The organism is Cryptosporangium phraense, assembly GCF_006912135.1.
GTDB classification, from domain to species: domain Bacteria; phylum Actinomycetota; class Actinomycetes; order Mycobacteriales; family Cryptosporangiaceae; genus Cryptosporangium; species Cryptosporangium phraense.
On record NZ_VIRS01000015.1, the window covers coordinates 166,426 to 210,682 of the forward strand.

51 protein-coding genes (1 of these 51 cut by a window edge) are annotated in these 44,257 nt (G+C 73.0%); 27 read left to right on the forward strand and 24 right to left on the reverse strand.

What is annotated here, in order from left to right; genetic code table 11:
- Positions 1–255, reverse strand: the 5' portion of a protein-coding gene (locus FL583_RS21735; RefSeq protein WP_142706543.1) for a LysR family transcriptional regulator. 579 nt of this gene lie to the left of the window's left edge; the window shows 255 of its 834 coding nt (coding positions 1–255); its start codon is at positions 253–255; its stop codon lies beyond the left edge, outside the window.
- A gap of 84 nt (positions 256–339) precedes the next feature.
- On the opposite strand from FL583_RS21735, the gene FL583_RS21740 reads away from it, so the two are divergent.
- Both FL583_RS21740 and FL583_RS21745 read left to right on the forward strand, forming a co-directional pair.
- Positions 340–1,176 carry an LLM class flavin-dependent oxidoreductase gene (locus FL583_RS21740; protein ID WP_142706544.1) on the forward strand — a complete coding sequence of 279 codons (837 nt, stop codon included), beginning with the start codon at positions 340–342 and terminating at the stop codon, positions 1,174–1,176.
- A gap of 50 nt (positions 1,177–1,226) precedes the next feature.
- The gene (locus tag FL583_RS21745) at positions 1,227–1,646 is read left to right on the forward strand and encodes a hypothetical protein (protein WP_142706545.1); all 420 of its coding nucleotides are present in this window, start codon (positions 1,227–1,229) and stop codon (positions 1,644–1,646) included.
- Between the two features lie 83 nt (positions 1,647–1,729).
- On the opposite strand, the gene FL583_RS21750 is transcribed toward FL583_RS21745, so the two are convergent.
- Both FL583_RS21750 and FL583_RS21755 read right to left on the reverse strand, forming a co-directional pair.
- Positions 1,730–2,623 (reverse strand): hypothetical protein, encoded by an 894-nt coding sequence (locus FL583_RS21750; protein WP_142706546.1) that lies wholly within the window; start codon positions 2,621–2,623, stop codon positions 1,730–1,732.
- Positions 2,620–3,186, reverse strand: coding sequence for an RNA polymerase sigma factor (locus FL583_RS21755; protein ID WP_142706547.1), 567 nt, complete (start codon positions 3,184–3,186; stop codon positions 2,620–2,622). The genes FL583_RS21750 and FL583_RS21755 overlap by 4 nt, the downstream gene beginning before the upstream one ends.
- A gap of 151 nt (positions 3,187–3,337) precedes the next feature.
- Here FL583_RS21755 and FL583_RS21760 point away from each other — a divergent pair, with 151 nt between their 5' ends.
- On the forward strand, positions 3,338–3,553 hold the full coding sequence (locus FL583_RS21760) for a hypothetical protein (protein WP_142706548.1): 216 nt from the start codon (positions 3,338–3,340) through the stop codon (positions 3,551–3,553).
- Here FL583_RS21760 and FL583_RS21765 read toward each other — a convergent pair.
- A complete protein-coding gene (locus tag FL583_RS21765; RefSeq protein ID WP_142706549.1) occupies positions 3,493–4,527 on the reverse strand; it encodes a MerR family transcriptional regulator in 1,035 nt (344 codons plus the stop codon). The genes FL583_RS21760 and FL583_RS21765 overlap by 61 nt on opposite strands.
- A gap of 71 nt (positions 4,528–4,598) precedes the next feature.
- Positions 4,599–5,432, reverse strand: coding sequence for an aldo/keto reductase (locus FL583_RS21770; protein ID WP_142706550.1), 834 nt, complete (start codon positions 5,430–5,432; stop codon positions 4,599–4,601).
- A gap of 101 nt (positions 5,433–5,533) precedes the next feature.
- Here FL583_RS21770 and FL583_RS21775 point away from each other — a divergent pair, with 101 nt between their 5' ends.
- The 4 genes from FL583_RS21775 to FL583_RS21790 all read left to right on the forward strand — a co-directional run bounded on the left by FL583_RS21775 (position 5,534) and on the right by FL583_RS21790 (position 8,782).
- Positions 5,534–6,406 (forward strand): helix-turn-helix domain-containing protein, encoded by an 873-nt coding sequence (locus FL583_RS21775; RefSeq protein ID WP_142706551.1) that lies wholly within the window; start codon positions 5,534–5,536, stop codon positions 6,404–6,406.
- A 31-nt stretch (positions 6,407–6,437) separates the two neighbouring features.
- Entirely contained in the window at positions 6,438–7,097 is a 660-nt protein-coding gene (locus tag FL583_RS21780) for a TetR/AcrR family transcriptional regulator (RefSeq protein ID WP_142706552.1), read from the forward strand.
- Positions 7,094–8,179 carry an FAD-dependent oxidoreductase gene (locus tag FL583_RS21785; protein ID WP_142706553.1) on the forward strand — a complete coding sequence of 362 codons (1,086 nt, stop codon included), beginning with the start codon at positions 7,094–7,096 and terminating at the stop codon, positions 8,177–8,179. The genes FL583_RS21780 and FL583_RS21785 overlap by 4 nt, the downstream gene beginning before the upstream one ends.
- 282 nt (positions 8,180–8,461) lie before the next feature.
- Positions 8,462–8,782 carry a hypothetical protein gene (locus tag FL583_RS21790; RefSeq protein WP_142706554.1) on the forward strand — a complete coding sequence of 107 codons (321 nt, stop codon included), beginning with the start codon at positions 8,462–8,464 and terminating at the stop codon, positions 8,780–8,782.
- A gap of 4 nt (positions 8,783–8,786) precedes the next feature.
- On the opposite strand, the gene FL583_RS21795 is transcribed toward FL583_RS21790, so the two are convergent.
- Together FL583_RS21795 and FL583_RS21800 are read right to left on the reverse strand one after the other, a co-directional pair.
- Complete coding sequence (locus FL583_RS21795) at positions 8,787–9,008, reverse strand: hypothetical protein (protein ID WP_142706555.1); 222 nt, start codon at positions 9,006–9,008, stop codon at positions 8,787–8,789.
- Positions 9,009–9,126: 118 nt separating this feature from the next.
- Positions 9,127–9,792, reverse strand: a complete 666-nt coding sequence (locus FL583_RS21800; RefSeq protein WP_142706556.1) for a response regulator transcription factor — start codon at positions 9,790–9,792, stop codon at positions 9,127–9,129.
- A gap of 92 nt (positions 9,793–9,884) precedes the next feature.
- Between FL583_RS21800 and FL583_RS21805 the strand changes: the two genes are divergently transcribed.
- Positions 9,885–10,991: a sensor histidine kinase gene (locus FL583_RS21805; RefSeq protein WP_142706557.1), complete on the forward strand. Its 1,107-nt coding sequence runs from the start codon at positions 9,885–9,887 to the stop codon at positions 10,989–10,991.
- Positions 10,992–10,993: 2 nt separating this feature from the next.
- On the opposite strand, the gene FL583_RS21810 is transcribed toward FL583_RS21805, so the two are convergent.
- From FL583_RS21810 to FL583_RS21820, 3 genes are all read right to left on the reverse strand, one after another.
- Entirely contained in the window at positions 10,994–11,773 is a 780-nt protein-coding gene (locus FL583_RS21810) for an ABC transporter permease subunit (RefSeq protein ID WP_142706558.1), read from the reverse strand.
- Entirely contained in the window at positions 11,773–12,687 is a 915-nt protein-coding gene (locus FL583_RS21815) for an ABC transporter ATP-binding protein (RefSeq protein WP_142706559.1), read from the reverse strand. Before FL583_RS21815 ends, FL583_RS21810 begins: the two co-directional genes overlap by 1 nt.
- Before the next feature lie 82 nt (positions 12,688–12,769).
- Positions 12,770–14,101, reverse strand: a complete 1,332-nt coding sequence (locus tag FL583_RS21820; protein WP_142706560.1) for an aminotransferase-like domain-containing protein — start codon at positions 14,099–14,101, stop codon at positions 12,770–12,772.
- Between the two features lie 63 nt (positions 14,102–14,164).
- Here FL583_RS21820 and FL583_RS21825 point away from each other — a divergent pair, with 63 nt between their 5' ends.
- From FL583_RS21825 to FL583_RS21835, 3 genes are read left to right on the forward strand one after another with little or no spacing between them, the layout of a single operon-like run.
- On the forward strand, positions 14,165–14,794 hold the full coding sequence (locus FL583_RS21825; RefSeq protein ID WP_142706561.1) for a DJ-1/PfpI family protein: 630 nt from the start codon (positions 14,165–14,167) through the stop codon (positions 14,792–14,794).
- A 19-nt stretch (positions 14,795–14,813) separates the two neighbouring features.
- The gene (locus FL583_RS21830) at positions 14,814–15,941 is read left to right on the forward strand and encodes a hypothetical protein (protein ID WP_142706562.1); all 1,128 of its coding nucleotides are present in this window, start codon (positions 14,814–14,816) and stop codon (positions 15,939–15,941) included.
- 6 nt (positions 15,942–15,947) lie between these two features.
- The gene (locus tag FL583_RS21835) at positions 15,948–16,616 is read left to right on the forward strand and encodes a DUF1345 domain-containing protein (protein WP_142706563.1); all 669 of its coding nucleotides are present in this window, start codon (positions 15,948–15,950) and stop codon (positions 16,614–16,616) included.
- A gap of 65 nt (positions 16,617–16,681) precedes the next feature.
- Here the strand turns inward: FL583_RS21835 and FL583_RS21840 are convergent, their stop codons facing one another.
- Complete coding sequence (locus tag FL583_RS21840; protein WP_170323786.1) at positions 16,682–17,056, reverse strand: peptidoglycan-binding domain-containing protein; 375 nt, start codon at positions 17,054–17,056, stop codon at positions 16,682–16,684.
- A gap of 93 nt (positions 17,057–17,149) precedes the next feature.
- A complete protein-coding gene (locus FL583_RS21845) occupies positions 17,150–17,542 on the reverse strand; it encodes an MmcQ/YjbR family DNA-binding protein (protein WP_142706565.1) in 393 nt (130 codons plus the stop codon).
- Between the two features lie 89 nt (positions 17,543–17,631).
- Here FL583_RS21845 and FL583_RS21850 point away from each other — a divergent pair, with 89 nt between their 5' ends.
- Positions 17,632–18,684: an NAD-dependent epimerase/dehydratase family protein gene (locus FL583_RS21850; protein WP_142706566.1), complete on the forward strand. Its 1,053-nt coding sequence runs from the start codon at positions 17,632–17,634 to the stop codon at positions 18,682–18,684.
- Between the two features lie 3 nt (positions 18,685–18,687).
- Here FL583_RS21850 and FL583_RS21855 read toward each other — a convergent pair whose 3' ends face one another.
- From FL583_RS21855 to FL583_RS21865, 3 genes are read right to left on the reverse strand one after another with little or no spacing between them, the layout of a single operon-like run.
- Positions 18,688–19,707: a sensor histidine kinase gene (locus FL583_RS21855; protein WP_142706567.1), complete on the reverse strand. Its 1,020-nt coding sequence runs from the start codon at positions 19,705–19,707 to the stop codon at positions 18,688–18,690.
- Positions 19,707–20,402: a response regulator transcription factor gene (locus tag FL583_RS21860; protein WP_240746757.1), complete on the reverse strand. Its 696-nt coding sequence runs from the start codon at positions 20,400–20,402 to the stop codon at positions 19,707–19,709. The genes FL583_RS21855 and FL583_RS21860 overlap by 1 nt, the downstream gene beginning before the upstream one ends.
- Positions 20,399–21,802 (reverse strand): hypothetical protein, encoded by a 1,404-nt coding sequence (locus tag FL583_RS21865; protein ID WP_142706568.1) that lies wholly within the window; start codon positions 21,800–21,802, stop codon positions 20,399–20,401. The genes FL583_RS21860 and FL583_RS21865 overlap by 4 nt, the downstream gene beginning before the upstream one ends.
- A 101-nt stretch (positions 21,803–21,903) precedes the next feature.
- On the opposite strand from FL583_RS21865, the gene FL583_RS21870 reads away from it, so the two are divergent.
- From FL583_RS21870 to FL583_RS21895, 6 genes are read left to right on the forward strand one after another with little or no spacing between them, the layout of a single operon-like run.
- Entirely contained in the window at positions 21,904–22,575 is a 672-nt protein-coding gene (locus tag FL583_RS21870) for a glycosyltransferase family 2 protein (protein ID WP_170323787.1), read from the forward strand.
- Positions 22,572–23,207, forward strand: a complete 636-nt coding sequence (locus FL583_RS21875) for a TIGR04282 family arsenosugar biosynthesis glycosyltransferase (RefSeq protein ID WP_142706569.1) — start codon at positions 22,572–22,574, stop codon at positions 23,205–23,207. The genes FL583_RS21870 and FL583_RS21875 overlap by 4 nt, the downstream gene beginning before the upstream one ends.
- Positions 23,204–23,872: a class I SAM-dependent methyltransferase gene (locus FL583_RS21880; RefSeq protein ID WP_205752335.1), complete on the forward strand. Its 669-nt coding sequence runs from the start codon at positions 23,204–23,206 to the stop codon at positions 23,870–23,872. The genes FL583_RS21875 and FL583_RS21880 overlap by 4 nt, the downstream gene beginning before the upstream one ends.
- The gene (locus FL583_RS21885; protein ID WP_205752336.1) at positions 23,845–25,065 is read left to right on the forward strand and encodes a molybdopterin-dependent oxidoreductase; all 1,221 of its coding nucleotides are present in this window, start codon (positions 23,845–23,847) and stop codon (positions 25,063–25,065) included. Before FL583_RS21880 ends, FL583_RS21885 begins: the two co-directional genes overlap by 28 nt.
- Complete coding sequence (locus tag FL583_RS21890) at positions 25,062–25,448, forward strand: hypothetical protein (RefSeq protein ID WP_142706570.1); 387 nt, start codon at positions 25,062–25,064, stop codon at positions 25,446–25,448. Before FL583_RS21885 ends, FL583_RS21890 begins: the two co-directional genes overlap by 4 nt.
- 36 nt (positions 25,449–25,484) lie before the next feature.
- Complete coding sequence (locus FL583_RS21895; protein ID WP_142706571.1) at positions 25,485–27,659, forward strand: glutamine synthetase III family protein; 2,175 nt, start codon at positions 25,485–25,487, stop codon at positions 27,657–27,659.
- Between the two features lies 1 nt (position 27,660).
- Here FL583_RS21895 and FL583_RS21900 read toward each other — a convergent pair whose 3' ends face one another.
- The gene (locus FL583_RS21900) at positions 27,661–27,807 is read right to left on the reverse strand and encodes a DUF1059 domain-containing protein (protein ID WP_142706572.1); all 147 of its coding nucleotides are present in this window, start codon (positions 27,805–27,807) and stop codon (positions 27,661–27,663) included.
- 59 nt (positions 27,808–27,866) lie between these two features.
- Between FL583_RS21900 and FL583_RS21905 the strand changes: the two genes are divergently transcribed.
- Entirely contained in the window at positions 27,867–28,124 is a 258-nt protein-coding gene (locus tag FL583_RS21905) for an alpha/beta hydrolase (protein WP_142706573.1), read from the forward strand.
- Between the two features lie 3 nt (positions 28,125–28,127).
- On the opposite strand, the gene rnhA is transcribed toward FL583_RS21905, so the two are convergent.
- Positions 28,128–28,631, reverse strand: a complete 504-nt coding sequence (gene rnhA / locus FL583_RS21910) for a ribonuclease HI (RefSeq protein WP_205752337.1) — start codon at positions 28,629–28,631, stop codon at positions 28,128–28,130.
- 10 nt (positions 28,632–28,641) lie between these two features.
- Positions 28,642–29,430, reverse strand: a complete 789-nt coding sequence (locus FL583_RS21915; RefSeq protein ID WP_142706606.1) for a lysozyme — start codon at positions 29,428–29,430, stop codon at positions 28,642–28,644.
- A gap of 162 nt (positions 29,431–29,592) precedes the next feature.
- Here FL583_RS21915 and FL583_RS42480 point away from each other — a divergent pair, with 162 nt between their 5' ends.
- From FL583_RS42480 to FL583_RS21930, 3 genes are read left to right on the forward strand one after another with little or no spacing between them, the layout of a single operon-like run.
- Positions 29,593–30,186, forward strand: coding sequence for a sugar O-acetyltransferase (locus FL583_RS42480; protein ID WP_142706575.1), 594 nt, complete (start codon positions 29,593–29,595; stop codon positions 30,184–30,186).
- Positions 30,183–30,734, forward strand: coding sequence for a TetR/AcrR family transcriptional regulator (locus FL583_RS21925; RefSeq protein WP_142706576.1), 552 nt, complete (start codon positions 30,183–30,185; stop codon positions 30,732–30,734). Before FL583_RS42480 ends, FL583_RS21925 begins: the two co-directional genes overlap by 4 nt.
- Positions 30,731–31,912, forward strand: a complete 1,182-nt coding sequence (locus FL583_RS21930) for an MFS transporter (protein WP_142706577.1) — start codon at positions 30,731–30,733, stop codon at positions 31,910–31,912. The genes FL583_RS21925 and FL583_RS21930 overlap by 4 nt, the downstream gene beginning before the upstream one ends.
- On the opposite strand, the gene FL583_RS21935 is transcribed toward FL583_RS21930, so the two are convergent.
- On the reverse strand, positions 31,878–32,540 hold the full coding sequence (locus FL583_RS21935; protein WP_142706578.1) for a TetR/AcrR family transcriptional regulator: 663 nt from the start codon (positions 32,538–32,540) through the stop codon (positions 31,878–31,880). The genes FL583_RS21930 and FL583_RS21935 overlap by 35 nt on opposite strands.
- Before the next feature lie 104 nt (positions 32,541–32,644).
- On the opposite strand from FL583_RS21935, the gene FL583_RS21940 reads away from it, so the two are divergent.
- Together FL583_RS21940 and FL583_RS21945 are read left to right on the forward strand one after the other, a co-directional pair.
- Complete coding sequence (locus tag FL583_RS21940; protein ID WP_142706579.1) at positions 32,645–33,535, forward strand: SDR family NAD(P)-dependent oxidoreductase; 891 nt, start codon at positions 32,645–32,647, stop codon at positions 33,533–33,535.
- A 172-nt stretch (positions 33,536–33,707) separates the two neighbouring features.
- The gene (locus tag FL583_RS21945; RefSeq protein ID WP_142706580.1) at positions 33,708–34,529 is read left to right on the forward strand and encodes a mycofactocin-coupled SDR family oxidoreductase; all 822 of its coding nucleotides are present in this window, start codon (positions 33,708–33,710) and stop codon (positions 34,527–34,529) included.
- Positions 34,530–34,583: 54 nt separating this feature from the next.
- Here the strand turns inward: FL583_RS21945 and FL583_RS21950 are convergent, their stop codons facing one another.
- From FL583_RS21950 to FL583_RS21960, 3 genes are all read right to left on the reverse strand, one after another.
- On the reverse strand, positions 34,584–35,441 hold the full coding sequence (locus FL583_RS21950) for a Gfo/Idh/MocA family protein (RefSeq protein ID WP_142706581.1): 858 nt from the start codon (positions 35,439–35,441) through the stop codon (positions 34,584–34,586).
- A gap of 63 nt (positions 35,442–35,504) precedes the next feature.
- Complete coding sequence (locus tag FL583_RS21955) at positions 35,505–36,683, reverse strand: MFS transporter (protein ID WP_142706582.1); 1,179 nt, start codon at positions 36,681–36,683, stop codon at positions 35,505–35,507.
- 62 nt (positions 36,684–36,745) lie between these two features.
- A complete protein-coding gene (locus tag FL583_RS21960) occupies positions 36,746–37,558 on the reverse strand; it encodes a helix-turn-helix transcriptional regulator (protein ID WP_170323793.1) in 813 nt (270 codons plus the stop codon).
- A gap of 50 nt (positions 37,559–37,608) precedes the next feature.
- On the opposite strand from FL583_RS21960, the gene FL583_RS21965 reads away from it, so the two are divergent.
- Positions 37,609–37,998, forward strand: coding sequence for a VOC family protein (locus tag FL583_RS21965; RefSeq protein WP_142706583.1), 390 nt, complete (start codon positions 37,609–37,611; stop codon positions 37,996–37,998).
- 131 nt (positions 37,999–38,129) lie between these two features.
- The gene (locus FL583_RS21970) at positions 38,130–39,539 is read left to right on the forward strand and encodes an FAD-dependent monooxygenase (protein ID WP_142706584.1); all 1,410 of its coding nucleotides are present in this window, start codon (positions 38,130–38,132) and stop codon (positions 39,537–39,539) included.
- Between the two features lie 173 nt (positions 39,540–39,712).
- On the opposite strand, the gene FL583_RS21975 is transcribed toward FL583_RS21970, so the two are convergent.
- Together FL583_RS21975 and FL583_RS21980 are read right to left on the reverse strand one after the other, a co-directional pair.
- Complete coding sequence (locus tag FL583_RS21975) at positions 39,713–40,351, reverse strand: DedA family protein (RefSeq protein WP_142706585.1); 639 nt, start codon at positions 40,349–40,351, stop codon at positions 39,713–39,715.
- 92 nt (positions 40,352–40,443) lie between these two features.
- Positions 40,444–41,307 (reverse strand): enoyl-CoA hydratase-related protein, encoded by an 864-nt coding sequence (locus FL583_RS21980; RefSeq protein ID WP_142706586.1) that lies wholly within the window; start codon positions 41,305–41,307, stop codon positions 40,444–40,446.
- Between the two features lie 1,732 nt (positions 41,308–43,039).
- On the opposite strand from FL583_RS21980, the gene FL583_RS21985 reads away from it, so the two are divergent.
- Positions 43,040–44,257, forward strand: a 1,218-nt coding sequence (locus tag FL583_RS21985; RefSeq protein ID WP_420843169.1) for a 2-oxoacid:acceptor oxidoreductase family protein, incomplete at its 3' end; no start/stop codon positions are given.

The window sequence follows — 44,257 nt, forward strand, 5'->3', positions numbered from 1 at the left end:
CGCCTGCCCGGCCACGACCCGGACCCGGGCCGCCGCGGCCAGCGTCTCCCGGGCCGCGTCCAGCACCCGCGCCCCGGCCGGCGTCAGCCGGACCCGGCGCGACGACCGCTCGAACAGGCGGACGCCGAGCTCGCGCTCGAGCCGCGAGACCTGCTGGCTCACCGCGGGCTGGACGATGTGCAGCCGCTCGGCCGCCCGGCCGAAGTGCAGCTCCTCGGCGACCGTCACGAAGTACTGCAGTGATCTCAGCTCCACGACTCTGGATCTATCACGGAAATTGATCGTTGCCGAGGGTGATCGCTGCTGGTTCGCGCGCACCGGGTCGGCTGGGATCGAGCCATGCGCATCGGAACCGCACTGATCTCGGCCTCCTCCCCCGCCGACGTCGTGGCCGCCGCCGCGGACGCCGCCCGCCGCGGGCTCGACAGCTTCTGGACGAACCAGATGCCCGGCGGCTGGGACCCGCTGACGCTGCTGGCGCTGCTCGACGAGCGCCCGCCCGAGATCGGCACCGCGATCGTCGCGACCTACCCCCGGCACCCGGTGACGATGGCGTCCGAAGCCGTGACGCTGCAGGCGGCCAGGGGTGGGCTGGCGCTCGGGGTCGGCCCCAGCCATGCCTGGTACGTCGAGCAGGCGCTCGGGCTGTCGTACGCGTCGCCGCTCCGGCACACCCGGGAGTACCTCGAGGTGCTGCGTCCGCTGCTGCACGGTCGGCCGGCCCGGTCGCACGGGGTGGACACCGCGCTCGACGTGCGGGCCGAGCCGCCCGCGCTGCTGCTGGCCGCGCTCGGGCCGAAGATGCTGGGCCTGGCCCGCGAACTGGCCGACGGGGTGGTGCTCACCTGGGTCACGCCCGAGGTCGTGGCCGAGCGGATCGTGCCGGCCGTCGCGCCCGGGGCCCGGGTGGTGGTCGGGCTCGGCGTCGTGCTGACCAACGACCCGGACGCCGCCCGCGAGCAGGTCGCCCGGGACTTCGGGATGGCCGGTGACCTGCCCGCCTACCGGGCGTCGCTGAGTCGCTCGGGCATCGCGTCGGTCGCCGACACGGTCGTGATCGGGGACGAGCCGGAGCTCACCCGGGCTCTCGACCGGTACCGCGACGCCGGGGCCACCGACGTCGTCCTGATGCCGTTCGGGGTCCGGGAGCGCGCGCTCGACGTGGTGAGTGCCTGAGCGCGCTCTAATGGAGGGACTCACTGGTACCGGGGTCTCCGAGGAGTGCAATGAGCACACAGATGTCGCATGCCCCCGGTACCAAGGACGACGACCTGCTGGGCCGGGCCGGGCGGTGGCTGCTCGCGAAGATCTGGTTCGGGTGCGTGTTCTCGGGTTTCTACGCGCTGTCGCGGCACTTCGCCTGGCCGGACGCGCTCGTCTCGATCGCCGCCGCGCTCGGGGCGCTGGGGCTGGCGGTCGCCGCGTACTGGCTGCCGATCTGGACCCGGGAGTACACCACCGGCATCCGGTTCGTCGACGTCACGATCCGGGTCGTGGTGTGGCTCGGGCTGGTCGCGGCGGTGGTCTCGCTGCTGGTCGGTGAGCCGGCCGTGGGGCTGGTGGCCGGCGCGTTGCTGCTGACCACGGCCTGGCGCACGTTCGGCCCGGCCCCGGCCGACGGCTCCGCCCGCGGCCGGATCGCCTGATTCTCGGGGACCGCGCCCCGGCCGCGAGGGCCGAGGCGCGCGGGTCACCGGGAGGGCCGGTCAGCGCTGCTCGCGTCGCCGCCTCACCGCCACGGCACCGCCGGCCGGCACGTCGACGGGTCGGTCGTGGAACCCACGACCACGGTGCCGTCCGGGTCGACCGCGCAGGTGTCGCCGTCGGCGACGAACGGAGCCGTCAGCTTCCCGTGCAGCGGATATCCCCGGACGCTGGCCGGCCGGGTGGGCGGCTTCTGGTGCGTCACGCTGGCGATGAACGTGCCCTGCCGGACCCCGTAGAGATACGACTTCTCCCCGGCCGTGACGGCGACGTTCCGCACGTCCGGGGTCGCCCGGCCGATGACGAGGGTGGTGAACGGCGGGCCACCGCTCGTCAGCACCAGATCGATCATCACCGGACCGGGCAGCCACTGCACGTGCTCGCCGTAACCGAGCACGTCGACCTGGGCGGCCGGGGGAAGCGACGAGCGGCCGGCCACCGACCGCCAGATGCAGTAGGTCAGCTTCTCGCCGTCGGTGAGCACGGCGATCGTCTGCGTCCGGGCGTCGGTGACCGCGTTGAGCAGCTGGAGATCGTCGAGGTCGACGAACTGCTTGGCCATCCTCGTCGGCGACATGCCCTGGCCGGGTTTCTCGTTCTTCAGGGCGGTGACGCAGGCGTTGCGCAGGGCCAGACGGCCGGCCGCGGTGAAGCCGGGTAGGTCGTACGGCGCCGGCGCCGGGTGCGGGCGGTGCGACGCGGGTTCCGGCCCGCGGTGGTCGCGGATCAGCGTCAGCACGGTGACGGTCGTGCCGAGGACGACGAGTACCGCGGCCGCGGCCACCAGCGGGAGGAGGTGCCGGCGGGCGCGGGGGCCCGGGCGGCGGCGGTGGGTGGCGATGCGGCGGCGCAGGTCGGCGTGGATGGCGGCCCGGCGTTCCGGCGACACCTCGCGCTCCGGGGGAATCGTGCTGGTCATCGGTCCTCCCCTCCGGCGTTCGCGAGTACGAGCCGGCTCAGGCGTGACTTGGCCCGGCTCACCCGGGAGCGGACACTGGCCTCGGCGATTCCGAGCACTTGGGCAGCGTCCGCATAGGAGACGCCCGACCACACGCAGAGGGCCAGGGCCTCGCGCTCGGCCCGGGGCAGCTCCTCGGTGGCCGCGAGCACCTCGGCCATCCGGCGCTCGTCGTCGAGGCGTTGGGCGACGTCGTCGGCATGGTCGGGCGCCGGACGCGGCACCGGGAGGCGCTCGAGGAGCGCCGCCCGGCGGCGCCGGGACCGGTACTCGTTGCGGACGGTGTTGGTGGCGACGGTGAGCAACCACGGCAGCGCGGAGTCGTGCACCAGCGTCACCGCGCTCCGCTGACGCCAGGCCGCGAAGAACGTCGCCGCGGTGGCGTCGTCGGCCAGCGCCCAGTTGCCGGTGAGCCGGAAACAGTGGTTGTCGACCGCCTTGAGGTGCCGGTCGAACAGCACCCCGAAGGCGTCGTCGTCGCCGGCCGCGGTGGCTTCCCACAGCTGCCGATCGGAGGTCGTCACACTAGTCAGTCACCGCCCGGCGGCCCCGCGTTGCACGGAACGCGAAATCGACGCAGAACCTGGCCGACGGCGGCGCATGCGCGGACAGTAACGGAATCGAACACACGGGGGGACGATGACCGTCACAGTGAGGGTCCAGAGGACCACGTCGATGACCGCGACGGTCGTGAACGCGCTGCTCACGTCGGCCGAGCGGTACGCCCACCTGGCGAGGATCGTGAGCGACCGGTCGGCCGCGGCCCGGCTCGCCGAGATGGCCGGCGACGCCGAGCGGCTGGCCGAGAAGCTGCTCGCCCGCCCGGCCCGTCAGACCGCGACGAAGTCGGCGACGACGCAGGAGAGGTTGTCCGGCGCCCCGGCGTCGTGAACCAGCCGGACGAGCGCGCCCACCACGTCGTCCGGGGTGTCCCCGGTGGTCAGCGCGGAGTGCAGCGCCGGGCGGGCGACGACCGCCGACACCCCGTCCGAGCAGAGCAGGTACCGGTCGCCGGGCAGCGCGGTGCGCAGGCCGAGGTCGGCCTCGACCGCGGACGCGCCGACGCCGAGCGCTCGCGTCAGCAGCGCCCGCTGCGGATGCCCGGCCGCGCCCTCGAGGCTGAGCCGGCCCTGGTCGATCTGGGTCTGGACCCAGGTGTGGTCGGTGGTGAGCTGCACCAGCTCGCCGGCGCGAACGAGGTACGCGCGGGTGTCCCCGACGTGCACGAGACCGAGCTGCGACCCGTTGCGCACCAGCGCGGTGAGCGTGGTGTCGCCACCCACCGCGCGAACCCGGCGGTCGGCGTCCTCGACCGCGTCGACCAGGGTGCTCAAGAGCCTGGCGTCGGCCGGGCCGCTTTCGACGAGGGCCGCGATCGCGGCCGCGCTGGCGGCCGCTCCGGACGGGCCCCGGACGCCGTCGGCGACGGCCAGCAGGTGATCGCTCGCGTGCACGGAGTCGTCGTTGACGTCCCGGACGTCGCCGGGCTCGCTCGCGGTCGCGTACCGGACGGTCAGCGTGGTGGACATGGTGTTCCTTCCCGACAGATGCTCGAGGAGAAGTCCGGCCACCCGGGCGCGGACCGCGTTCTCGGCGGTCACCCGTCGCCAGTACGCGGCGACCGCCTCGGCCGCGGCCGGACCGTCCAGCGTGCAGACGGTCCGGATCTCGGCCAGCGGCATCCCGATCCGGCGCAGCTCGGCGATGAGCCGGGCGGTGTCGAGCTGGGCCGGGTCGTAGAACCGGTAGCCCGACTCCGGGTCCACCGCCACCGGCGGCAGCAGCCCCGACGAGTCGTAGAGCCGCAGCGCCTTCGGCGTCAGCCCGGAACGCCGGGCGAACGCACCGATGGTCAGCAAGCGCACGGGAGCCATCCTCCTCGCGCCGGCCACGGTGACCGGCGCGTTCCACGCTGGGCCCGGCCCCCGGGTGAAGGTCAAGCGCGGTCGAGCACCGCGAACTCCTCGTCGGTCAGCGCGATCCGCCCGGCGGCCAGGTTCTCCTCCAGGTGGGCCACCGACGACGTGCCCGGGATCGGCAGCATCACCGGCGAGCGACGCAGGAGCCAGGCCAGCGCGAGCTGGTTGATCGAGGCGCCGTGCCGGGCGGCGACAGCGGCGATCGCCCCCTGCGAATCGGGCAGGCCGGTGCCGGCCAGCGGGAACCACGGGAGGAACGCGATGTCGTGCTTCTCCGCGTACTCCAGTACGTCGGCCGCGTCCCGGTTCACCAGGTTGAACAGGTTCTGCACCGAGGCGATCGGCGTCACCGCCCGGGCGGCTTCGACCTGCTCGACCGTGACCTCGGAAAGCCCGATGTGCCGGACCTTGCCCTCGTCGCGCAGGTCGGCCAGCGTCCCGACCTGGTCCTCGAGCGGCACCTGCGGGTCGACGCGGTGCAGCTGGAGCAGGTCGATGCGCTCGAGCCCGAGCGTGCGCAGGCTCAGCTCGGTCTGCTGGCGCAGGTACTCGGGCCGCCCGACCGGCACCCACTCGCCCGGCCGGGGCCGGGAGACCCCGACCTTCGTCGCGATCACCAGGTCGGCCGGGTACGGGTGCAGCGCCCGCCGGACGAGCTCGTCGGTGACGAACGGCCCGTAGGAGTCGGCCGTGTCGATCAGCGTGACGCCGAGCTCGACCGCGCGCCGGAGAACCACGACCGCGGTGTCCTGGTCGGCCGGGAACCCGAACGTGCCGGGCCCGGTGAGTTGCATGGTGCCGTAGCCGAGGCGGCCGACGTTCAGGTCGCCGCCGAGGGAGAACGTTGTCATGTCGTTCACCGTGCGTCGGCCCGCGCCGGACGCCCAGACCCGCTCGTGGGTACCCCTGGCAGGGTCAGGAAATCCGGGCCCGGCCGACGCATACTTGGCTCGTGACGACGTTGCTCGGCGAGTTCCTCGCCGCCCACCGCGCTCGGATCACGCCCGAGCAGGCGGGTCTGCGCCTCTACGGCGACCGGCGGCGGGTCGACGGCCTGCGCCGCGAGGAGCTGGCGATGCTGGCCGGCGTCAGCTCGTCGTACTACACCCGGCTCGAGCAGGGTCAGTCGCGCAACGCGTCCCCGCAGGTCCTGGACGCGATCGCGACCGCGCTGCGGCTCGACGAGACCGAACGCCTGCACCTGCACCGCCTCGGCGACGCCGACTCACACCCGCGCCGTCCCGGCCGGCGCCCGGTGTCCGAGAAGCCCAGCCCGGGGCTGCTGCAGCTCCTCGGCGCGATGCCGTCGGTCCCGGCGATGGTGATCGGCGTGCGCAAGGACATCCTGGCCTGGAACCCGCTCGGGCACGCGCTGCTCGCCGGTCACCTGCCGTTCGCGGCGCCGGCTACGCCGGCCTCCCGCCCGAACATGGCCAAGCTCGTCTTCCTCGATCCCGAGATGCGGGCCCTGTTCGGCGATTGGGACGCCCGAGCGCGCGCCGACGTCGGCTGTCTGCGTCTGTTCGCGGGCGAGTATCCGGACGACCCCGGGCTGGCCGAGCTGGTCGGCGCGCTGGCCGTGGGGAGCTCGGAGTTCGCGGCGCTGTGGGGCGACAACCGGGTCACGGCCTGCGGTGCACAGAGCTACGAGCTGCAGCATCCGCTGGTCGGCCGGGTCACGGTGACCGAGCAGGGCCTGAGCGCGGGCGAGTTGATCGCCCAGCGTCTGGTGACGTACACCGCGCCGGCGGGATCACCGTCGGCCGAGGCCCTCACGTTGCTCGCGCAGCTGGTCGGCGACGGTCCGGCCGCGGCACGCCCTTGACGTAACGAACGCGTTCGTTACGATCGCGTTCGTGCCACCTCGACGCAGTCCGGTCAGCCGCCGTGATCGGCCCGCCAAGCCGCCGCTCAGCCGCGACGGCGTCGTCGCGGTCGCGCTGCGGATCCTGCGCGCGGAGGGCCTGGACAAGGTCACGATGCGACGGCTGGCCGCCGAGCTCGACACCGGACCGTCGTCGCTCTACGTCTACCTGCGCAACATGGCCGAGGTGCACGGCGCGGTGCTGGACGCGCTCCTGGCCGACCTGCCGATGCCGTCCGGGTCCGACGACCCGAAGGCCGACCTGGTCGACCTGCTCTCGGCCTACACCGCGCTGCTCTACGAGCACCCCAGCCTGGCCCGGTCGGTGCTCGCACTCTGGCCCTCGGGCCCGAACTACCTCCGGCTGATCGACACGACGCTCGGTCTGCTGGTCGCGCTCGGGGTGCCGCCCCGGCCGGCCGCCTGGGGCGTCGACGCACTCCTGCAGTACGCCACGTCCACCGCCGCCGAGCAGGGCACCCGCGACGAGAACGACAGCGACTGGGACGGGCTCACCGAGGCGATCGCCCGCGCGTCGAACCCGTTCATCGCCCGGCACCGCGACGAGCTGTTCTCCGGCACCCCCGACGAGAAGCTGCGCTGGACGTTCACCGCCCTCATCAACGGCATCGCCGGAACGGAGACGCCATGACCACGATCGCGATCGTCGGCGCGGGCCTCGGTGGCGTCACGCTCGCCCGCGTCCTGCACGTCCACGGCATCCCGGCCACGATCTACGAGGCCGACGCCTCACCGGCCGCGCGCACCCAGGGCGGGATGCTCGACATCCACGCCGACGAGGGCCAGGCCGCCCTGCGCGCCGCCGACCTGTACGACGAGTTCCGGGCCCACGTCCACCCCGGCGGCGAGGCGACCCGGGTCCTCGACCGGCACGGCACCGTCCTCCTCGACGAGGCCGACGACGGCGAGGGTGACCGTCCGGAGATCGACCGCGGTCAGCTGCGCCGGATCCTGCTCGACTCGGTGCCGCCGGGCACGATCCGGTGGGGACGCAAGGTGGTCTCGGCGTCTCCGGGGCGACTGGAGTTCGCCGACGGGTCGGTGGGGACCGCCGACCTGATCGTGGGCGCCGACGGTGCCTGGTCGCGGATCCGCCCGCTGGTCACCGACGTCGTCCCGGCGTACTCCGGGGTCTCGTTCGCCGAGGTCGACCTGCTCGACGCCGACCGGCGTCACCCCGAGCCGGCCGCGGTCGTCGGGGACGGCATGCTGTTCGCGCTCGGCGCCGGCCAGGGGTTCCTCGCGCACCGGGAGACCGACGGCAGCCTGCACGTCTACGTCGCACTGCGGAAACCGGCCGACTGGATCGAGGGGATCGGGTTCGAGGCGCTGCTGTCGGAGTTCGCCGGGTGGGCGCCGGAGCTGCGGGCGTTGATCAGCGAGGCCGACGGTCCGCTGATCCCCCGGACGATCAACGCGCTGCCGATCGGCCACCGCTGGGACCGCGTCCCCGGCGTCACGCTGATCGGCGACGCCGCCCACCTGATGTCGCCGTTCGCCGGGGCCGGGGCGAACCTGGCGTTGCTCGACGGGGCCGAGCTCGGCCTGGCGCTGGCTGGGCATCCGGGTGATCCGGCGGCGGCGCTCGATGCCTACGAGGAGCCGATGTTCGTCCGGAGCGCGGAGAATGCGGCCCAGGCCGCGGCCGGTCTGGAGCTCTGTTTCGCCGACGACGCCCCGCGCGGTCTGGTCGACCTGTTCACCGGCGGGTAGCTGCTGGCGTTTGCTCGCCGGTGCCCGTGCGGCGGGGAGTCGGCGGCCGGTGGGAACTACTCCCCGTCGACCCCTCCCCCGCCCGCTGCCGCGTCGGCCGGGTGGCAGTACGGGGCACCGCAGCCGCACCCGCCGGCCTACGGATTCACCGCGCTCGGCCCGCGACCGGCGGTCTACCCGGTCGTTCTCTTCACCCTGTTCTTCGGCGCGTTCGGCGCGATCTCGGCCGCCCGGCGGGCCGCCACCGCGAAACGCCTGGGCCACTCCGCCCGCCCCTACTGGGTGGGCTTCGGCGTCACCCTGGGCGCCACCGTCGCCGCCTCCCTGGTCGCGGTCATCGCGGCCGTGGCTCTGCTGATCGGTGCGGCCGGCACGTCCGCCGTCACCGGAACCGGCGCCGGCACGGTCATGACCGCTGCCCAGCTGGAGAACGAGCTGGTCGACAACAACACCAACGAGCTGGTCACGTCCGCGCACTGCATTCCGGAGGGCGTCCGGGCCGACGGCTCCGGCACCTACGGCTGCGTCATCTACTTCAGCGACGGAGACAACCGCGGCGCGACGATCCTGGTCGGCCCGGACGGCGACTGGCTCGAGAACTGAGAACTCAGTACCCCAGTCCATTCAGGATCCGCTGCACGGTCTCGGCCACCCCGGCGCCGCGCTTCGGCGACGAGGACGCGCCGCCGGTCGGCACCTCGTCCCCGCCGATCAACGTCATCAGCTCGTCCACCCCGGCGACGACGTCGGCCCGCCCGGCCTCCGCGGCCGCCGACCGCAGCTCCAACGAAAGCCGCAACAACCCCGCCGTTCGCCCGTCCAGCTCCATCCCCCCAGCGTAAAGACCCACCACCACCCCAGGTGTAGCCCCGTACATCGCCGACGCTCGACGCACGCGCCGTCTCGTCGCACTCGCCGCCGGGCGAGGCGGCGCCGGTCGTCGTGCCCTACTGACGCACCAAGCCGGTCTGGTACGCGATCACGACCAGCTGCGCGCGATCCCTCGCGCCGAGCTTGGCCATCGCCCGGTGCACGTGCGTCCGGGCGGTCAGCGGCGACACCACCAGCCGCTCGGCGATCTGCTCGTTCGTGAGGCCCTCGGCGACCAGCGCCAGCACCTCGCGCTCCCGGTCGGTCAGCACCTCGAGCCGCTCCGGGACGGCCCTCGGGGTCGCGTCCGGCTGGGCCAGGAACCGTCCGATCAGGCCCATCGTCGCCTTTGGCGACAGCAGCGCCTCGCCCCGGTGCACGACCCGGACGGCCTCCAGCAGCTCGCCCGGCCCGACGCCCTTCCCGAGGAAACCGCTGGCCCCGGCGCGCAACGCCTGCAGCACGTACTCGTCGATCTCGAACGTCGTCAGCACGACGACCTTCACGTCGCGCAGCGACGGGTCGGACACGATCTCGCGGGTGGCGGTCAGCCCGTCGACGTCCGGCATCCGGATGTCCATCAGGACGACGTCGGCCGCGGTCTCCCGCACGAGATCGACGAGGCCGACCCCGGACTCAGCCTCCCCCACCACGGTCAGGTCGGCGGCCGACTCGATCAGCACCCGGAACCCGGCCCGGATCAGCGCCTGATCGTCGGCGATCACCACCCGGATCTGCTCCACCCCCGCACCCTAAGCCACTACTGCAGACGCAGTACGCGCCGCTACGGCGTGGGGAGGAAGCACCCGGCACCGCGCCGACCTAGGGTCGAGCCATGAGCAGAGCGTTCGACGCCTGCCTGGCCGCCGTGGCCGCCGCCGTCGGCACGGCCGGAGCGGTCGCCGCGGTCCACGCGCCGTGGCCGGTCGTCGTGCTCGCGATCGCCGGCAACCTGCTGCTGGTCGTCCGGCGGCAGTGGCCGCTGCCGGTGCTGGTCGGCGTCACCGCGGTCACCGCGGTCGTCTGGGTGGCCGCCGGCGACCCGCGTCCGATGGCGCTGGGCTGCCTGATCGCCGTCTACACGGTCGCCGCCCGGACCACCCGGGGCATCGGTCTGGTGGCGGCCGCGGTGACCGCGGTCGCGGCCGGCGTGGCCAGCAACCTCGCGACCGACGCGTCGGTGTTCGACGCGCGCAACGTGGTGCCGATCATCTGGATCGGGCTGGTCGCGGCCGCGGGCGTCGCCGTGCGCAACCGTCGCGCCTACGTGGCCGCGGTCGAGGAGCGGGCCCGGCGGGCCGAGGAGACCCGCGAGCAGGAGGCCCGTCGCCGGGTCGCCGAGGAGCGCCTGCGCATCGCCCGCGAGCTGCACGATGTGGTCGCGCACAGCATCGCGCTGGTGAACGTGCAGGCCGGGGTGGCCGCGCATCTGCTCCGCGAGCAGCCGGACGCCGCCGAGGAGGCGCTCGACCACGTCCGCGCGGCCAGCCGCTCGGTGCTGGACGAGCTGGGCACGATGCTCAGCGTGCTGCGCGAGAGCGACGATCCGGTGGCCCCGTCGGAGCCCGCGCCGGGTCTCGATCGGCTCGACGACCTCGTCGAGACGTTCCGGGCGACCGGCATGCGGGTCGACGTCCGCCTCACCGGCGCGATGCAGCCGGTGAGCACGACGGCGAGCCTGGCCGCCTACCGGATCGTCCAGGAGTCGCTGACCAACGCGCGCAAGCACGGCGCGGAGGACCGCGCGACCGTGGCGGTCACGTTCGACGAGGCCGCGGCCACGATCAGCGTCCGCAACCCGGTGGGCGGACCGGCGACCGAGGGGACCGGCCACGGGATCCTGGGGATGCGCGAACGCGCGGCCGCCGTCGGCGGACGGCTGACCGCGCAGCAGCGCGGCGACGACTTCGTCGTCGACGCCACGCTGCCGTACCCGAAGTGAGGTCAGGCGTCCCGACGGCGGAGCAGCACCGCGGCCGCGGCCAGGGCGACGGCGATCCAGGCGACGAAGACGGCCAGCCCGGTCCCGGCCGAGAGCTGATCCGACGTGGTGGTCAGCGCCATGATCGAGTTCCCGGCGTTCGACGGGAGATACGCGGCGACCGCGTCGCTCCAGCTGTCGGGCAGCAGGCTGACGAGTCCGGGCGCGATCAGCACGATGCCGACGAGCGCCCCGATCGCACCGGCGGTGTGCCGCAGCAGGGCCCCCAGTGCCAGCCCGAGCAGCCCGACCCCGGCCAGGTACACGGCCGCGCCCAGCACCGCGCGCAGCACGTGCTCGTCGCCGATCGAGGCCGCGTCGGAGCCGAGGACGACCTGGGCGCCGAAGAACGCGCCGAACGCCGCGACCAGCGAGACGGCCAGCGCGACCAGGCCGAACACCAGCGTCTTGGCCCAGAGCACCGGCAGCCGGCGAGGGACCGCGGAGAACGTCGCCCGGATCATCCCGGTGCTGTACTCGCCGCTGATCACCAGCACGCCGAGCACGCCGATGATCAGCTGCCCGAGCGTCACCCCGGCCAGGCTTAGCCCCACCGGGTCGGACGCGCCCCGCCCCGGACCGGTGCCGCTGCCGACCGAAGCGGCGGCGATCAGCCCGAACCCGATCACCGCGGCCAGCAGGGCCACCAGCGTGATGGTCGTCGACCGGAGCGACCGGAGCTTGATCCACTCGGACGCGACCGTACCTCGGAACGTGACGCGTTCCAGCGCAGTGGTAGTCATCAGGCGGCCGCTTCCAGCGTCGTGTACTCGGTCAGGTCCTTGGTCAGCGTCATGAACGCCTCTTCGAGCGACGCGTGCCGCGTCGCCAGCTCGTGCAGCACGATCCGGTTCCGGAACGCGATCTCCCCGATCGCAGACGCCTCCAGCCCCACCACGTCGAGGACTCCCCGCTCCGCGCTGGTGATCGTCACACCCGGGCCGGCCAGCATCGGCACCAGCGCGCCCGCCTCCGGGCTCCGCACGTGCACGGTGGCGGTCGAGGCGCTCTCCACGAACTCGTCGACCGACACGTCCGCGACCAGACGTCCGCGGGCCACGACGACCAGGTGTTCGGCGGTGAGCGCCATCTCGCTCATCAGGTGGGACGACACGAAGACCGTGCGGCCCTCGGCCGCCAGTTGCTTGAGCAGGGTGCGGATCCACAGGATCCCGTCGGGATCCAGGCCGTTGACCGGCTCGTCGAGCATGACCGTCCGCGGGTCGCCGAGCAGCGCCGACGCAATCCCGAGCCGCTGCCCCATCCCCAGGGAGAACGCCCCCGCGCGCTTCCGCGCGACGTCGTGCAACCCGACCAGGTCGAGCACTTCGTGGACGCGGGCCCGCGGGACGCCGTTCGTCGCGGCCAGTGCGGCCAGGTGGTGGTACGCCGAGCGGCCGGGGTGGATCGCCTTGGCCTCGAGCAGCGCGCCGATCTGGTGCAGCGGGTCGGGGTGGTCGCGCAGCGGGCGGCCGTTGACGGTGACGCTGCCGGTCGTGGGTGCGTCCAGGCCCATGATCATGCGCATGGTGGTGGACTTGCCGGCGCCGTTGGGGCCGAGGAAGCCGGTCACGATCCCGGGTTTCACCTGGAACGACAGGTCGTGGACCGCGGTTTTCGGCCCGTAGCTCTTGCTGAGGTTCTGGACGTCGATCACGGGATCAACTCTCCGGCGGCCGGGCGTCGGCGGCATCGTCCGCCTACCGACACTTGTCGGTACTCCCTCCGCAGTACCCGGGTCAGCGGTAGGCGTCCTCGAGCGTCACCTCGCGGACCGTCCGTAGCGTCGACCGGAGGGTGTCGAGGTCGGTCGAGGAGAGCGCGAGGCGCAGTGCCTGCGGCACCGGCGTCGCCACGGCGAACGGCTCGGCCGTGGTGACCGAGATGCGCTGCCGCGCGAGGGTGGCGGCCAGCCGATCGGCCCGGGCGTCCTCCGGCAACGGCATCCAGACGAAATACGACGAGCCATGGCCGACGTACGGGAGCCCGGCGAACTCGGCCCGGACGATGGCCTGGCGCGCCCGGGCGTCGTCACGCTTGCGGGCCTCCAACTCGTCGACCGTGCCGTCCTCGAGCCAGCGGCAGGCGATCGCGGTGGTCAGCGCGGGCGTGTTCCAGGTGGTGAGGCGGATCGCGCGCTCGACGCCGGCGACCACCGACGGCGGCGCGACGACGAACCCGACCCGCAGCCCGGTCGCGACGCTCTTGGAGAGCCCGGAGACGTAGACCGTGCGCTCCGGCTCGATCGCGGCCAGCGGCGGCGGCGGGTTCTCGACGAGGTACGCGTAGGAGGCGTCCTCGATCAGGAGCGCGTCGTGACGCCGGGCCAGGGCCGCGAGGTCGTGCCGCGTGGCCTCCGGGAGGACCCAGCCGAGCGGGTTGTGCAGCGTCGGCATCGTGTAGATCGCCTTGACCGGGCGGGCGACGCAGAGCCGTTCGAGCGCGTCGAGGTCGGGCCCGGCGCTGGTCGTGGCCACCGGGGCGAGCTCGAGGTGGAGCTGTTTCGCCAGCGCCCGGAAGCCGGAGTACGTCAGCGCGTCGGCCGCCACGACGTCGCCCGGGTTCAACGTCGCCATCAGCGTGGTGGCCAGCCCGTGCTGGGCGCCGCTGACGATCAGGACGCGCTCCGGGTCGGCGTCGAGACCGCGGCGACGGAGGTGCCGGGCGACCGCCTCGCGGTCGCGGGTGCGGCCGCGGTGGGGCTGATAGCGCAGGAGTCCCTCCAGGTCACCGGAGGTGGCCAGGTCGCGGAGCGCGGCCCGGAGGGTCTCGGTCTGGCCGGGCAGCGAGGGGTAGTTGAACGTGAGGTCGACCGCGTCCGCGGCGACCGTGTCCTGGTCGACGCCGTGGCCCGGCGGCAGCGCGAGGTCCCGGACGAACGTGCCCCGGCCCTGTTCGCGGCTGACCAGGCCGAGCGCGTCGAGCTCGGCGTAGACGCGGGTCGCGGTGACGATCGCGATGCCTTCGCCGGCGGCCAGCGCGCGGTGGGTGGGCAGCCGGGTGCCGGGCGCGAGGTCGCCCGAGCGGATCCGGGCCACGAACGCGTCGACGATCCGCTTGTAGCGCTGCACGAGCGGAATTGTAGGCAGGACAATTATTCGACTGTCCTGCCTAGGCCCCCTACCGTCCGGCCCATGCACATCGCGATCCTGACGTTCGAGGGCTACAACGAGCTGGACTCCCTGATCGCACTCGGGGTGCTGAACCGGGTGCCCGGGCTGCGGGTGACGATCGCGTCGCCCGCGCCGCGGGTGCGGTCGATGAACGGCGTCGTGATCGAGTCGATGGCGACGCTCGAGGACGCCTGCGCCGCCGACGCGGTGATCGTCGGCAGCGGCGTCGCCACCCGCGAGGTCGTCGAGGACCCGTCGATCATGACGACGCTGCGCGGGCTCGACCCGTCCCGGCAGCTGCTGGCCGGGCAGTGTTCGGGCGCGCTCGTGCTGGCCCGGCTCGGCCTGCTCGACGGCGTCCCGGCCTGCACCGATCTGACGACGAAGCCGTGGGTGGTGGCGGCCGGGATCTCGGTGCTGGATCAGCCGTTCTTCGCCCGGGGGAACGTGGCGACGGCCGGGGGCTGTCTGGCGTCGCACTACCTGGCCGGGTGGGCGTTGGCCCGGCTCGTCGGGCGCGAAGCGGCCGAGTCGGCGCTGCACTACGTCGCCCCGGTCGGCGAGAAGGAAGAGTACGTCTCGCGGGCCTGGGCGAACATCGACCCGTACCTGGTTACGGGGTTTCCGCAACTGGCTTCCTCCCAGCCGTGAGGTGCCTGATACTCCCCCGGTGACGATTCGACCGGTGGCGCTGTTGGCGCTGTTGGTAGTGGTGGTGCTGGCCGAGGTGCGGTTCCTCTCGGTGGCGTCGCCGAGCGGGGTGTTCGTCCTCGGTCTGCTGGTCGCGATGCTGGCGTCGGGGCTGGTGAGCCTGGCCGCGTGGGCCGGTGCGGGTGGCGCGGTCGTCGGGCTGTGCATCGGGGCCGGGCGACCGGTGTGGTTCCGCCGGTCGGCGTCGGGGTTCTACGTGCAGGTGAACGCGGTGCCGCTGGCAATCAGCCCCCTGAGCTTCGGGGCGCGTCTTGGGCGGTCGCCGCGGGCGCCGTTCGTGGCGCTGCTGGCCTGCTGGGCTGCGCTCGGCGTCGTCAGCCTGGGGGTTCTCGCGACGACCCGGAGTGAGTTCGCGTTCGGCGTCGCGGCCGGGACGCTCGTCGTGGGCGTCGTCGCCTGGAGCAGCCGGCGGCCGAGCGCGGCGCTGCCGGCCGCGCGCTCGGAGCGGGAGGCGCGGGCCCGGGCCCGGCTGACGCCGGTGTTCCTCGCCTCGGCCCGCAGCGACTACGCGGCGGTGCTGGAGCTGACCGCGGACGCCCCGCCGGTGCCGCGGGACTGGACCGACGCGATGCTTACGATCCAGCGCGCCGCCGCGCTCTCCGAGCTCTCCCGCCCGACGGAGGCGGTCCGCCTCCTCCGGATCGCTGTCGACGGGGCGGGTGCGCTCCGGGCGGGAGCCGACGGGCCGCGGGCGCTCGGGGGGCTGGCGCCGTTGCTGCCCGGGGCGCTGGCCACCGCGCTGTTCTTCGCTCTGCTCCGGGGCGAGGTGCCGGCCGAGCACGTCGCCTCGGTCGTCGCCGAGATCCGGAACTCCGCGCGCCTCCGTCCGCCGAGCCCGCTGATGCGTCTGATCCTCGACGCCCAGGCGGCCTACGTCGACGGCCACTACCCGCGCGCGATCACGGCCGCGGTCCGAGCCGCCCGCCACAGCCCACCCGGCGAACGCGCCAACGCCTACGCGCTGGCCGCGCTCTCCTGCGCCCGCTCCGGCGATGCGGACGGCTCCCGTCACTACCTGGACCTCGCCGTCCGCGACAACCCGGACGCGCCGCTGCTCCTACCGGCCTCAGCCGGTGTCAACGGCTGATCGACCATGCCACCTGAGACCCTCTACCACCGTCTGGTCGGCTGGCACGCGCCCGCGCTGCGCCGGGCCGTGCTCGCGGTCCTCGTCGGCGTGGCCGCCGCCGGGATCCTGATCCCGTTCGCCCGGTGGCAGCTGGCCGCGGTGACCGGCTGGGACGCCGCCGCGCTCACCTACCTGGCCACGATCTGGCCGATCATCCTCCGGGCCGACAGCACCCGCGCCGAGATGCTGGCCCGCCGCGAGGACGAGCGACGCGGAGCGGCGGCCGTGCTCCTGGTCGGGGCCAGCGTCGGCAGCCTGTTCGGGGCCGCGTTCGCGCTCGGCGCCGCCGGGGGCCAGCACGGCGCGACACGGGCCCTGCTGACCGGCGCGGCCGTCCTCACGGTCGCGCTGTCGTGGCTGGTCATCAACACGGTCTACACGACCCGCTACGCCGACCTCGAGTATCGGAACCCGAAGGGCGGGATCGAGTTCGGCGACGACGACGAGAAGCCCGACTTCCGCGACTTCGCCTACGTCGCGTTCACGATCGGCATGTGTTACCAGGTCTCCGACACGACGCTGCGCAGCCGCACGATCCGTCGGACCGCGCTCACCCACGCGCTGCTCTCGTACCTGTTCGGCGCGGTCATCGTCGGCGGCTCGGTCAATCTGATCGCCGGCCTGCTGAACTGAGAACGGGCGACCCTCCCGGGCCGCCCGTGGTCACCCGCACGCCTCCGCTCGGCGGGTGGCCGGTCTCAGAACGCCCGCAGGTAGGCCCAGGTCTGCTCGCCGACGATGCCGTCGACCTTGATGTGCTGCCCCGAGTCGTAGATCGACTGCTGGAAGTCGTGCGCGGCCTTCTTCGAGTTCGGGCCGAGCACCCCGTCGATCGTTCCCGGGTTGTAGCCCAGCCGCTTGAGCAGGCACTGGGCCTCGATGCCGGACGACGACACCCCGGTCGACGACGGGGTCACCGAGTAGCCGGAGTAGTACCCGGCGAAGTGGTCGCCGCCCGACACCGAGTAGTGGCAGGTGTACGCGGCCGAGGCGGCCGACGCGGGCAGCACCGCTAACCCGCCTCCGAGCGCCAGGGCGGCGGCCGCCAGGACGATGCGTGGTTTGAGGTTCAAAAGAGCTCCTTTCCTGGATATTCCACTCAGGACTCTAGCGAGTACGCTCGGGCCGACGGGTGTTCTCGAGGTTCTGACCGGCCGACGCCGGGATCAGCGGGCGTCGAGGCGGGCGACTCGGCGGGGGCCGGCGGTCCGGCGGTAGCTGGCGTCGACGAGTTCGGCCAGTTCGTCCCAGTCGGTGTCGTCGTCGAGGTCGATGCCCAGCCAGCCGGACGGGCCCAGGTAGGCCGGGACGTAACAGCGCGCATCGCCCGCCAGCGCGGTGCGCTCCTCGTCGTCGAGCAGGACGAGGAGCGAGCGCTCGTGCCGGTGGTAGCGGCCGTCGATCTTGATCGAGCCGCCGAAGTACGCGAACACCTTGGTCGTGTAGAAGGCCGGGATGCCGTGGGAGATCTTCTCGGCCGCGTCCGGGAAGGCGAGCGCGATCTCGCGCACCCGGCGCAGCACCGGATCGGCGTCGTCGACGTTGCGCGGGTGCGTCACACCCCGACCCTACGGTCTACTTCTTACGAGAGTCTGGCGTCCCGGTGCCGACCGGCCGGGGCCGGGCACTTCCTCCCTAGCGTGTCGGTATGCGAATCCTCGTCACCGGCGGTGCGGGCTTCATCGGGTCGTGCGTGGCCGACACCCTGATCGGGGCCGGGCACGACGTCCGGATCCTCGACGTCCTGCTCCCCGCGGCCCATCCGGCCTACCCGTCCGGCCGGCCCGGCTACTCGGCCGACCTGGACCTGCGGGTCGCCGACGTCCGGGACCGGTCGGCCGTGGCCACCGCGCTCTCCGGCGTCGAGGCGGTCGTCCACCAGGCCGCGATGGTCGGCCTCGGCACCGGGGCGACCGACCTGCCCGACTACGTCGGGATCAACGACCTCGGCACCGCCGTGCTGCTCGAGGCGATGGCCGACGCCGGGGTGGGCCGGCTGGTGGTGGCCGGCTCGATGGTCGTCTACGGCGAGGGTCGGTACCTCTGCCGACGGCACGGGGCGGTCCGGCCGGGCCCGCGCGAGGAGGCCGACCTGGCCGCCGGGGTCTTCGAGCCGCGCTGCCCGCACTGCGCCGCGCTGCTCACGCCCGGAGCGGTCGAGGAGGACGCACCCCTGGACCCGCGGAACGTGTACGCCGCGACCAAGGTCGCCCAGGAGCATCTCGCCTCGGCCTGGGCCCGGATGACCGGCGGCGCCGCGATCGCGCTCCGCTACCACAACGTCTACGGGCCGCGGATGCCCCGCGACACCCCGTACGCCGGGGTCGCGTCGCTGTTCCGGTCGGCGCTGGAGCGCGGGATCGCCCCCCGGGTGTTCGAGGACGGCGGCCAGCGACGCGACTTCGTGCACGTCGCCGACGTCGCCGAGGCCAACCGGGCCGCGCTGGCGGCGACCGACCGGCCGGGGTTCCGGGCCTACAACGTCGCCTCGGGCCAGGTGCACACGGTCGGGGAGATGGCCCGGGCACTGGCCGACGCGCTCGGCGGGCCGGAACCGGTCGTGACCGGCGAGTACCGGCTCGGGGACGTCCGGCACGTCACCGCGTCGCCCGACCGGGCCGCGGCCGAGCTGGGGTTCCGGGCCCGATGGGACTTCGAGGCCGGGATGAAGGAGTTCGCGGCCGCGCCGCTGCGCGGCTGAGTCTCAGGGCACCGGCAGACGGACCGTGAACCGGCACCCGGCGTCGATGTTCGCGACCGCGATCTGGCCCTGGTGAGCTTCGACCAGCCCGCGCGCGATCGCCAGCCCGAGCCCGCCCCTCGCCTCGCCACCCCGGGCGGGCCCGGGGGTGCGGGCGGCCTCGCCGCGGAACGCCTCGTCGAAGACCCGGGGCAGGTCGGCCTCGGGGATCCCGCCGCACGCGTCGGACACCGCGACCCACCCGCCGTCGGGGTCGACGTCCCCGGTCACCGTCACCACGCCGTCGCTCGGGGTGTGCCGGATCGCGTTCAGCAGCAGGTTGCTGAACACCCGGCCGAGTTCGGGCTCGCTGGCCCGGACGGTCGCGTACCGCGCCTGCTCGGCAACCAGCCGGACACCCTTGGCCCGGGCCAGCGGCGCCGCCGTCGCGACCGCGTCCGAGACGACGTCGGCCAGCGAGACGTCGGCGAGCGTGAGGCGCAGCGCCCCGGCGTTGATCCGGGAGAGCTCGAACAGGTCGTCGACCAGCTCCGACATCCGGTAGGTCTCCCGGCGGATCCGCCGGTGGTAGTCGGCGACCGTCGCCGGATCGGCGACGACGCCGTCCTCCAACGCCTCGGCCATCGCCCGGAGCCCGGCCAGCGGCGTGCGCAGGTCGTGGCTGACCCAGGCGACGATCTCGCGCCGCCGCGACTCGGCCTCGCGCTCCCGCGCGCGGGCCTCGTCGGCCCAGATGCTCTGCCGGGTCAGCCGTCGTCCGGCCCACCAGGCCACGGCCAGGCTGACGACGCCGGAGACGCCGATGACGACGAACAGGATCACCATGTCGTGCGAGCTGATGAACATCGCCCGGGCCGACACCACGACCCCGGCGACGATCGCGACGACGGTCGTGACCAGCAGCGCGCTCAGGTGCGCGGTGACCGAGCGCCCGCGCATCGACCGCAGCACGACGACGCCGGCCAGGCCGACGGCCAGCGAGCAGCCCAGCGCGACCAGCCCGATCAGCACGAGGTCGGGCATCAGCGGTCCCCTCCCGATCGGTAGGCCGGGTCGAAGCGGTAGCCGACGCCCCAGACGGTCGCGATGCGCACCGGCTTGGTCGGGTCGGGCTCGATCTTCTCGCGCAGGCGCCGGACGTGGACGGTCACCGTGCTCTGGTCGCCGAACGACCAGCCCCAGACCTGGGCCAGCAGCTCGCCCCGGTCGAACGCCCGGCCGGGGTTGCGCAGGAAGTGCACGAGCAGGTCGAACTCGCGCACGGTCGTCGACAGCGCGGTGCCGGCCCGGGTCAGCGTGCGCGCGACCGTGTCGACCCGGAGGTCCCCGTCCACGTAGATGTCGCCGTCCGGCTCGGGCGGCCGGGTGCGGCGCAGGATCGACTGGACCCGCAGCACCAGCTCGCGGGGAGAGAACGGCTTCGTCACGTAGTCGTCGGCGCCCAGTTCGAGGCCGACCACGCGATCGGTCTCCTCGCCGAGCGCGGTCAGCATCACGACCGGCACGTCGGACCGGGAGCGCAGCTTGCGGCAGACGTCCAGGCCGGACATGCCCGGGAGCATGAGGTCGAGGACGACCAGCGACGGCCGGTGCCGGTCGGCCGCCTCCAGGGCGGCCGGTCCGTCCGCGGCCAGCACGACCGCGAGACCGGCCCGCTCCAGGTAGCGACGGACGACGTCGCTGACGGTCGGGTCGTCGTCGACGACGAGGACGGTCACCACTTCAGCTCCAGGGTGAGCTGCACGAGCAGCGTGAGCGCGAGCTGGGCGGCGAGCCAGCGACGGCGTCGGTCGGGGGGAAGAGCCGCGGTCGCGGTGAGGAGCCACAGCTCGAACGGGAGGTAGATCCGCTCGACCTCACCCTTGGACAGATTGGACGCACACGCGAGCAGCACCGCGACGAGCGCCGCCGCGGGCAGCACGACGGCCCGCCCGAGCGGGCCGTGAAGCCTTTCGCGGGCGCCCGCGCCGGCCGAGGCGAGGCCGGCCGCGCCGGCCGAAGCGCGGACGCCTGCGCCGGCCGAGGCGAGGCCGGCCACGGCGGCCGGGCCGACCGCGATGGCCAGCGCGGCCAGGTTCGCGACCAGGAAGTACGCCGTCGGCCGGTCGATCCAGGCCGGCCCCTCGCGCACCCGTTCGCTCGCGATCGCCAGCCCGTCGAGCCACCAGAACCCCTCGGCCGCGAACGCCCCGATCACCGCCAGCACCGCCGGCGCGGCCACCAGCAGCGGACGGACCCGCCGCTGCCCGAGCACCACGGCCACGGCCGGCACGCTCATCAACGTCAGACCGTAGGAGAGGAAGAGCGTCGCGCCGAGCAGGAGCCCGGCGCCGACCGCGAGCAGATCGCCGGCCCGGTCGTGGCGGGAGGCCGCGTGGGCCAGCGCGCACACCCCCCAGGCGCTGACGCCGAGGAACAGCGCGTCGGCCGAGGTCGCGATCCACAGCACGGACGGCGCCAGCGCCACGAACGGAGCCGCCGCCCGCGCGGTGGTCTCGTCGGCGAGCAACCGCAGGGTGAGCAGCACCGCGGGCACCGCCGACGCCCCGGCCAGGATGCACAGCGCCGCCGACCAGCCCGGGGCCCCGAGCCCGACCCGATCGAGCCCGGTGAACACGAGCAGCGCGCCCGGCGGATGACCGGACACGTGCGTGACCCACTGGAACCCCGCCGACCCGCCGAGCACGTGCTCGGTGAACGTCGAGAGGAAGGGCCGCAGCTCACCGACGCGGTGCACGTCGCGGAGGTACTCCCAGCGGGTGGTGAGCGGCGCGCTGAGCGCGCCGATCCCGTCGGTGGCGGCGACCACGACGGCCCAGAGCGCGGTCGCGGCGGCCGAGCCGACGAGCAGCCGTCCCCACGCCGCTCGCCGCGTGAATTCGGCCGCGTAGCGGACGAAGACCACCGCCAGACCGATCGCGACCAGAGCGAACGCCGGGAACCGGGGGTGCCACGAGCCGGTCAGGATCAGCCCGCCGTCGAGGTGCAGCCGCGTGCCGCCGTAACTAAGCCAGGCGCCCCAGGCCGCGCAGGCGGCGACCGCGGCTGCCGTGGCCAGGAGCGCGCGGGTCGCTCTCGGGCGGGCCCGCGGCTCGGCGGACACCGTGGTGGGTGGCATGAGCCGAGCGTAGGTGCCGCCCCGGCCGCGTCCCCGTCCCGTTCGGGTTCCGTAAGACTTTCGTTCGACCTTTTTGTCGGCTTCGATCCTACGGTCGGCGCATGGCTGAACCACCTGTGGTGATCGACGTCGTCCTGCCGTGCCTGGACGAGGCCGCTTCCCTTCCGATGCTGCTGACCCGCCTGCCTTCCGGCTACCGGCCGATCGTCGCCGACAACGGCTCGACCGACGGATCGGCCGAGGTCGCGCGCCTCCACGGCGCGACGGTCGTGCACGTCCCCGAGCGGGGCTTCGGCGCGGCCGCGCACGCCGGGTTGCTCGTCGCGACGGCTGAGGTCGTGTGCTTTCTGGACGCCGACGGGTCGCTGGATCCGCAGCAGTTGCCGCGGGTGGCCGGGCCGGTCGTGAACGGGCTGGCCGACCTGGTGCTGGGCCGCCGCCGGCCGACCGTCCGGGCGGCGTGGCCGTGGCATGCCCGGGTCGGGAACCGGGTGCTGGCCCGGCGGTTGCGTCGTCGGACCGGGGTGCCGCTGCGTGATCTGGGCCCGATGCGGGCGGCCCGGCGGGCGTCGTTGCTGGGGTTGGAGCTGCGGGATCGGCGGTTCGGGTATCCGCTGGAGATGGTGACGTCGGCGGCGGCGGCCGGGTGGCGGATCGCCGAGGTCGAGGTGGACTACGCGCCGCGGACGGCCGGGAGCCGGTCGAAGGTGACCGGGACCGTGGCCGGGACGGCTCGGGCGGTGCTCGACATGAGCCGGGTGCTGGCGCGGTGAACGCGCAGATTCTGGTCATCGCGAAGGCGCCGGTGCCGGGGCGGGTGAAGACGCGGTTGTGTCCACCGTGCACGGCGGAGGAGGCGGCGGTGCTGGCCGAGGCGGCGCTGGCGGACACGGTGGCGGCGGTGTCGGGCGTGCGGTGTCGTCGGCGGGTGTTGGTTCTGGCCGGTGAAATGGCTGCTCCGGTGGGGTTCGAAGTGGTGGCGCAGCGGGGGGTGTCGTTGGGTTCACGGCTGGCTGCCGGGTTTGCCGACACGGCTCGGGTGGGGGTGGCGTCGTTCCTGATCGGGATGGACACGCCGCAGGTTTCTCCGGGGCTGCTGACCTCGGCGTTGGGTGCACTGGCGGGCGCGGACGCGGTTCTCGGGCCGGCTGAGGACGGTGGGTGGTGGGGGCTGGGCCTGCGGAATCCACGGCACGCGTCGGTGCTGAGGGATGTCCCGACGTCGACCGCGACGACCGGGGAGCGGACCCTGGACGCGCTGCGGGAGCGGGGGTTGCGGGTGGGGCTGCTGCCGGTGCTGCGTGACGTCGACACGATCGCGGATGCCGAGGCGGTGGCCGAGCTGGTGCCGGGGTCCCGGTTCGCGAGGGCGCTGGCCGGGGTGCGGCCGGGGGTGGCGGGTTGAGCGCGCCGGTTCGGTCGTTGGTCGGGGCGCTGGGGCTGTACGACGAGGCACTGTGGACGGTTGCCTCCGGCGGGTCGGTTGCCCTGGAGCGGTGGGAGGAGGCCGGCACGTGGACGCCGCTGCCGCTGGCGGACTGGTGTTCCGACCGGGTGGACGGGGATCGGGCGCTGGTGGCCCGGTGCGTGGGTAGCACGCTGGACGTCGGCTGCGGCCCGGGCCGCCTGACCGCCGCCTTGAGCGACGCCGCTGTCGGCGGGGCGGTTCTGGGGGTCGATGTCTCGGCTGCGGCCGTGGCGTTGACCCGGCGCCGAGGTGCGGCGGCGGTCCGGGCCTCGGTGTTCGGCCCGCTCCCGGCCGAGGGCCACTGGGACACCGTGCTGCTCGCGGACGGCAACGTCGGCATCGGCGGCGACGCCGTAGCCCTGCTCCGCCGATGCCGGGCGCTGCTGGCGCCGGCCGGCCGGATCGTCGTCGAACTGGACCCGCGCCCCTCGACGGAGGCGTCCCGGACCCGGCTTCGCCTGGGCGACCGGCGGAGCGAGTTCTTCGGCTGGGCCCGAGTGGGGCCGGACGCCATCGACGCGATCGCCGGCGCGGCGGGCCTGGTGTGCGGGGAGCGGGGATCGGAGGCCGGACGATGCTTCAGCGTCCTGACGAGCCGATGAATCCGGTGCCGCGGGCCGCGCTGCGGCGGGGACCGTTCCGGGACGGAGCGTTCCCGTCGGAGCTCCGGTCGGAGCGGCTGTCGGCCTGGCTGGGCCTCTGGCTGGGCGTGGCGTTCGGGATCTGTTTCCTGACCGGAATCGTGAGCCACGGCGCCCAGGAGTGGGCGTTCTGGCCGTCGAGGCCCGTGCAGCTGTACCGGGTCACCCAGGGCGTCCACGTCGCGACCGGGTACGTCTGCGTGCCGCTGCTGCTGGCGAAGTTCTGGGCCGTGTACCCGAAGCTGTTCACCTGGCCACCGGCCCGGGACGTCGGTCACGCGGTGTCGCGAGGTGCCCTGTTCCTGCTGGTGGCGAGCGCGCTGGTGCAGGTCGTCTCCGGCGTGCTGAACACGGCCCGCTGGTACGCGTTCGGGTTCTTCTTCACGACCGTGCACTACTGGTCGGCCTGGACCTGCGTCGGCGCCCTGCTGATCCACGTCGGCTCCCAGATCGCCGTACTCCGCCGAGAACTGGGCCGGACCGCCCGCCCGCCGCAGACACCCCCGACCGCTCCCGGCCCGGGGCAGCCACGCCCCCCGTCGGCCGGAGCGGCCACCGGGACGAACCGGCTCTCCCGGCGGACGCTGCTCGGGGCCGTCGGCACGGCCGCCGGCGTCGTCACGCTCGCCACCGCCGGCCAGACCGTCCCCCCGCTCGCCCGCATCTCCCTCCTCGCCCCCCGCCAACCCCACCGCGGCCCGCAGTCCCTCCCGGTCAACCGCACCGCCGCCGGCGCCGGCATCCCGCCGATCGACGCCTCCTACCGCCTCACCTGCGCCGGCCCCACCACCACATCGCTCACCCTCGACGCACTGCATCACCTCGACCAACACACGGTCACGCTCCCGATCACCTGCGTCGAAGGCTGGAGCGCCACCGCCGACTGGACCGGCGTCCGCATCCGCGACCTCCTCGACCTGGCCGGCTTCGACCCCGACGCACCCGTCCGGGTGGTCTCCCTCCAGCGACGGGGCAACTACCGCAGCTCCGTGCTCCACCCGAACCACCACCGCGACCCGCTCACCCTCCTGGCCCTGCACCTCGACGGAGAACCGCTGGCGCCCGACCACGGCTACCCCGCGCGGCTCATCGCCCCGAACCGGCCCGGCGTCCAGCAGACGAAATGGGTGACCAGGGTGGAGCGCCTCGCATGAAATGGGTCCTCTACGGCCTCGGCACGGCCCTGTGCGTCTACGGGCTCGTCGGCCTCGCCTCCACCGACCCGGTCGCCTGGCTCCGGTTCGCGGTCACGGTCGTGGTCGCCAACGACGGGCTGCTCACTCCGGCCGTGATCCTCGGCGGGGTGGCGGTCCGGCGGTGGGTGCCCGCCCGGTACCGGCCCGCTGTCCAGGCCGGCCTGCTGATCGGCGGCTCGGTGACCCTCGTCGCCCTGCCCGGCGTCCTGGGGCACGGACGGCCGGCCGACGGCGTCGGGCTCGTCGTCGTCCTCGGTCTGGTGTGGGTCGCGGTCGGGTGCGTCCGACTCCGACCTCAACCGTCACTCCGACGAAACGAGCCTGAACCTCCCGCTCCCTAGGGTCGGGCCGAGGAACTCGGCCCGAGGGGGGCAAGGATGACTGGTAACACCGTCCGTCTGAACGCGATCAAGGACGTCGAGGCGTACGTCCCGCCGGCGGTGAGCTTCGCGCCCGACGAGGCCCCCGGGGAGATCTTCGGAACGAACGTGTTCAGCAAGGTCGTCATGCAGAAGCGGCTGCCGAAGTCGGTCTACAAGTCGGTGGTCGCGACGATCGAGGACTCCGCGCCGCTGGACCCGGCGGTCGCCGACGCGGTGGCCTCGGCGATGAAGGACTGGGCGCTGGAGAAGGGCGCGACGCACTACGCGCACGTGTTCTACCCGCTCACCCACGGCACGGCCGAGAAGCACGACAGCTTCCTCGAGCCGACCGGCGACGGCGCCACGCTGGCCGAGTTCTCGGGCAAGACGCTGACCCAGGGCGAGCCGGACGCGTCCAGCTTCCCCAACGGCGGCCTGCGCAGCACGTTCGAAGCCCGCGGCTACACGGCCTGGGACGTCACCAGCCCGGCCTACGTGCTCGAGAACCCGAACGGCAACACGCTGTGCATCCCGACGATCTTCGTCTCGATGACCGGCGACTCGCTCGACCACAAGACCCCGCTGCTCCGCTCCCAGCAGGCGATGGGTCTGCAGGCCGAGCGCGTGCTGAAGCTGTTCGGCCACGAGAACCCCGACCGCGTGGTCTCCTACGCCGGGCCCGAGCAGGAGTACTTCCTGGTCGACCGGCACTTCTTCCTGGCCCGCCCCGACCTGCTCAACGCCGGCCGGACGCTGTTCGGCTCCAAGCCGCCCAAGGGTCAGGAGTTCGACGACCACTACTTCGGGGCGATCCCCGACCGGGTGCTCGGGTTCATGATGGACACCGAGCGGGAGCTGTTCAAGCTCGGCATCCCGGCCAAGACCCGGCACAACGAGGTCGCCCCCGGCCAGTTCGAGATCGCGCCGATGTTCGAGCGGTCGAACGTCGCCTCCGACCACCAGCAGTTACTCATGACGACGTTCAAGCGCATCGCGCAGAAGCACGGCATGGAGTGCCTGTTCCACGAGAAGCCGTTCGCCGGCGTCAACGGGTCGGGCAAGCACGTGAACTTCTCGATCGGCAACGCCAGCCAGGGCAACCTGTTCCTGCCCGGCGACACCCCGCACGAGAACGCGCAGTTCCTGGTGTTCTGCGCGGCGGTGATCCGGGCCGTGCACAAGTACGGCGGGCTGCTCCGCTCGTCGGTCGCGTCGGCCTCCAACGACCACCGGCTGGGCGCCAACGAGGCTCCCCCGGCGATCATCTCGATCTTCCTCGGCGACCAGCTCGCCGACGTCTTCGACCAGGTCAGCAAGGGCGGCGCGACCTCGTCGAAGGAGAAGGGGACGCTGATGATCGGCGTCGACACGCTGCCCAACCTGACCAGCGACCCGGGCGACCGCAACCGCACCAGCCCGTTCGCGTTCACCGGCAACCGGTTCGAGTTCCGGGCCCCGGGGTCGATGCAGTCGATCGCCGGGCCGATGGTCACGCTGAACACGATCATGGCCGAGTCGCTGGACTTCCTGGCCAGCAAGATCGAGGCCGGGCTGGCGGAGGGCACCGAGTTCAACGTCGTCGTCCAGAAGGTGCTCGAAGAGGTCATCAGCAACCACGGCGTGGTCGTGTTCAACGGCGACGGCTACTCCGACGAGTGGCAGGTGGAAGCCGAGCAGCGGGGCCTGAAGAACCTCCGGACGACGCTCGACGCGCTGCCGGAGATCGTCACCAGCGAGGCGATGGACCTGTTCAGCAAGTACGAGGTCTTCAGCGAGCGGGAGATGGAGAGCCGCTACGAGATCAGCCTGGAGCAGTACGCGCTGAGCGTCGCCGTCGAGGCCAAGCTGACCTACGAGATCGGTTCGACGATCGTGCTGCCCGCCGCCGTGCGCTACCAGACCGAGCTCGCGCTCAACGTGAGCACGCTGCGCGCGGCCGGCGTCGAGGCCGCCACCGAGCCGCTGACCGAGGTCACCGAGCCACTGACCGCGCTGCGCGAGGCGCTGGCCGGGCTCCGGACCGCGCTGGCGCACGAGGTGCACGGCGCGTTCTGGGAGGCCACGCACGCGCGGGACGGTCTGCTGCCGGCGATGGCGGCGGTCCGGGCCGCGGCCGACACGCTGGAGGGGATCGTCGCCGACGACCTGTGGCCGCTCCCGACGTACCAGGAGATGCTCTACATCCTGTAGCTCAGTACGCGAGGAACAGGATCTCGTCGCGCGAGTACTCGTGGTCGGGGTGCTCGGCGGCCAGGTGCGCCTGGGCCTTCGCGACGAGGTCGTCCTCGTCCTCGCCCACGAGGTGCTCTCCGCACGGACAGGTCAGCTGTCGCTTCATCGGTCTCCCGTCGGATCGGAGGATCATCGACGACGCTACGCCACGGTGCGGGAGGTCCGGTGGGAACCGTCAGCAGGACGTTCGGCTACGACGGCGGACGGTCGGTGACCGTCGTCGTTCCGTCCGGCCCGCCCGAGGCGGTCGTCTTCGCCGGCGACGGCGAGCCGTTCTTCCTCGGCAACGCCGTCCGCTGGGCCGAGGCCCTGGGCGCCGCCGGCGCTGACGTCGTCCTCGCGAAGCGCCCCGGCGGGCACGGCGGCCCGTTCTGGCGCGCGGAGTTCCCCGCGATGGTCGCCTGGGCCTTCCCGCGCCCCTAGTCCCTACCTACTGATCCGCGACGGCCGGGCCGGCCGCGAGGACGGTACGGCCGGGCCGGCGGCCTCCAGGGCCTCGCGCTGGCCGCGCGCGGCCAGCCGGTCGGCCCGCTCGTTCTCCACGTGACCCGCGTGACCCTTCACCCAGTGCCACTCGACCTCGTCGTGGCGCGCCACGGCGAGGTCGAGCTCCCGCCAGAGGTCCTCGTTCTTGACCGGCTGACCCGCCTTCGTCCGCCACCCGTTGCGCTTCCAGCCCGCCATCCACGACAGGATCCCGTTGCGGACGTAGGTGCTGTCGGTGTGCAGGTCGACGATCGACGGCCGGGTCAGTGCGGTCAGCGCGCGAATCGGGGCGGTGAGCTCCATCCGGTTGTTCGTCGTCGCGACGACCTCGCCACCGCACAGTTCCTTCTCGACGTCGCCGTAGCGCAGCAGGGCGCCCCACCCACCCGGACCCGGATTCCCACTGCACGCCCCATCGGTCCAGATCTGCACTCGCGCCGTCACCGGCAACAAACTACCCGAGGGCGAGTTTGCGGAGGTCGGCCGCGGTGCCGTTGAAGACGTTCGAGTCGCCGGGGAACGGGCCGGTGGACGAGTGCTGCCAGAACGTGTGCCTCGTCCACCCGGCCGGCAGCGGCCCGACGACCGAGCTCTGATAGCGGGCGATCCACAGCGGGCTGGTCGCCGCGAACTCCCGGTCGTTGCCGGTGCAGGCCTTCCACCAGCTGGTCGTCGTGTAGATGACGGCGTGGCGCCCGGTGCGCTGGTGGTAGCGCGCGAGGAAGGCCCGGATCCAGCCGCGCATCGCGGCCGGCGTCATGCTGTAGCACTGGTTCTTGCGGTACTCCGGACGCCCGGACCTGGCCGAGTACGGGTTGAACTCGATGTCCAGCGCGCCGGGCAGCGTCCGGCCGTCGCGGCTCCAGCCGCCGCCGTGGGCGACGAAGAAGTCGGCCTGACGCGCTCCGCCGCTGCGCAGCGGCAACGCGAAGTGATAAGCCCCGCGGACCAGACCGATCGCGGTCGCTCCCTTGTACTGCTGGGAGAAGTACGGGCTGCGGAAGTCGGTCCCGAGCGTCGCCTTGATGTAGGCGAACGCCGGACCCTGCTTCTTGACGTCGGTCCACTTGACGTTGCCCTGCCAGTTCGAGACGTCGAGCCCGCGCACCGGCGTCCGGGCGACGGAGGCCGTCGGCACCGGTGACACGGTGGGTCGCGACACCAGCCGTTCGACGACCAGTACCGAACCGCCGACGAGAGCGGCGGCCAGGCCCAGGACGAGTAAAACCCGCGGAAGCGTCATCACGTACATATCCCCTGCAGAGCCAACAAGACGGCGCACGCTAACAGGCCCGGACGCAGCCGCCCCACCCGTGCCACCCCTGGTCATCCGCCCGGCCGAGGCGCGCCACCCCCGGACGGCGGATCGCCCACGGAACCGCGACCGATGCGTACGATCGTACGCATGAGTCGAACCGACCCCACCGAGGGCGACCCGCGGTCGATGCGCGAGCGCATGCTGGCCGGTGACCTCTACCGAGGCGCCGACCCCGAGCTGGAAGCCGAAATGCGCCACGCGATGTCACTGACCAAGGCGTTCAACGACAGCGACCCGCTCGACCCCGCCACCCGACGCGAACTCCTCACCCAGTTGCTCGGCTCCCTCGGCGACGACGTCGACATCCGCCCCCCACTCCACGTCGACTACGGCACCCACCTGCACATCGGCGACCGCGTCTTCATCAACTTCGGCCTGATGGCCCTCGACGTCGCCCAGATCCGGATCGGCGCCGACGTCCTCCTGGGCCCGAACGTCCAGCTGCTGACCCCGACGCACCCGATCCACCCCGACCCCCGCCGGGCCAAGTGGGAGGCCGCACTGCCGATCACGATCGAGGACAACGTCTGGATCGGCGGCCTGGCGGTGATCTGCCCCGGCGTCACGATCGGCGAGAACTCGGTCATCGGCGCCGGAGCGGTCGTCACCAGGGACGTCCCGCCGAACGTCGTCGCGGTGGGCAACCCGGCCCGGGTCGTGCGGTCGGTCTACGACGAGTGAGCCCCCGCCGCTACGACCCGGGCCGGCGGCACCGCCTGGTCGAGGCCACGCTCGACGTCATCGCCGAGCGCGGGGTGGCCGGCACCACGCACCGGCAGGTGGCGGCGGCCGCCGACGTCCCGCTCGGGTCGGTCACCTACCACTTCACCAGCCTCCGGGACTTGTTGACCTCGGCCTTCACCCACCTGGCGGACACCGGAGCGGCCGCCTTCGAGGCGCAGCTGGCGGCGATCGAGCCGGGCGGCGACGCCCGGGCCCGGGTCGTCGAGTCGATCCTGGCCGACCTGTCCGACAACCAGCGCCGAGCGGTGCTCACCTACGAGCTCTACGCGGCCGCGGCCCGCGACCCGTCGTTGCGCGAGATCACCCAGTCCTGGATGGACCGCAGCCGCCGCGCGCTGGAGCGACACTTCGACCCCGCCACCGCGGAGGCTCTCGACGCGCTGATCGAGGGGCTGATCCTGCATGCGACCCTGTCGACCTCCCCGGTCGACCCCGGCCGGATCCGGGACGCGATCCGCCGTTTCCTGCCGGACGCCGTCCGGTGACCGTGACCCTCCCGGTCCGGGCCGCGGCCGTCGCGGTCTTCGCCGCGTTTCTCAGCAGCGGCTTCGCGTTCGCGACCTGGGCCGCGCGCATCCCCACGGTCAAAGACCAACTTCATCTGGACGCCCGGCAGCTGGGGTTGTTGCTGCTGGCGCTGCCGGCCGGGTCGCTGGCGTCGCTGCTGGCCTCGGGCGCGGTCGTCGGTGCGCTGGGCCCGCGCCGGGCGGTGGCGGCGTCGAGCCTGACCGGCGCGACCGGGCTCGGTCTGGCCGGCCTCGGCTCCGAGAGCTCGGTCGCACTCACCGTGACCGGGCTCGCGGTGTACGGGCTGGCCACCGGTATCTGGGACGTCGCCATGAACGTCGAGGCGGCGGCCGTCGAGCAGCGCGCGGGCCGGTCGATCATGTCGCGGTTCCACGCCTCGCTGAGCGCCGGGACGGTGCTCGGTGCGGCGGCCGGGGCCGGCTGCGCCGCGCTCGGCGTCCCGGTCGGTCCGCACCTCGTCGCGGTCGCGCTGCTCGTCGCGGTGGCCGTGCCGGTGTCCACCCGCCGGTACCTGGCCGCGGGTCCTCCGTCGCCCGGGCCCCGCGCGAAGGCCCGGCGGGCCTGGACCGAACCGCGGACGCTCGCGCTCGGCCTGTTCGTCCTGACCGCGGGTTTCTCCGAGGGCACCGGGAACGACTGGCTGGCGTCGGCGATGGTCGAGGGGCACCGCACGTCGGTCGCCGCCGGTTCGCTGAGCTTCGCGCTCTTCGTCGCCGCGATGACGCTCGGCCGTTGGTTCGGTCCGTCGCTGGTCGACCGGTGGGGCCCGCGGCGCGTCACCCGCGTCGGTGGGACGATCGCGCTGGCCGGCCTGGTGACGACGGTCTTCGGACCACACTGGACGTGGGCGCTGGCCGGCGTCGTCGCGTGGGGGCTCGGCACGGCGATGGGGTTCCCGCTCGGGATCAGCGCCGCGGCCGGCGACCCGGGCCGGGCCGCGGCCCGGGTCGGCGTCGTCTCGACGATCGGGTACACGGCGTTCCTGGCCGGGCCGCCGCTGCTCGGCTTCGTCGCCGACCACGTCGGCATCCTCCGCTCGCTGACGATCACCGCCGCGGTCGTCGCCGTCGGCCTCCTGCTGACGTCCGCGCTTCCCGGGACTAAGGCCGGGGCAGCGCGCCCAGGATCGCGGTGACTATCGCGACACGCAGCGACTCCCGCAGGTCGAACTGCAGCGCGGCCAGGTCGGGCTCGGCCTCGTAGACCGCCAGCACCTCGGGTGTCGGCGAACAGTACGTCGACAGCGCCCCGGCCATGATCGTGGCCTGCAGGCACACCAGCTGGGCGCCCTGGCCCAGCTCGGGTACCGCTCCGGAGACCAGCTCGACCATCGTGGCGAGGTCGGCGAGCAGAGCCCGCTTGTGCCGCCGCACGACGTCGACCGAGACGTTCTGCTCCAGCACGCCTCCCTGCGCGCTGATCAGGTCACACAACGCGACCCGGCTCGCCAGCGTGCGGCTGAGGATCTCGGCCAGCTGCTCCGACCGTCGCTCGGCGGACTCCCCCGGGTCGACCGCGGCCAGCTCGCCAGCCAGCGACGCGAGCCAGCTCCGCATGAAGTCGTCGAGCAGCTCGAGCAGCACCGCCTCCCGCGACTCGAAATAGCGCAGGACGTTCGACTTGGCCAGCCCGACCCGGCGACTGAGCTCGTTGAGGCTCACGTCGGCCACCGGCATCTCGTCGAGCATGGCCGCGGCCGTGTCGAGGATCGCCTGCCGACGGATCTCCCGCTGCTCCTCGCTGCGCGCGCGCTGGAACGTCATGCTCGTCACTCTAACTTAAAGACCGCCGGTCTCTTGACAGCAGACCGCCGGTCTCTTAGCGTTCTTCGTGTAAGAGACCGCCGGTTCTTTAGGAGAGAAACGCCATGTGGAGCGAGCAGAACATCCCCGACCAGACCGGCCGCACCGCGGTCGTGACCGGCGCCAACACCGGCCTGGGCTTCGCGACCGCGCACGCGCTGGCCGCCCACGGCGCCCGCGTCGTACTGGCCGTCCGCAACGTCGAAAAGGGCAAGCAGGCCGCCGACCGGATCCCCGGCGACGTCACCGTGCAGGAGCTCGACCTCACCTCGCTCGACTCGGTCCGCGCCGCGGCCGAGAGCCTGCACGCCGGCCACGACCGGATCGACCTGCTGATCAACAACGCCGGCGTCATGTACACGCCGAAGCAGCAGACCCGCGACGGCTTCGAGATGCAGTTCGGCACCAACCACCTCGGTCACTTCGCGTTCACCGGCCTGATGCTCGACCTGCTCCTCCCGGTGCCCGGCTCCCGGGTCGTGTCGGTCAGCAGCGTCGGGCACCGGATCCGGGCCACGATCCACTTCGACGACCTGCAGTGGGAGCGCTCCTACAGCCGCGTCGGCGCCTACGGGCAGTCCAAGCTGGCCAACCTGATGTTCATCTACGAGTTGCAGCGCCGGCTGGCCACCCACGGCACCACCGCCGCGGTCGCCGCGCACCCCGGTGTGTCCGACACCGAGCTGATCCGCAACTCCCCGGCGGTGGTGCGGGCCCCGCTCGCGCGGCTCGCTCCGCTCGTCGTCCAGGACGCCTCGAAGGGCGCGCTCTCGACGCTGCGGGCCGCGACCGACCCCGCGGTGCTCGGCGGGCAGTACTACGGCCCCGGCGGCGTCGGCGAGGTGCGTGGGGCTCCCCGCCTGGTCACGTCCAGCCCGGAGTCCTACGACGCGACGGTCCAGCAGCGGCTGTGGGCCGTGTCCGAAAACCTGACCGGCGTGCGGTTCCCGGTCTGAGCCCGACTACGCCCGGGTGACCACGTCCAGAACCCAGGTGACGCCGAACTTGTCGGTGAGGCCACTCCTGCTTCCCACTTAATCGACACTGTCTATCAGGGTGTTACGGTCGAATGAGGGAACCGCCTGAGCAGGCAGTTTTCGGGTCAACGACTCAATTGGGAGGACCCTCATGGGCAAGCTCGATGGCAAAGTCGCCTTCATCACCGGTGCCGCCCGCGGCCAGGGCCGCAGCCACGCGATCCGCTTAGCGCAGGAAGGCGCGGACATCATCGCGGTCGACATCGCCGCGCAGATCCCGACCGTCGCCTACCCGATGGCGACCCCCGACGACCTGGCCGAGACGGCCAAGCAGATCGAGGCCCTCGACCGCCGGATCTTCACCCAGCAGGCCGACGTCCGGGACTTCGCCGCGCTCGAGGCCGCGGTCAAGGCCGGCGTCGCCGAGCTCGGCCCGATCGACATCGTGCTGGCCAACGCCGGCATCGCCCCGCAGGGCGGCCCGGAGCCGGACCAGATCGCGACCTGGAACGACGTCATCGGCACCAACCTGACCGGCGTCTGGAACACCGTGATGGCGGCCGCACCGGCGATGATCGAGCGCGGCCAGGGCGGCGCGATCGTACTCACCAGCTCGACCCAGGGCCTCAAGGGCACCGGCGGCGACGGCACCGCGGCCACCACCGCGTACGCCGCGTCCAAGCACGGCGTCGTCGGCCTGATGCGCAGCTTCACCAACTGGCTGGCCCAGTACTCGATCCGCGTCAACTCGGTGCACCCGACCGGCGTGAACACGCCGATGGTGAACAACGAGGTGATCCAGGGCTGGCTCGAGCGCGACCCGGCCGTGGCGTCGATGATGCAGAACCTGCTGCCGGTGCCGATGGTCGAGCCGGTCGACATCAGCAACGCGATCCTGTGGCTGGTCAGCGACGAGGCCCGGTACGTCACCGGCGTGACGCTCCCGGTCGACGCCGGCTTCAACGCCAGCTGATCCCCGGCCGGTCGGCGCTCCGCGCGCCGACCGGCCCGCCGACGGGCCGTCGGCTCAGAGGAACGCCTCCGCGGCGGCCAGGAGATGCTGCAGGCGGACGCCCCGGTGCACGTCGGCGTCCGGGCTCTTGCCGCCGGCCACGGCGTCGGCGAACGTCGTCGCGATGCGCCGCTGCAGGGCCGCGGGGTCGTCGGCGCCCGGGTCGGCCAGGGCGATGCGCCCGGCGTCGGTGATCGCTTCGCACTGCAGCGGTCCGTGGGCGCCCGGGGTGGCGATCGACAGGACCGCGGAGCTGACCGCGCCGCTCTCGTGCGCGAACGTCACCGCGGTGACCGCTCCGGACCGGGCCGCGTGCACCACGGTGGCCGGCCCGGCGGCCAGCTCGAGCAGGTCGAACACGTGCGGGCCGACGTCGTGCAGCGCGGCTTCGGGCCGGCGCCAGGGCGTGGCGAAGAACGAGCCCGGCATCGCCCCGCTGCCGACGAACTCCGCGCGCAGCGCCCGGGGAACCGCCTGCCGGACCTCGTCGACGAAAACCGGCACCGCGGACGACCACCGGTTGGTGAGCATGAGCTGCGTGACCACGCCCGCTTCGTCGGCGGCCGCGGCGATCCGCTCGGCGTCGTCGACCGTGAACGCGATCGGCTTCTCGAGCAGCAGGTGCTTGCCGGCCGCGGCCGCTCGCGGAGCGAGCTCGGCCTGGACGTCCGGAGGGACGGCGAACGCGACCGCGTCGCAGGTGCCGAGCAGCGCGTCGAAGGAGTCCGCGACCGGTACCCCCAGCGCGGCGGCCGCCTCCGGGCGGCGCGCCCACACCGCGGCGAGGGCGGTCCCGGGGCCGGCCGCGAGCAGCGGCCCGGTGAAACTCGTCGCCCACGGCCCGGCGCCGACCAGCCCGACACGCAGCGTCATCGCGTTCGTCCTCCGTTCGAGATGCCCTGATCCTAGGCGACCCCAGACAGCCGACGTCCGCCCTCACCGGCCGACGCTCGCGAGACGCACCCTCAGGAGTTGGACGGACAACGCCACCAGCACGACCCCGGCGGCGAACAGGCAGAGCTCGCGCGCGTCCGCACCGCGGGCCAGGGCCAGGCCGCCGAGCACCGCACCCAGCGCCTGGCCCAGGTAGGAACCGCTGGCGTTCAGCGAGATGACCACGCCGGGCTGCCGGGGCGCGAGGCCGGTGAGCGCATGGTTGATCGGCGTCAGCAGCGACCAGCTGGACGCCCCGCCGGTCACCGCCAGCATCAGCACCAGCGCGAAGTGTCCGGCGAACGCGAACGCCAGCAGGTCGAGCGTCATGATCGTCAGCGTGAGGCCGAGCGTACGGTCCGGTCCGACGCGGTCGGCCAGCCAACCGGCGCCGAAGGCGCCGATCGCGCCACCGATCCCCCAGGCCAGCAGGGCAACGGCGAGTCGGACGCCGGTCAGGTGGGCGTTCGAGCCCAGCACGAACGCGATGTAGGTGTAGAACAGGATCCCGCCGCCGGTCGCGAGCGTGTTGACGGTCACCAGCCGCAGGAGGCGCGGGTCGACGAGCTGGCGCAGCCGCTCGGCCATCGGAACCGCGCCGGGCAGCGGAAGCGCCGGAAGCCGCCCGGCCAGCGCGGCCACGGCCACCAGCGCCACCGCGGCGATGAAGAGCAGGCTCGCCGGCCACCCGAACCGCTGACCGACGGCCGTGCCGACCGGCACGCCCAGCACCGTCCCGACCGCCAGCCCGCCGTTGACGACGGCCAGGGCCCGGCCGCGCGCGGACGGACCGGCCAGGGCCACCGCCGCCACCGACGCCGTGGGCGTGAACGCGGCCGCGGCGACCGCGGTGACGACCCGCGCGACCAGGAGCAGACCGAGCGAGGGAGCCGCGGCGGCGGCCAGGTTCGCCAGCGCGAAGACGCTCAGCGAGCCGATCGCCAGGGGCCGCCTGGGTATCCGCGCGGTGAGCGTGGCCACGATCGGCGCGGCGACCGCGTAGGTCAGCGCGAACGCGGTGATGACCTGCCCGGACGACGCGGTCGAGGTGTGGAGGCCGGACGCGAGCTGCGGGAGGATTCCGGCGAGCACGAACGAGTCGGTGCCCATCGCGAACGTGCCCAGCGCGAGGAGGCTGACCGGGGCGGCCCAGCGGGTCGGGGAGTCGAGAACGGAAGCCATGAGACCGAGTCTCAGGCGGCCCGGCGCCGGTCGGCAGGCAGCTGTTTATGCTGGTATCGCCACTACCCCCCGGCGAGGCCCCGCAGTTTCGCGGCGCTCTCGTCGTCGGACGGCAGGAACACGACGAGGAACAGCTGATCGTCCGCGGCCGCGGTGAGCTTGGTGTAGTCCAGGTCGACCCGGCCCGCCCTGGGGTGCACCAGGCGCTTCCGGGCGCTCTCGAACCGGCCGATCGAGTGCTCGTCCCAGAGCTCGCGGAAGTACGGGTCGGCGGCGCGCAGCGTGGTCAGCAACTCGGCGCCGCGCGGGTCGTTCGGGTGTTGGGCCAGCGTGACCCGGAACTGTCCGATCAGCGAGCGGGCCTCGCTGTCCCAGTCGACGAACAGGCCGGCGCCGCGCGACTCGGTGAACGTGATCCAGAGGATGTTGCGTTCGGCCGGTGGGCGCTGCTCCAGGCCGCCGAGCAGGCTCGCGTAGGCGTCGTTGAACGCGACCAGGTCCCACCAGGGGTTGGTCAGATACGCCGGGTTCGGCTGCAGGACGTCGACCAGGCGCTGCAGGGTCGGATCGACCGTCGGCGGATGCGGGTCGGACGGCGGGAGCGCGAGCTCGGCGAGCGTGTAGAGGTGGGCCCGTTCGGCCGCGGTCAGCTCGAGGACGCGGGCCAGGCTGGCGATCACCTGCCGGCTGACCGTGATGTCGCGGGCCTGCTCGAGCCAGGTGTACCAGGTCACGCTCACGCCGGCGAGCTGGGCCAGCTCCTCCCGGCGCAGCCCGGGTGTGCGTCGGCGCGAGCCGGCCGGGAAGCCGGCCGCGACCGGGTCGGTCGCTTCGCGCCGGGCCCGCAGAAACGCCCCGAGCTCTTCCCGTTGCACCACGTCTTCATCTAACCCGCCGCCGGCGGGGCCGCCCTAAGGTGTCGGGCATGACCGTGGTGTCAGTGATGATGGCCGTGCCCGACGCCGGGGAAGCCTCGGCCTGGTACCAGCGCGCGCTCGGCGCGACCGAACGCTGGAACCTCGGCTCGGTGATCGGCCTCGACCTCGGCGGCGCACCCTTCTTCGTCGCCGAGCCCGCGAACAACCGCTGGGACACGCCTGCGACCCTCGGCAGCACCACCACCCGCATCGAGGTGTTCACCGACGACCCGGACGCGCTCCTGACCCGCGCCGCGGCCGCGGGCGCCGAGTACCACGACCCGATCCGCGCCCACGACACGCTCTGGGGCGAGCACCGTCAGGGCGGCTTCTTCGACCCCTACGGCCACCTGTGGCTGGTCGGCGATAAATCGCCGATCGAGTACCGGCAGCCGTGATAGCTTGCCGTCGTCCGTGAACCGACCGGGGAGGTGAGACCCATGAACGCAGTACCGACGTGGGCCCTCCCCCGGCACCGAGCGTAGGTGTCGCGCGGGAGCGCCGAGAGCACTCCCGAAAGGCACTACCGATGTACGACGTGATCATTGCCGGCTGCGGTCCGACCGGCGCGATGCTCGCCGCCGAGCTGCGGCTGCACGATGTCCGGGTCCTCGTTCTGGAGAAGGAGACCGAGCCGCCCGCGTTCGCCCGCATCGTCGGCCTGCACATCCGCAGCCTCGAACTGCTGGCCATGCGCGGCCTGCTGGAGTGCGTCCGCGAGCGCGGACGGCAGCGTCCGGCCGGCGGCTTCTTCGCCGCCATTCCCGCCCCCGTCCCCGACGGCCTCGACTCCCCGTACGCCTATCTGCTGGGGATCCCCCAGCCGGTCCTCGAGCAACTGCTCGAGAAACACGCGGTCGACCTGGGTGCGGAGGTCCGCCGTGGCTGCCCGGTCGTCGACCTTCATGCGGACGTCGACGGGGTGACCGTGTCATTGGCCGACGGAGAGCAGCTGCGTGCGGGTCATCTCGTCGGCTGCGACGGAGCGCGCAGCACGATCCGCAAGCTGCTGGGCGTCGGCTTCCCGGGCGAACCGGCGCGCAACGACACGCTGATGGGCGAGCTGGAGGCGAGCGCACCCGCCGACGAGATCGCCGCCGCCGTGGCCCGGGTGCGCGAGACCGACAAGCGGCTCGTGTTCGGGCCGTTCGGCGACGGCGTGTACCGGGTGATCATCCCGGCTCGCGAGGTCGGCGACCGGTCCCGTCCGCCGATTCTGGACGACTTCCGGGACGAGCTGCGCTGGATCGTCGGGACCGACTTCGGAGTGCACTCCCCGCGCTGGCTGTCGCGCTTCGGGGACGCCACCCGGCTCGTGGACCGGTACCGCGTGGGCCGGGTTCTGCTGGCCGGCGACGCGGCCCACATCCATCCGCCGATCGGTGGGCAGGGGCTGAACCTCGGCCTTCAGGACGCGGTCAACCTCGGGTGGAAGCTGGCCGCCGAGGTGCGCGGCTGGGCGCCGTCGACGTTGCTGGATTCGTACGAGTCCGAGCGTCGCCCGGTGGCGGCCGGGGTGCTGGACAACACGCGCGCGCAGATGGAGTTGTCGTCCCCGGAGCCGGGGGCGCAGGCCGTGCGCCGGCTGGTGACCGAGTTGATGGCGCTGGGCGAGGTCAATCGGTACCTGATCGGGAAGATCACGGCGATCGACGTGCGGTACGACGTCGGGGAGGGTCCGGAGTTGCTCGGCCGACGTCTGCCCGACGTCGACGGCCGGCTGTACGACCGGCTGCACCGCGGCCGCGGCCTGCTGCTGGACCGGACCGGACGCCTGACGACCGGAGGCTGGTCGGACCGCGTCGACGTGGTGACGGATGCCGGGGCGGGGGCGCCGGCACTGCTGGCCCGGCCGGACGGGTACGTCGCCTGGATCGGCGACGATCAGGCAGATCTGGACGTGCACCTCGCCCGGTGGTTCGGGGAGGTCGCGGGCTGAGCGAGCCGCCCGCCCGGGCGGGGCGCCGGGGTACCTCGCAGTCGGCGCGGGGTTCCTCGGCGCTCGGCGCGGGGTTCTTCGGCGCTCGGCGCGGGGTTCCTCGGCGCTCCGCGCGGGGGTCTTCGGCGTTCGGCGCGGGCGGGGTCCGTCCGTCGGCCGGGCCGGCCGGGCGGTCACCGGCGGCCGGCGGGCTCCGGGACCTTCTTGCGGGCGGCCGCCCGATGGCGGACGAACTCCACCACCAGCGGCGCCGCCGACAACGCGACCAGTGCGACAAGGATCAACTCGATGTGGTGCCGCACGAACGCGATCCGCCCCAGCACGTACCCGGCCGACGGCAACCCGAAGCTCCACAAAGCCCCACCGACGACGTTGTAGACCACGAACGTGCGATAAGGCATCCGAGCCACGCCCGCCACGATCGGCGTGAACGTCCGCACCACCGACACGAATCGCGCCAACACGATCGACCGCGGCCCGTACCGCTCGAACACCCCGCGAACCCGTTCCAGGTAGGCCTTCTTGAACAGCCGCGAGTCCGGCCGTCGATACAGCGCCGGACCGACCCGCCGCCCGAACACGAACCCGACCTGATCCCCGGCGATCGCCGCCCCCGTGATCAGCAGACAGACCACCCAGAACGGCTGGTGCAGATAGCGGCCGTCGGCGACGAGCAACCCGGCCGTGAACAGCAGCGAGTCACCGGGCAGGAAGAACCCGAGCAGCAGGCCCGACTCGGCGAACACGATCGCGAGGATGCCCAGCAGACCGAACGTCGCAATCAGCGATTCCGGCGACAGGAAGTGCGGCACGCCTCAGATCCTGGTTCACCCCCGCAAGCCCCCGCCGCCCGGGGTTGCCGCCCCGACCGGGCTCACAGCGGGCGGGCTCACGCCGGGCGGGCTCACGCCGGCCGGGCCGGCCATTCGGGAACGAGCCCGGGGATCGCGTCCTGCGCCGAGCCCGGAAACCGCGGAGGCCGCTTCTCCAGGAACGAAGCCACCCCCTCAGCCGCCTCACCACCCCCACCGAGCGCCGCGATCACCCCCGAATCCAGCCGATGCGCGTCCCACGGACTGGACGCACCGAGCATCCCCCACAGCATGTGCCGAGCCGCCGCCACGGAGACGGCCGACGTGTTCTCGGCGATCTCGATCGCGATGCCCCGGGCGGTGTCGAGAAGGTCGGCATCCGGCACCACCCGCGACACCAACCGCCCACTCAACGCCTCGTCCGCCGGAAACACCCGCCCGGTCGCGACCCACTCCATCGCCTGCGAGATCCCCACCACCCGCGGCAGGAACCAGCTGGAGGCCGCCTCCGGCACCAGCCCCCGCCGAGCGAACACGAACCCGAACCGCGCCGACTCCGCCGCCAGCCGGACGTCCATCGGCAACGTCATCGTCGCCCCCACCCCGACGCACGGCCCGTTGATCGCCGCGATCACCGGCTTCCGCGACGCCGCGATCCGCAACGCGACGACCCCGCCGAGGTCCCGTGGCACCCCGTCGATCAGCTGCCCGCTACGCGGCCCGTTCGCCGGGTCGAACGTGTCGGCGCCGCCGCTCAGGTCTGCCCCCGCGCAGAACGCGCGCCCGCGTCCGGTCACGATCACCACGCGGACGTCGTCGTCGACGTCCGTAGCGTCGAACGCTGCTACCAATTCGGACGCCATCCCCGGCGTGAAAGCGTTCAGCCGCGCCGGGCGATCGAGAGTGATCGTCGCGACCCGATCCTGTATCTCCAGCGCGATCGCCCGCTCCGTCATGCCGGGAGCCTAGTGCCCGGGCTGCGCCCCCGATGCCGTTATCCCCAGGGGCCGGATCGATCGTCGGAACTGTCGTAGCCGGTGTCCAGACTCCGGGTATGCGAATTCGGGCCGGGCCTTCATCCGGCGAACCCGATACGCCCACGCCCAACCGGTCCTCACTCAGGCCGACCCGCCGCCACGCCCGACCGCCGCCCCGGCCCGCGTGCGCCAGACCCTGTTAGAACGCGCCTTCCGGCCGAGCCCGCCGGAAGGCCCGCAAGCACGACCGGCCAACCCAAGCCCCCCAGCGCGACCGGCCACTGCCACGCGGTGCTGTCCGGCCCAACGCAACCCGAGCGACGATCCCAAAGCCACGACCACGCCCGTCCGGAGCCCCCGCCCCCATCGCCACGCGGCCGCTGCACCGCCGCCGCACCACCGCCGCCGCACCACCGCCGCCGCACCACCGCCGCCGCACCACGGCACCGCCGCACCGCCGCACCGCCGCCGTCGCACCACCGCACCGTCGCATCACGGCACCGCCGCACCGCCGCATCACGGCACCGCCGCATCACGGCACCGCCGCACCACGGCACCGCCGCACCACGGCACCGCCGCACCGCCGCACCACCGCACCGCCGCACCGCGGCACCACGGCACCGCCGCACCGCCGCACCACGGCACCGCCGCACCGCCGCACCACGGCACCGCCGCACCGCCGCACCACGGCACCGCCGCACCGCCGCACCACGGCACCGCCGCACCGCCGCACCACGGCACCACGGCACCGCAGCACCACGGCACCGCAGCACCGCAGCACCACGGCACCGCAGCACCGCAGCACCGCAGCACCGCAGCACCGCAGCACCGCAGCACCGCACCACCGCAGCACCGCAGCACCGCAGCACCGCAGCACCGCAGCACCGCCGCACCGCCGCACCGCCGCACCCGAGCCAGTGCATCCCCCCAAGGGGAGGCGAAGATCGAGGCCCACCGCGCACGTGATCCGCCGGTCGAGAAGAGGGCCAGGCGTCGATGAGTGATTCCGGAGGCAGTGGTCGCCCGGGGATCGCCCAGGTGTTCGGTGATCTGGCCGGGGCGTAGCGAAATGCGGGACGCCCGGCCCCGGGAAGGGCGGGAAGACCCCCGAACGGGCGGCCATCCCGCGATCCCGGTTCCTAGCAACGGCACCTCCGCGGCTGGCGCGCGCTCGCCGGTAGGCCTGCTGCTTACCGGATTGGTCAACTTACCTGACCAAGTAGTCAGGAAAGTTGACCAATCCGCATAACCACACGGTCGGCCAGCGCCCCGCATCGCGCTGAGGATCGGGGCAGTTGGTCGCGCTTGTCACGGCGTCCGATCGCCGTGGTCAGTGCGACAAGGCGTGTGGGACGCATCCGGTAAGGGTCGCGCCTTCCAGGGGGTCGCGGGCCGGAACGGGTCGCAGGCGGGAACGGGTCGCCGCGCCGTCAGGACCATCTGGAAGCCGGCGACCTGAACGGTCGACACAACTACTCTGCGCAGCCGCCACCAGTCACGCGCACCGCAAGGAGGCACCGACGACCGCGAGAACAACCGACCACGCCTCACGACGACCGCGCAAACCGGACTCGACCGGCCGAGCTGGAGCTGCCCATAAGCCCGCGTTATGAGGTCAACAGCAGAACCGGCCTACCGGAAAGGCTTTCGGGAACGGAGACTGGAGGACTGACGGGCGCCTACGGCTGGCGCCGGCGAGAGGCGGCACTCTGTGAGTAAGCAGGTCCGGCGGTTGGACCGGGTGGTGATCCGGTTTGCCGGTGATTCCGGTGACGGGATGCAGTTGACCGGGGATCGGTTCACGTCGGAGACCGCGTCGTTCGGTAATGACCTGTCCACGCTGCCGAATTTCCCGGCCGAGATCCGGGCGCCGCAGGGCACGTTGCCGGGTGTGTCGAGTTTCCAGGTGCATTTCGCGGATCACGACATCATGACGCCGGGGGATCGCCCGGATGTGTTGGTGGCGATGAACCCGGCGGCGTTGAAGGCGAATTTGGGGGATTTGCCGCGGGGGGCGACGATCATCGTCGACACCCACGACTTCACCAAACGGGCCCTGGCCAAGGTCGGCTACGAAGCCTCTCCCCTCGACGACGGCTCGTTGGACGGGTATCACGTGCATTCGCTGGGCCTGACGGATTTGACGTTGCAGGCCGTGGACGGGCTGGGGCTCTCGCGCAAGGACGCCGGGCGGGCGAAGAACATGTTCGCCCTGGGTCTGGTGTCGTGGCTGTATTCGCGCCAGATCGACTCGACGGTGGGGTTCCTGGAGAAGAAGTTCGCCACCAAACCGGATGTGGCGGCGGCGAACGTGGCCGCGTTGAAGGCCGGCTGGAATTACGGGGAGACCACCGAGGATTTCTCGGTCACCTATGAGGTGAAACCGGCGGCGATGCCGGCCGGTACCTACCGCAACATCTCCGGCAACCTCGCCCTCGCCTACGGCCTGCTCGCCGCCGGCCAGCGCGCCGAACTCCCGATCTTCCTGGGGGCCTACCCGATCACGCCCGCGTCGGATGTGCTGCACGAGCTGTCGAAGCACAAACGGTTCGGGGTGCGGGCGTTCCAGGCCGAAGACGAGATCGCCGCGATCGGCGCCGCGTTGGGCGCGTCCTTTGGCGGCGCGCTGGGAATCACCACCAGCAGCGGTCCGGGGGTGGCGCTGAAGTCCGAAACCATCGGCCTGGCCGTCTCCCTCGAACTGCCCCTCGTGGTCGTGGACGTGCAGCGCGGCGGCCCCTCCACCGGCCTGCCCACCAAGACCGAACAGTCCGATCTGCTGCAGGCCATGTTCGGGCGCAACGGCGAAGCCCCGGTCCCGATCGTCGCCCCGCGCTCCCCGAGCGACTGTTTCGACGCGGCCCTGGAAGCCGCGCGGATCGCGCTCACCTACCGCACCCCGGTGTTCCTGCTCTCCGACGGGTATCTC

Excerpts from the sequence above, each read along its gene's own strand:
- FL583_RS21940 (WP_142706579.1), top strand. The coding sequence starts at position 32,645 with ATGTGGAGCGAGCAGAACATCCCCGACCAGACCGGCCGCACCGCGGTC.
- FL583_RS21785 (WP_142706553.1), top strand. The coding sequence starts at position 7,094 with ATGACCACGATCGCGATCGTCGGCGCGGGCCTCGGTGGCGTCACGCTC.
- FL583_RS21855 (WP_142706567.1), bottom strand. The coding sequence starts at position 19,707 with ATGCCCGACCTCGTGCTGATCGGGCTGGTCGCGCTGGGCTGCTCGCTG.
- FL583_RS21945 (WP_142706580.1), top strand. The coding sequence starts at position 33,708 with ATGGGCAAGCTCGATGGCAAAGTCGCCTTCATCACCGGTGCCGCCCGC.
- FL583_RS21850 (WP_142706566.1), top strand. The coding sequence starts at position 17,632 with ATGCGAATCCTCGTCACCGGCGGTGCGGGCTTCATCGGGTCGTGCGTG.
- FL583_RS21810 (WP_142706558.1), bottom strand. The coding sequence starts at position 11,773 with ATGACTACCACTGCGCTGGAACGCGTCACGTTCCGAGGTACGGTCGCG.
- FL583_RS21745 (WP_142706545.1), top strand. The coding sequence starts at position 1,227 with ATGAGCACACAGATGTCGCATGCCCCCGGTACCAAGGACGACGACCTG.
- FL583_RS21795 (WP_142706555.1), bottom strand. The coding sequence starts at position 9,008 with ATGGAGCTGGACGGGCGAACGGCGGGGTTGTTGCGGCTTTCGTTGGAG.
- FL583_RS21935 (WP_142706578.1), bottom strand. The coding sequence starts at position 32,540 with ATGACGTTCCAGCGCGCGCGCAGCGAGGAGCAGCGGGAGATCCGTCGG.
- FL583_RS21955 (WP_142706582.1), bottom strand. The coding sequence starts at position 36,683 with ATGGCTTCCGTTCTCGACTCCCCGACCCGCTGGGCCGCCCCGGTCAGC.
- FL583_RS21865 (WP_142706568.1), bottom strand. The coding sequence starts at position 21,802 with ATGCCACCCACCACGGTGTCCGCCGAGCCGCGGGCCCGCCCGAGAGCG.
- FL583_RS21760 (WP_142706548.1), top strand. The coding sequence starts at position 3,338 with ATGACCGCGACGGTCGTGAACGCGCTGCTCACGTCGGCCGAGCGGTAC.
- FL583_RS42480 (WP_142706575.1), top strand. The coding sequence starts at position 29,593 with ATGAGTCGAACCGACCCCACCGAGGGCGACCCGCGGTCGATGCGCGAG.
- FL583_RS21870 (WP_170323787.1), top strand. The coding sequence starts at position 21,904 with ATGGCTGAACCACCTGTGGTGATCGACGTCGTCCTGCCGTGCCTGGAC.
- FL583_RS21965 (WP_142706583.1), top strand. The coding sequence starts at position 37,609 with ATGACCGTGGTGTCAGTGATGATGGCCGTGCCCGACGCCGGGGAAGCC.
- FL583_RS21825 (WP_142706561.1), top strand. The coding sequence starts at position 14,165 with ATGCACATCGCGATCCTGACGTTCGAGGGCTACAACGAGCTGGACTCC.
- FL583_RS21970 (WP_142706584.1), top strand. The coding sequence starts at position 38,130 with ATGTACGACGTGATCATTGCCGGCTGCGGTCCGACCGGCGCGATGCTC.
- FL583_RS21915 (WP_142706606.1), bottom strand. The coding sequence starts at position 29,430 with ATGACGCTTCCGCGGGTTTTACTCGTCCTGGGCCTGGCCGCCGCTCTC.
- FL583_RS21805 (WP_142706557.1), top strand. The coding sequence starts at position 9,885 with ATGAGCAGAGCGTTCGACGCCTGCCTGGCCGCCGTGGCCGCCGCCGTC.
- FL583_RS21895 (WP_142706571.1), top strand. The coding sequence starts at position 25,485 with ATGACTGGTAACACCGTCCGTCTGAACGCGATCAAGGACGTCGAGGCG.
- FL583_RS21950 (WP_142706581.1), bottom strand. The coding sequence starts at position 35,441 with ATGACGCTGCGTGTCGGGCTGGTCGGCGCCGGGCCGTGGGCGACGAGT.
- FL583_RS21770 (WP_142706550.1), bottom strand. The coding sequence starts at position 5,432 with ATGACAACGTTCTCCCTCGGCGGCGACCTGAACGTCGGCCGCCTCGGC.
- FL583_RS21980 (WP_142706586.1), bottom strand. The coding sequence starts at position 41,307 with ATGACGGAGCGGGCGATCGCGCTGGAGATACAGGATCGGGTCGCGACG.
- FL583_RS21890 (WP_142706570.1), top strand. The coding sequence starts at position 25,062 with ATGAAATGGGTCCTCTACGGCCTCGGCACGGCCCTGTGCGTCTACGGG.
- FL583_RS21750 (WP_142706546.1), bottom strand. The coding sequence starts at position 2,623 with ATGACCAGCACGATTCCCCCGGAGCGCGAGGTGTCGCCGGAACGCCGG.
- FL583_RS21900 (WP_142706572.1), bottom strand. The coding sequence starts at position 27,807 with ATGAAGCGACAGCTGACCTGTCCGTGCGGAGAGCACCTCGTGGGCGAG.
- FL583_RS21835 (WP_142706563.1), top strand. The coding sequence starts at position 15,948 with ATGCCACCTGAGACCCTCTACCACCGTCTGGTCGGCTGGCACGCGCCC.
- FL583_RS21740 (WP_142706544.1), top strand. The coding sequence starts at position 340 with ATGCGCATCGGAACCGCACTGATCTCGGCCTCCTCCCCCGCCGACGTC.
- FL583_RS21885 (WP_205752336.1), top strand. The coding sequence starts at position 23,845 with ATGCTTCAGCGTCCTGACGAGCCGATGAATCCGGTGCCGCGGGCCGCG.